Annotated in this window: 39 protein-coding genes and 1 pseudogene; 18 read left to right on the forward strand and 22 right to left on the reverse strand. The window is 71.1% G+C overall.

All coding sequences use genetic code 11. From position 1 onward, the window contains the following. The 3 genes and pseudogenes from AB0B90_RS38090 to AB0B90_RS38100 form a co-directional block, all read left to right on the forward strand. Nucleotides 1-372: HNH endonuclease (locus tag AB0B90_RS38090; protein ID WP_362926723.1), on the forward strand; the 372-nt coding region annotated here is incomplete at its 5' end. Between the two features lie 59 nt (nt 373-431). After that, a pseudogene (locus AB0B90_RS38095) lies at nt 432-1,154 on the forward strand (transposase); the annotation flags it as partial. Further along, nucleotides 1,151-2,110 (forward strand): sigma factor-like helix-turn-helix DNA-binding protein, encoded by a 960-nt coding sequence (locus tag AB0B90_RS38100; protein WP_362926725.1) that lies wholly within the window; start codon nt 1,151-1,153, stop codon nt 2,108-2,110. The pseudogene AB0B90_RS38095 and the gene AB0B90_RS38100, both read left to right, overlap by 4 nt. Nucleotides 2,111-2,266: 156 nt before the next feature. Here AB0B90_RS38100 and AB0B90_RS38105 read toward each other — a convergent pair whose 3' ends face one another. The 10 genes from AB0B90_RS38105 to AB0B90_RS38150 form a co-directional block, all read right to left on the reverse strand. Beyond that, entirely contained in the window at nt 2,267-2,797 is a 531-nt protein-coding gene (locus AB0B90_RS38105) for a DUF1697 domain-containing protein (protein WP_362926727.1), read from the reverse strand. Between the two features lie 74 nt (nt 2,798-2,871). Next, the gene (locus AB0B90_RS38110; RefSeq protein ID WP_362926729.1) at nt 2,872-3,615 is read right to left on the reverse strand and encodes a class I SAM-dependent methyltransferase; all 744 of its coding nucleotides are present in this window, start codon (nt 3,613-3,615) and stop codon (nt 2,872-2,874) included. A gap of 116 nt (nt 3,616-3,731) precedes the next feature. Continuing rightward, nucleotides 3,732-6,485 carry a hypothetical protein gene (locus AB0B90_RS38115; protein ID WP_362926785.1) on the reverse strand — a complete coding sequence of 918 codons (2,754 nt, stop codon included), beginning with the start codon at nt 6,483-6,485 and terminating at the stop codon, nt 3,732-3,734. Between the two features lie 75 nt (nt 6,486-6,560). After that, entirely contained in the window at nt 6,561-7,628 is a 1,068-nt protein-coding gene (locus AB0B90_RS38120; RefSeq protein ID WP_362926731.1) for a phosphotransferase, read from the reverse strand. Further along, nucleotides 7,621-8,799 (reverse strand): glycosyltransferase, encoded by a 1,179-nt coding sequence (locus tag AB0B90_RS38125; protein WP_362926733.1) that lies wholly within the window; start codon nt 8,797-8,799, stop codon nt 7,621-7,623. The genes AB0B90_RS38120 and AB0B90_RS38125 overlap by 8 nt, the downstream gene beginning before the upstream one ends. A 23-nt stretch (nt 8,800-8,822) precedes the next feature. Next, nucleotides 8,823-9,617 (reverse strand): hypothetical protein, encoded by a 795-nt coding sequence (locus AB0B90_RS38130; protein WP_362926735.1) that lies wholly within the window; start codon nt 9,615-9,617, stop codon nt 8,823-8,825. After that, the gene (locus AB0B90_RS38135; protein WP_362926737.1) at nt 9,614-10,525 is read right to left on the reverse strand and encodes a hypothetical protein; all 912 of its coding nucleotides are present in this window, start codon (nt 10,523-10,525) and stop codon (nt 9,614-9,616) included. The genes AB0B90_RS38130 and AB0B90_RS38135 overlap by 4 nt, the downstream gene beginning before the upstream one ends. After that, entirely contained in the window at nt 10,515-11,240 is a 726-nt protein-coding gene (locus AB0B90_RS38140; RefSeq protein WP_362926739.1) for an HAD family hydrolase, read from the reverse strand. Before AB0B90_RS38140 ends, AB0B90_RS38135 begins: the two co-directional genes overlap by 11 nt. A gap of 5 nt (nt 11,241-11,245) precedes the next feature. After that, nucleotides 11,246-12,076 (reverse strand): hypothetical protein, encoded by an 831-nt coding sequence (locus AB0B90_RS38145; protein ID WP_362926741.1) that lies wholly within the window; start codon nt 12,074-12,076, stop codon nt 11,246-11,248. Between the two features lie 29 nt (nt 12,077-12,105). After that, on the reverse strand, nt 12,106-13,164 hold the full coding sequence (locus AB0B90_RS38150; protein ID WP_362926743.1) for a hypothetical protein: 1,059 nt from the start codon (nt 13,162-13,164) through the stop codon (nt 12,106-12,108). A 311-nt stretch (nt 13,165-13,475) separates the two neighbouring features. Between AB0B90_RS38150 and AB0B90_RS38155 the strand changes: the two genes are divergently transcribed. The 4 genes from AB0B90_RS38155 (at nt 13,476) to AB0B90_RS38170 (ending at nt 18,806) form a co-directional block, all read left to right on the forward strand. Further along, nucleotides 13,476-14,816, forward strand: coding sequence for a hypothetical protein (locus tag AB0B90_RS38155; RefSeq protein WP_362926745.1), 1,341 nt, complete (start codon nt 13,476-13,478; stop codon nt 14,814-14,816). A 196-nt stretch (nt 14,817-15,012) separates the two neighbouring features. Next, entirely contained in the window at nt 15,013-16,326 is a 1,314-nt protein-coding gene (locus AB0B90_RS38160; RefSeq protein WP_362926747.1) for a glycoside hydrolase family 43 protein, read from the forward strand. Nucleotides 16,327-16,642: 316 nt separating this feature from the next. After that, the gene (locus AB0B90_RS38165) at nt 16,643-17,317 is read left to right on the forward strand and encodes a response regulator transcription factor (protein WP_350949441.1); all 675 of its coding nucleotides are present in this window, start codon (nt 16,643-16,645) and stop codon (nt 17,315-17,317) included. 7 nt (nt 17,318-17,324) lie between these two features. Then, a complete protein-coding gene (locus AB0B90_RS38170; protein WP_362926749.1) occupies nt 17,325-18,806 on the forward strand; it encodes a HAMP domain-containing sensor histidine kinase in 1,482 nt (493 codons plus the stop codon). Between the two features lie 269 nt (nt 18,807-19,075). Here the strand turns inward: AB0B90_RS38170 and AB0B90_RS38175 are convergent, their stop codons facing one another. From AB0B90_RS38175 to AB0B90_RS38205, 7 genes are all read right to left on the reverse strand, one after another. Continuing rightward, nucleotides 19,076-19,768, reverse strand: a complete 693-nt coding sequence (locus AB0B90_RS38175) for an aspartate/glutamate racemase family protein (RefSeq protein WP_362926751.1) — start codon at nt 19,766-19,768, stop codon at nt 19,076-19,078. Nucleotides 19,769-19,860: 92 nt separating this feature from the next. Next, the gene (gene murF, locus AB0B90_RS38180) at nt 19,861-21,240 is read right to left on the reverse strand and encodes a UDP-N-acetylmuramoyl-tripeptide--D-alanyl-D-alanine ligase (protein WP_362926753.1); all 1,380 of its coding nucleotides are present in this window, start codon (nt 21,238-21,240) and stop codon (nt 19,861-19,863) included. Continuing rightward, on the reverse strand, nt 21,237-22,193 hold the full coding sequence (locus tag AB0B90_RS38185; RefSeq protein WP_362926755.1) for a D-alanine--D-alanine ligase family protein: 957 nt from the start codon (nt 22,191-22,193) through the stop codon (nt 21,237-21,239). The genes murF and AB0B90_RS38185 overlap by 4 nt, the downstream gene beginning before the upstream one ends. A gap of 247 nt (nt 22,194-22,440) precedes the next feature. Continuing rightward, entirely contained in the window at nt 22,441-23,013 is a 573-nt protein-coding gene (vanY-N, locus tag AB0B90_RS38190; RefSeq protein WP_362926757.1) for a D,D-peptidase/D,D-carboxypeptidase VanY-N, read from the reverse strand. 498 nt (nt 23,014-23,511) lie between these two features. Next, the gene (locus AB0B90_RS38195; protein ID WP_350949447.1) at nt 23,512-23,706 is read right to left on the reverse strand and encodes a ferredoxin; all 195 of its coding nucleotides are present in this window, start codon (nt 23,704-23,706) and stop codon (nt 23,512-23,514) included. Between the two features lie 38 nt (nt 23,707-23,744). Next, entirely contained in the window at nt 23,745-24,950 is a 1,206-nt protein-coding gene (locus AB0B90_RS38200; protein WP_362926759.1) for a cytochrome P450, read from the reverse strand. A gap of 161 nt (nt 24,951-25,111) precedes the next feature. Continuing rightward, nucleotides 25,112-26,074 carry a 2-dehydropantoate 2-reductase N-terminal domain-containing protein gene (locus AB0B90_RS38205; protein ID WP_362926761.1) on the reverse strand — a complete coding sequence of 321 codons (963 nt, stop codon included), beginning with the start codon at nt 26,072-26,074 and terminating at the stop codon, nt 25,112-25,114. A gap of 92 nt (nt 26,075-26,166) precedes the next feature. On the opposite strand from AB0B90_RS38205, the gene AB0B90_RS38210 reads away from it, so the two are divergent. Continuing rightward, nucleotides 26,167-26,736 carry a TetR/AcrR family transcriptional regulator gene (locus tag AB0B90_RS38210; RefSeq protein ID WP_362926763.1) on the forward strand — a complete coding sequence of 190 codons (570 nt, stop codon included), beginning with the start codon at nt 26,167-26,169 and terminating at the stop codon, nt 26,734-26,736. 347 nt (nt 26,737-27,083) lie between these two features. Here the strand turns inward: AB0B90_RS38210 and AB0B90_RS38215 are convergent, their stop codons facing one another. The 3 genes from AB0B90_RS38215 to AB0B90_RS38225 form a co-directional block, all read right to left on the reverse strand. Next, nucleotides 27,084-30,698, reverse strand: a complete 3,615-nt coding sequence (locus AB0B90_RS38215; RefSeq protein WP_362926765.1) for a condensation domain-containing protein — start codon at nt 30,696-30,698, stop codon at nt 27,084-27,086. After that, entirely contained in the window at nt 30,695-33,175 is a 2,481-nt protein-coding gene (locus tag AB0B90_RS38220; protein ID WP_362926767.1) for an amino acid adenylation domain-containing protein, read from the reverse strand. Before AB0B90_RS38220 ends, AB0B90_RS38215 begins: the two co-directional genes overlap by 4 nt. Nucleotides 33,176-33,243: 68 nt before the next feature. Then, complete coding sequence (locus AB0B90_RS38225) at nt 33,244-33,456, reverse strand: MbtH family NRPS accessory protein (protein ID WP_350950330.1); 213 nt, start codon at nt 33,454-33,456, stop codon at nt 33,244-33,246. A gap of 118 nt (nt 33,457-33,574) precedes the next feature. Between AB0B90_RS38225 and purF the strand changes: the two genes are divergently transcribed. The 4 genes from purF to AB0B90_RS38245 are packed head-to-tail and all read left to right on the forward strand — an operon-like array spanning nt 33,575 to nt 38,169. Beyond that, nucleotides 33,575-35,134, forward strand: coding sequence for an amidophosphoribosyltransferase (purF, locus tag AB0B90_RS38230; protein ID WP_362926769.1), 1,560 nt, complete (start codon nt 33,575-33,577; stop codon nt 35,132-35,134). 32 nt (nt 35,135-35,166) lie between these two features. Then, nucleotides 35,167-35,886, forward strand: coding sequence for a class I SAM-dependent methyltransferase (locus AB0B90_RS38235; protein ID WP_362907330.1), 720 nt, complete (start codon nt 35,167-35,169; stop codon nt 35,884-35,886). Beyond that, a complete protein-coding gene (locus tag AB0B90_RS38240; RefSeq protein WP_350950327.1) occupies nt 35,883-37,100 on the forward strand; it encodes a DegT/DnrJ/EryC1/StrS family aminotransferase in 1,218 nt (405 codons plus the stop codon). The genes AB0B90_RS38235 and AB0B90_RS38240 overlap by 4 nt, the downstream gene beginning before the upstream one ends. 52 nt (nt 37,101-37,152) lie before the next feature. Then, nucleotides 37,153-38,169, forward strand: a complete 1,017-nt coding sequence (locus tag AB0B90_RS38245) for a hypothetical protein (protein ID WP_362926771.1) — start codon at nt 37,153-37,155, stop codon at nt 38,167-38,169. Between the two features lie 155 nt (nt 38,170-38,324). Here the strand turns inward: AB0B90_RS38245 and AB0B90_RS38250 are convergent, their stop codons facing one another. Beyond that, nucleotides 38,325-39,749 carry a cation:proton antiporter gene (locus AB0B90_RS38250; protein ID WP_350950325.1) on the reverse strand — a complete coding sequence of 475 codons (1,425 nt, stop codon included), beginning with the start codon at nt 39,747-39,749 and terminating at the stop codon, nt 38,325-38,327. A 274-nt stretch (nt 39,750-40,023) separates the two neighbouring features. Between AB0B90_RS38250 and AB0B90_RS38255 the strand changes: the two genes are divergently transcribed. The 3 genes from AB0B90_RS38255 to AB0B90_RS38265 are packed head-to-tail and all read left to right on the forward strand — an operon-like array spanning nt 40,024 to nt 43,363. After that, nucleotides 40,024-40,740 carry an LmbU family transcriptional regulator gene (locus AB0B90_RS38255; protein WP_362926774.1) on the forward strand — a complete coding sequence of 239 codons (717 nt, stop codon included), beginning with the start codon at nt 40,024-40,026 and terminating at the stop codon, nt 40,738-40,740. A 14-nt stretch (nt 40,741-40,754) separates the two neighbouring features. Beyond that, a complete protein-coding gene (locus AB0B90_RS38260) occupies nt 40,755-42,611 on the forward strand; it encodes a non-ribosomal peptide synthetase (RefSeq protein ID WP_362926776.1) in 1,857 nt (618 codons plus the stop codon). Then, a complete protein-coding gene (locus tag AB0B90_RS38265; protein ID WP_362926778.1) occupies nt 42,608-43,363 on the forward strand; it encodes a thioesterase domain-containing protein in 756 nt (251 codons plus the stop codon). The genes AB0B90_RS38260 and AB0B90_RS38265 overlap by 4 nt, the downstream gene beginning before the upstream one ends. Nucleotides 43,364-43,382: 19 nt before the next feature. On the opposite strand, the gene AB0B90_RS38270 is transcribed toward AB0B90_RS38265, so the two are convergent. Beyond that, entirely contained in the window at nt 43,383-44,741 is a 1,359-nt protein-coding gene (locus tag AB0B90_RS38270) for an MFS transporter (RefSeq protein ID WP_362926780.1), read from the reverse strand. A gap of 121 nt (nt 44,742-44,862) precedes the next feature. Here AB0B90_RS38270 and AB0B90_RS38275 point away from each other — a divergent pair, with 121 nt between their 5' ends. From AB0B90_RS38275 to AB0B90_RS38285, 3 genes are read left to right on the forward strand one after another with little or no spacing between them, the layout of a single operon-like run. After that, complete coding sequence (locus AB0B90_RS38275) at nt 44,863-45,621, forward strand: FkbM family methyltransferase (RefSeq protein ID WP_350950333.1); 759 nt, start codon at nt 44,863-44,865, stop codon at nt 45,619-45,621. Next, nucleotides 45,618-46,850, forward strand: a complete 1,233-nt coding sequence (locus AB0B90_RS38280; RefSeq protein WP_350950320.1) for a cytochrome P450 — start codon at nt 45,618-45,620, stop codon at nt 46,848-46,850. The genes AB0B90_RS38275 and AB0B90_RS38280 overlap by 4 nt, the downstream gene beginning before the upstream one ends. A 12-nt stretch (nt 46,851-46,862) precedes the next feature. Next, complete coding sequence (locus AB0B90_RS38285; protein WP_362926783.1) at nt 46,863-50,078, forward strand: amino acid adenylation domain-containing protein; 3,216 nt, start codon at nt 46,863-46,865, stop codon at nt 50,076-50,078. Nucleotides 50,079-50,272 lie beyond the last annotated feature (194 nt).

The raw sequence follows: 50,272 nt of genomic DNA on the forward strand, positions 1-50,272 counted from the left end.
CCTGACGACCCCTCACTCCAGGACTACTGGGCATCGAGGCACCGCAAGAAGGTGCCCCCCGCCATGGACAAGACGAGCTATGCCTTGGCGGCCCGGCAGAAAGGCATCTGCCCGCTCTGCCGAGGGGCACTGATCGCCGGAGCCGAGCACGAACCAGACAATGTCCGACAATGGATCGAATGGTTCGCGGCCTCGAAGAGGATGCTGAACAAACATCACTTCGTCTACCGGCGAGACGGCGGAAAGGACGAGAAGAACAACCTTCGACTCGTACATGCGGATTGTCATCGGCAACATCACGAAGCCGAAGACAAGAAGACCGGACGCAAGGAAAAACGCCCGAGCGTTCTGCTTGAGCCGTGTGCGGTGTGAGTCGCACGCACGGTTCTGAGGGGGCCGGGATACGGCGACGTATCCCGGCTACCCGACCGGTCGAGACCACTGAGGAGCCGCCGCCCGAGGTCGCCGACGAGGTCGGCATCGACCTGGGGCTCACCCACTTCGCGGTACTGTCCGACGGCCGGAAGATCGACAACCCGCGATTCTTGCGCCGCGCGGCCAAGAAGCTCCGCAAGGCGCAAAAGGCTCTCAGCCGTAAGGCGAAGGGGTCGAACAACCGCGCCAAGGCCGTCGTCAAGGTCGCCCGCGCGCACGCCCGGGTGACCGACACGCGCCGGGACTTCGCCCACAAGCTCTCCACCCAGTTGATCGGTGACAACCAAGCCGTCTACGTGGAGGACCTGTCGGTCAAGGGCCTGGCCCGCACCCGGCTGGCCAGGTCGGTGCACGACGCGGGCTGGTCACAGTTCGTGAACATGCTGGAGTACAAGGCGAAACGCTCCGGTCGCACCTTCGCCAAGATCGATCGGTGGTTCCCGTCCTCGAAGCTGTGCTCACAGTGCGGGAGAGTGGCCACCGCCATGCCTTTGGACGTCCGGGAATGGGGCTGCCTGTGCGGCGCGGTCCATGATCGCGATGTCAACGCCGCACGCAACGTGCTGGCCGAGGGCCGACGGACCGTCGCCGCTGGACGGAAACCCGCCACTGAAACGTGGCGGGAGGCGGAGACGTTAAACGCCCGTGGAGGTGACGTAAGACCACCGCTCGCGGTGGCGGACACCGATGAAGCAGGAAGCCACAGAGGTGCCGCATGAACGCGCGGCACGGACTGAATCCCTGGCCTTCAGGCCGGGGAGCGCGTCAATACGAAGGGCTGAGCGACGAGGAGATCGCGACGGCTCTGAAGATCTCCCGCGGAACCGTGCGGAGCCAGGCGTCGCGGGCGCTCGGCAAGCTCCGTTCCGCGGCGGGCGAGCACACGGAGGAGAACGTCGCGCTCTCCAAGGCCATGCGGCCCGAGGTTCTCTACCTCTACGACCTGACCGGAGGGGACCTACGGAAGATCACGGATATGCACGGGCCGGGGAAGGCCGCGGGGAACGCCGCGAACATCGGCCTGGGCAAGGGCATGGTGGCGTGGTCGACCTCGACGAAGACCTCCGTGCGCCTCTGGGCCGTACCGCTGACCGGAGGCGAGGCCAGGCAGGTGGCCGAGCACAGGACCGGAGGCGACACGATCGACGGCCTCGCCGTGGCGAAGGGCGCGATCGTGTTCTCCGTGCGGAAGGGCGGGGTGTTCAGCGTTCCCGTGGACGGGGGCCGGGTGACACCGCTCGACCACGGGACCGGGCTGCACCTGCTGTCCTGGCCGTGGGCGGGCTCGCCGGGCACATGGAGCCCACAGGACGGGGCGGACGGGGCGCCGTTCACCCACCTGGTCAACCTGGAGACCGGCCAGACCGACGACGCGGCCCCTGCCCGGCAGGGACAGCAACTGCTCGCCTGCGGCGTCCAGTCCTGCATCTCGACGACGCCCGGCGGCGCCAGAGCGTTCACCCGGTCACGTGACGGCTCGACGCAGCAGGAGGTGCCGCCCGGTTTCCATATCCCGGAGCCTCCCAGCCAGAGCCGCTTCTACGCGCGCAACCTCCGAGACGACGCCCCAGGGCTCGGGCTCTACGACATGAAGACCGGAAAGCTGGCGGCCTTCGACAGCGGGAACGACGGCACGCAGGGCGGGTCCCGGTCGCCGACCGGGCCGGGCGGATGATGACGTACCTCACCGTGGAAGGCAGATATGTGATCGACCTGTCCAGGATCCCCTGACGGCGCCGCGTACAGGGGCCCGCGCGGGCACCGGGGTCCGCGCGGGCGGCGCCCTCGGTGAGGATGCCGGTCCGCGTCGCGGACCGGCATCCTCACCGGCTCAACCTTCGGCCAGTTCCACGAGATTGGTGACGGTTCTCCAGTTGCGCATGGTGGCCGGGGTCTTCAGACGTCGTTCGAGCGCGACCGGGAGCTTCGCGCGGCCGGTACCGTTCGGCAGGCTCAGGTAGATCTCACGGCTCGCCGTCCACATCTCCTCGGGCGCGAACCTCCCGGCCTCGAAACCGTCGAGCCAGTCCGCCACCAGAGGGTCGAGCAGGAACCACACCGAGTATCTGGTCGGATCGTCGGCCTTCGTCGGGCTCGCCTCGACGACCGCCCTCAGCTCACCGGCGGTCCGCAGGATGATTTTCGTGGTCAGCCCGAGCCCGTCGGCGAGCCGCTCCTCAAGCCGCGCCGCGACCTTTCCCGCCTCCGGCTCGGCGGCGGTGAAGACGACGTTGCCGCTCTGCAGATAGGTCTGGATGTCGGTGTGCCCCAGCTCCGCGCACACCGCGCGCAGATCGGGCATGGAGATCTTCTTGTGGCTGCCGAGGTTCACCGCGCGCAGCAGCGCCACGTATCGCGTCATGCCCTATTTTCTCCCTTCCGCTCTCGGAACGGCACGAGACCTGATCAGCGATCTTGACTCTGACGGTGGCACTCTCAGCGGTCCGGCGGAATGCGGTAGACGGACACGTGAGAACGCGACTCGGCGGTGAATTCGGCTCCGGCCCAGTCGGCGTGCCTGCTCTCCAGTGCGAACCCGGCCAGCTGGGCCATGAGGTCGAGCTCGGCCGGCCAGATATAGCGGTGCGGGCTGCGATACAGCTGGGCCTGCCTGCTCTCGTCGAACCTGAAATGGTGTGACACGACGTGCTGGCGCAGGGTGTCGTAGGTGTCCAGACCGATGTAGCCGGTATCGCTGTGCCAGACCATGGCCTGCTGACCCGGTGGGAGCTTGCGCAGCTCAGGCACCCACAGCTCGATCACGAACCGGCCGCCGGAGTTGAGGTGACGGGCGGCGTTGCGAAAGCACGCGACCTGATCGGCCTGGGTGAGCAGGTTGGAGATCGTGTTGAAGACGAGGTAGACCAGCGTGTACTCGCCCGGGGCGGTGGTGGTCGCCATGTCGCCGACGACCACCGGAATCGTCGCCTCGTCGACCTTGGTCCGCAGTTGGTCGATCATCGGAGGTGACAGCTCGATACCGGTGACGGGCACCCCTCGCTCGGCGAGCGGCACGGCCACGCGACCGGTCCCGATGGCGAACTCAAGCGCCCGCCCGTCACCCGTGAGCTCGGCGAGGCGGTCCACGGTCGGCCCCAGGATCTCGGGCGCGAACATGCCGCTACCCGGCGTGTCGTAGCGCTGGGCGGCGTCGACGTCCCAGATCTCCTCCTGTCGCATGCCGCCAACGATCGCCGTCCCGACAGGCGTTGTCCAACGATTTTGTGCCCCTGTGAACGCGTTCGTTCGAAGCTTCACAAAACGAGACAGTCACGCACTCGATGATGTCCCTTGCCTCATCCGCCAGACTGCGCACGCAGGGATGGCTCCCCAGTCGCAGACTGGGGTGGGGACGTCGACCAGGCGGTCGCGGTCCCGGCTGGCGTCATAAATTGCTCGGGCTGCTGGGCGCGGAGGTACTCGGCGAGAGCAGTGATGCGCTGCAGCGGGCCCAGATCCAGCGGCGGCAGCGGGCGCCGGCTGGTGAGCGCATCAGCGGCCTCACAGATGGCCGTCCGCAGCGGAGAGTCTTCAACGACCTGGTCGCAGAGCATGTCGCCGTCGCGTTCGACGACGACGCGGTGACGGTTACGGTCCAACTGCCAGCCGCCGGCCGTGGTGACCGGGTCAAGGTGCACGGTGACGCGGGTACGGCCGACGTCGACGGTGAGGTATCGGTGCCGGTCGTCGGCGGGGCGGATACCGCACCGCCACTCGCTCGCAGCGTGCTCGGACACCTCGCCCAGGACAACGGCGGGGGTGGTGATGCTGGAGTGCAGCTCCACATGCAGCCGGGCGTCGCCGACGTGGAGGGTGGTGTGCTCGGTGAGGGTCGACACGAACAGTCTGGGGTCGTAGATGGCGCGCAGCGTCGCCCGCCGAGGAGGCGACGCCAGGTAGGCGGCGAACACGTCGGCGGGCAGGAAGCGGCGCAGCACAGCCAGCATGTGCAGCCACTCGTAGCCGAGCACCCCGTAAGAACGGTCAACGAACCGGCCGCCGGCGATGTCAGCGCTCCGATCCTTGGTGAAGGTCACCGTGAGGCGGTGAATCGGGGTGCCGGGTTCGTGCTCCTCGATGAGGTCGGCGGCGACGTCAAGGGCGCGGGCGTGCCGGTACTGGTCGGTGACCATGACGCGGGCGGCCGGGTGCTCGCCGACCAGCCGGGCGAGCTCGCCGATCTCATGGCCTTGGCAGGCGGGTTTTTCCAGCAGGATCCGCGCCTGCGGGTCGTGGGCGAGGATCGACCGCAGCACCGGCACGTGGTCGGCGGTGGGGCAGCACACCGACCACATGCCGACGCCAGCGGCGACCTGCGGCGGGAGCTCGTCGACGCCGTGGCTGAACGTGCGGTACTCCTTCGGCAGGTCCTGATGCTTGGGATCCACCACGACCAGTTGGGCGCCGCTGTCAGCGAGGAGCTGGGCGTGCAGGCGACCGGCCGCGCCGTAGCCGACCATGCACACCGTCATCTCCGGCAGCCGTGCCGACCCGGCGGACCGGTCAGGTGTGCCCGCGGCCAGGTAGGTGTCGTAGTAGGCGTCGTACAGGCCCGAAGCGGTGATGATGTCGTCGACGACGCCGGTGTGCACGCCGGACGACAGCGTGCCGGCCTGGGCGCAGAGGGCTTTCGCGGCGAGAAGCGTCCCTGCCCGGTAGGCGTCGTAGCCCTGGTTGGGGATGGCGTCGGCTTCGAACAGGTTCAGGGAGCGGCCGTCGCCGAGTATCGTCACCTGGGTGCCGCCGCGCAGCCGGTAGCGGCGGCCGACGCCGGGAATCTCCACCGCTGTTTCGGTGAGTTCCGAGTCGGTGGCCAGCAGCGCGAAGTCACGGGTGGCGTACGGCGCCAACACCACCCCTTCGGGCAGCAGCCTGATCACCTCCTCGGTGAGCGCGTCCTCCCCGGTGGTGCCGACCAGCAGGAACGGCCGCACAGTGCGCAGTGCGTCGGCGGCGGAGCGGTAGGTGGGGTGGCCGGCCTCGGCGGCGGCGATCAACGCGAGCGGGGCGGGGTCGACGACGTGAACCTGACAGCCCTGGGCGCGCAGCGCGACCGCCAGCCGCGACCCCAAGGTGCCGTAGCCGAGCACGAGCACCGTGCGGCCGATGACCTTCACGGCGGGCAGCAGCTCACGCAGTCTACGCAGGCACGAGTCGGCGATCTCCGGGTAGCCGAGGTTCGTTTTCAACGCTGACCGCGCCAGGTTGAAAACCGGGATGCCGAGCGGCCCGGCCGCGGCGATGCGTTTGAGTCCGGACACGGTCAGCTCCAAGGCGGCGTCCACCCGGCGGGGCGCGTCGGCGCAGCCGTAGCCTTGGGCGAGCAGGCCGCCGTCGTCGATGACCAGCACCTTCCGGCCGGCGGCGTGGGCGGCGTCGATGAACGCATCCACCCCGGCAAGGGCATGGGCGAGGTCGTCGGCGTGACTGGCCGGGGCGTTGATCGCGGTGTTGTCGAGCAGGCCGCTGCCGCACCCGTGGGCCAGAAGCGTGGCGTGGACACGGTCGCGGTTATGGGTGCGGTCGCCCTTGGCCAACGCGTAGATCCATTCGGCGGGCACACCGGACCGCTGCAGTGCCAGCAGGAAGGCCAGAGTGTTCTCCACGTAATGATCACGGAAGATCACTGCCCAGCCGTCGAGGTGCGCGTCGCGGGTGGCGAAGCGGGCGAGCAGCGGCATACTCGCGGTGAGCTGGCGCAGTTCGGCCGGGTCGTAGCAGCGCAGCCGGCCTCGCAGCCACGCCCGCAGGTCTTCGGCGGCTTCCTGTCCGCCCGGGTGGACGTCGAGCAGGATCTCGATGGGCTGCTGGTCGGGCAGGACGTGGCTGAGCGTGTCGGGCCGGTCCAGGGTGCAGGGGTGCCAGCGCACGGCGACGCGGGGGACGTCGCCGGTGTCGGCCAGGAGAAGGCTGTCCGGGCCGGGCTGTTGGACGCGCAGGCCATGACGTTCGGCGACCTCGGCCGCTCCGGTGGGCAGGGCGTCGGGCGGGATAGGCCCACGGAGGACGTCCCAGGTCGCGCTGGTAGCGGACGCGGGAACGGTGTCCATGGTCACGGGATCTCCCTTGGGGTGTCGGGGGGAAAGTGTTTTCAAACGCACGCCGTCAACGCGGCGTGCGGCAGATCAGCCGGCCAGTTCCGTCAGCAGCGTGTCGGTGGCGGGCAGCTCGGACAGCAGGACGCTCACCGCCTGGTGGCGTGTCAGCCAGAAGGCGTCCAGGTCGACCTGGACCAGGCCAGGCTTGAGGTAATGCTGTTTGACCCCGTACAGGCTTTTCAGCAGCTGCAGCAGCGCGACCCGGCCGCAGGCGCGCACGTCCACGTCGGCCACTTCGGGGTGGGCTTTCCGGTAGGCGCCGATGAAGGTCGCGGCGGCGTCCAACCAGCCTTCGCCTGTGACGGTGTTGGGGTAGAACGCCATACGGCCCAGGTCGTAGGCGAGCAGGAACGGGTCCGGTGGCCGAAAGTCCAGCACCGCCGACAGCCTTTCCCCGGTGAACAGGAGGTTGACCGGGGAGTAGTCGCCGTGCACGACCTGCACGGTCAGGTCCGCGGGCAGGCTGACGAGCAGCCCCGGAATGTGGGCGAGCATGCTGCGGCGTTCCAGGAGCGTGCGCTGCGCGTCGACGTCGAACGCGTCAGCAGCACCGGCACGACTCCGGTCAGCGATGATGTCGAGCAGCTGGTCGATCGTCGCGGTGAGGCCGTCGACGTCGATGCCGAACCACCGCTCCACCGTGGGCGCGGCCGCAGAAGCAGGGGTGGGATGGTTGGCGAACAGGGCGTGGATACGGCCCAAGGCGGCGCCGGCAGCGGCGAGCTGGGCAGGCGAGAGGCGGGTGACGACCTGGCCGGGCATCCACTCCCACACCGACATCGACGCCGTCGGCGAGCCGCTGGTGTCGATGACGTCACCCGCCTGGTTGGCCAGCACCCGCGCGCCGGGAATGCCCGCTTCCAACGCTTGGGTCGACAGGGCGATCGCTTCCCGTTCCGCGGACAGGTCGGTGCCAGGCGGATAGTTCTTCACGAACACCTGCCGGTCGGCGCAGTCGGCCCGGTAGTTCACGGTGCCCTGCCCGATGGGCAGCCGCGCCAAGGCGTGCACCGTCAACCCGTAGGAGGCGGCCAGGGCGGCGGCGATACGGTCGGCCTGCTCAGGTGGCGAAGAAGCGATGGCGAAGTCAGGCATGAAAAACCTTCTCTGCTTGTGGTTGTGGAGGCGTGGAGTCAGGCGGCCGCGAAACGCCGGAGGGCTGGCCAGGAAAAGCCGTCACGCTACCCCGCCCTGGCCTGCTCGACGTGCTGTTCGCGCCGGTCAACCGTTCGAAGACCTGCCGGTAGGTCGCGGTGACGGCCCGCCATCTCGCGCTGCCTGCCCGCTCGAACCGGAGGCGGGGGCGGACGGGGAGGCGGGCTGCGGCTTCGGCGGCGGCCAACGCCGGGCCGGGCCCTTCGCCCGGCGGGTAGAGCCACGCCGGGCAACCGGCCGTCATCTCCGCGATGGGGGGCAGTTCCGGGGCGATGACGGGGGTGCCGAACTCCAGCGCGGTGCTCACCGAGCCGGGATACAACACCCTGGTGAAAACCTCCCACTGGCTGTCGACGCGGTAGGGGCACAGTGCGACGTCAGCGGCCCGGTACAGGCGGTGCACCTGCTCGGGTGGTACCCGGTCGGTGTGCACGTGGACGCGGCCGCCGCTGCGTTGCGCAGCGGCGGCGAGATCGGTGGCCACCGCGTCGTCGCGGCACGGCCCGGCGATGAGCAGCTGCGCCCGCCGGGTGTGCGCGGTGAACGCCTCCACGACGGCGGGCAGCCCCTTGTAGGAGGTGAGGTTTCCCACGGCCAGCACCGAGCAAGGGGCAGCGCGCAACCGCCGCACCAGGGCGCGCACCGGTTCCGGCGCCGGGGCAATCCGGTGGGGAACGCTCAGCCCACCCCACCCGGCGACAACAACGGGCGCTTTGGTCAATCGGGCCAGGTGCAGCGCGTCGGAGCAGGTGTGGGTGAGCACCGCGTCGGCGAGGCCGAGCACGCCGAGCGCGGCATACCAGTCGGCGTCCCGGGACGAGCCGCCGTCGATGGGCAACAGGTTGTGCACCGTCCACACGATGCGCCACCCGCCGCCACGCAGCGCCTCCAGCCGCTCCAGCAGCGCTCTGGCCGCAGGCAGGGTGCGCTGGCCGCCTTTTCCCCGGTACAGGCGTTTAAGTCGATGCATGTTGATCACCCCTGGCTGGGTGGGCTGTTCGGGCAGAGCGTCGAGGCTGGAGGTGAAGCCAAGCGGCAGGCCGGGCGGGGCGTGGCGGTGCAGTTCAGCGAAGTACGGGCTCGGCCACGCCGGGTAGTCGGTGACCACCACCCACCCTCCTGCCGGCGGCGGGTTCATTGCGGGTACGCGGTGGCGAGTCGGCCCCACCAGGCGGTTGCCTGCTGGTAGCGGGTCAGGCATTCGTCGGGGCTGCGGTCAGCGCCGGTCCATTCCACGGCGACTTCCAGCCGCTGCCCGGCCCAGATCCTGTCGGCGGCCGCAGCAGCGACGACAGCATGCCCGGCCGCATCCAATCCGGTTCCCGGATCCGACAGGTGCAGCACGCGGGCGTGGTCGAGGACCGGCCCCAACCAGGCAGCCTTCTCCGAGCTGGTGGGAAGGGCGGCGGCGAGTTGCGCGGTGTCGGCCAGCAACCCCAGCTGCGGGCAGGAGCCCACCAGGTCGAGGAAGGGCCGCAGCGTGTCCGGGGCAACCCAGCCGGGGTGGTGGGGTTCGATCAGCAGCGGTATCGGACTGTCGGCCAGAACAGGCAAACCTGCCCCCTGGTGCAGGTCGGATGCGGTCAGCGGGGTGCGGGCCAGCAGCCGCACCCATCCGGCGCCGAGGATCGCCGCCGTTTCAGCGATCTCGGCCACGTCGCAGGCTGCCCGCCTGCGGGTGCCGGCGTCGCCGGTGAGCAGGTCGGCCACGTCGACGTCGGCGGTAACCCCAGTGATCGGCACCGTTTCCGCTGCGGCTTTCCGCCACCGCCATATCATCGACGCCGGCTGGCAGGCCAGGTCGACGCCACGGGGGCCGCCGCGCAGATGCACGAACGGGATGGTGTGGGAGGCGGCCCAGGCCAGCAGGTCGGGGACGTGCAGGCCGCGTACCGAGATGCTGTACAGCCCGACCGGGGCGGTGTTCATGGCACCTCCCACGAGAAGATCACAACGGGTTCGGTGGGGCGGCCGGGGCCATCAAGGGTGCCGTACACGGCGGGCGCCGCCTCGCCGGGCACGATCCGGCACCAGCCATCAACCAGGCTGGGGTCCAGGTGCCAGCTCAGCCAGGCCGCCGCCGTGGTGTAGGCGTCCTGATAGCAGGCGGGGCCTGCGACGAGTTCGTGCATGCCGACGACCGTCCACCCGGCCCGGTGCAGGTCAAGCGCCGACAGCTGCGACACCGGGTCTGGGGTGCCCAGCAGGCCCAGGACGCCGCCTTTGGTGAGCAGGTCGGCGGCGCGGCGCGGTGTTCCGGCCGTATCCACGACCACGTCGGCGCTGCCCTGGGCGACGGCGGCGACGCACTCCACCCCGGGCACACGGCTGATCAACGGGTCCGGCCGGGAGGTCAGTACTCGTACCCGGGTGGCGCCGCGCCGGTACAGCTCCAGGGCGCACCCCAGCGCGACCGGCCCGGAGCCGACCAGCACGACCTCGTCCAAACCGGCCAGGCCGGGTAGCCGGTCCAGGCCGAGCACCGCCAGCTGCTGGAAGCGGGCCAGCGCGGCAGCCTGAGCCCGGGTGCCGGGCGGCGCGGCGAGCACGCCTTCAGCGGAGGCGTCGAATGCGGCGCCGTGCGGCGCCGCCGCCAGTCTCCACCCGGCCATCATGTCGCCGCCGAACGTCATGTAGCCGGCGTCGCGGGAACCGTCGGGCCCATAGGTGGCGCGCAGGTGCCGGCGTTCGGTGCCGGGGCTGAGCACGCTGAACCGGGCCGCCGTCATCCCGTCCGCGACAGCGGCGGAGGGCAGTAGGTGGGCTTGGCCTTCGGTGAGGCGGATCCGCGTGCCCGCGTACCGGATCCGGGCGGGTCGGGTGCGGTCAGTAAGCATGCAGGCTCCCCAGGTAGGCGGGCAACTCACTCAGGTGGGCGATCACACCGATGCGCGGGTCCAGGCCGGGCGGCCGCCCGCCCGGGCTGATCAGGGCCGCGCGCATCCCGTGGGCGAGCGGGCCAACGGCGTCCTTGCGCGGAGTGTCGCCGACGAACACGATCTGCTCCGGCGGGCAGCCCGCCGCTTCGATCACGGCGGCGTAGAACCGCGGATGCGGTTTACGGACGCCGAGCGTGCTCGACAGCACCAGTGCGTCGAAGCAGTCGCTGAGGCGGGCTCGCCGCAGCGTGGCGCGGCGCACGCTTTCGGGCCGCTGGGTGTCGCACGCCAGCACGCACACCAGGCCCGCCTCGTGCAGGTTCCGCAGCGCGTGCGCGGCCACCGGGTCGACCTCGGCGTCGGGGACGGCGGTGAACACCGCCCGCGCCAGGGCCTGCGGGTCGTCCAGCACGGCCCCGCTTTCCGCTGCGGCCAGGCGCAGCAGTTCCGCGAACGGCGTCTGCTCGTGGCGTGGCCTGTCGGCGGCGCGAGCCCGGCCCACCACCCCTTCGAAAGCGGCGGCGAACCCGCCGGGAATCATCGGGCCGCCCAGTTCCGACAGGATGTGGGCCACGGTTACGGCATCCGGGCTGGGTCCCGGCCGAGCGAGGGTGCCGCCGAAGTCCACCGCCACCGCAGACACAGGCATCGCCGTCGGCGTCGTTTCCTTCACGCCGCTCACCGATCCTCGGCCAGGCGTTCGGCGTGGGTGGCGATGTCGTGCGGGGTGCCGCGTACCGCGTAGAAGTCGACCGACCCGGTCAAGGCGTGCACGTGCCGCAGCCGCTGCCGCTGGGCGTGCTCGTCCTCCAGCAGCCGCAGCGGCTGCTCCCCGTCATCGAGGAGCCGATCCAGTAGGTGCCCGCTGCCGCGCAGCCACGCCGTAGCCACCGTATGCCGGTCCACGCTTTCGACAACACCGCCTGCTGCGGGAGGGGCCGTGTCGAGGGAGACGAGCATCGCCGCCGCCACCGGTACCCGCACCCGCCCGGCCGTCACCGTGTTACGCCGACGCAGGTCGACGATGGCCGGCCCTGCCTTGGGCAGGTCCAGTTCGGGAAACCAGCGGCGCACCGCGCCGCGCCGGCCGAGGATGGCGGTGGTGCCGCCCCGCACGAAAGGGCCGCCGTCAGCGGCGACGTCGACCAAGGTGACGTCTCCGGCCAGCCACTGCCAGCCGCGCGCCGCGAGCGCCAAACCAGCCAACGTCTTCCCCGCGCCGTGATCGCCGAGCAGCAGCACCGCCTTCCCGCCGGGCCGGTACATCGCCACCGCGTGCACGCACACGGTCCCAGCGGCCAGGTGCACCACATGCAAATGCGCGTTGATCACCCGGCGGGCGTCGGGTGGGGCGTCCGGCACAGCCACCCCTCGGGCCGCCGGCTCGTCGCCGGGAGGCAGCAGCTCAGCGGAGGCTCCGGGCACATGCGGCGCGATGTGCGGCCACGCCGCGATGACGTTCTCACCGGCGACGACAGCCAGGGTGCGGCCGCTACTGGGCACAACCACCAAGCGGCGGGCAACGGTTCCCTCACCCACTACGCCGTCACCTCCAGCAGCTCGGCCAGCGACTCCCACACCGGGGCGTGCGGCAACTCCCGCAGGTGAGGCACCATCAGGCGGGCGGCGGGTACTCCGGCCAGCACCGCTCCCCAGCCGGGTGCGGGCCAGCTGCTGCCGCCCGGCTGCGGGCCGCCGACCACACCGAGCAGGTCGGTGGAGTACAGCCGCTGCCCCGCGACTCCGGCCGCCCCTGCCAGCACCGCCTCAGCTTCGGCCGGCTTCAACCGGGTGGCGCGCATCGGCTGGTCCTGCGTGAGCTCAGGGTCAGCGACCACGTGCACCACCGCACCCAGCCGGGCCGGCGGCGCCCAGTCGACGACCGCGCGGTGCTCACCGGGTGTGAACAGCGTGCGCCGCCGCACCATCCCGGCCACCACACGCTGCTGCTCTTCTCCACCGGCGGGGGCGGCCAGCTCCGCAGGCACACCAACGCGGGTCGGCCACCCGGCGACAACCCCGTCCCCCGTCACCATCACCAGGTCATCAGCCATGAACCGGGCGCCCAGCTCGTCGCAGGCGCGGTGCGCGAGCGTGGACTTCCCGCCCCGCGAACCGGCCACGAACAACACTGCCACCCCGTTCACGGTCACCGCGGAGGCGTGCAGCATCCGCCATCCGCCGTCCAGCATCCGCGAGGAGAAGAACAGCCGGGCCAGCCAGTCGGGCCAGCGCAGGCCCGGCCCCGTGCTGGGGACGGCGACGCGGGTGAGGCGCCGCACCCGGTCGACTTCCAGCAGAGCCGCGGCGCTCCTGGGCCGGTACACGCCCAGCAGCCGCAGCAGGCCGCCTCCCGCGCCGGCCACCGCCAGGCGGGGGCCGCCGTGCGGCGACACCAGGGCGGGCCGGTCGGCGAGCAGCGCGTCAACGTCGCCGGGCATCTGGTCGTGGTCGTCGTACTCGACGCGGATCGTCCAGTCCGCGGCCGGGCCGGCGTCGCTCGCTGTACACGGCGGCACCATCACCGCGGCCACCCCCGCCACCAGGTCCGCGTCGCCGATGACGCGCAGCCGCCACGGATTCAGCAGCAGACCCACCGCCCGCTCCGAAGCAGCGCCGCCAGCTTGCAACTCCTGCCTCTTTTGGGGGTTTGCGCGGGGATCCTCACCGGTATCGGCTGCGGAAACGAGTGTGCTGGCCTGCGGGTTCATCACAGAAAAGGCCCCTTCCCTGACAGGTGCGAAGATCTGCAGCACAGCCACTGGCCATCTGCATCGCGCTTCGCGTTCAGCCGGTCACGTTCACATTCCGATGCCAGTGAAAGGCGAACCCATCCCTCCAGGTAGGGCTTTGAGTATTGGATGGTTTTGGATCCTCGGCGCCCTTGAAAAACGACAGGAGGGGAAACATGCCAAGACAGCGACGTCATCCGGTGAGTAACACCGCGCTGCAGGACGCGATCGCGGCCACCGGAAAGCCATACACCCAGATCGCGAAAACGATCAACGCTGTGGGGGCGGAAAATGGGCGGGCTATGTACTACGACGCGGCTGCCATCGCACACTGGCTGTCAGGGACCACCCCTGCGCCGGGAACGGTACTCGTCATCGTCGAAGCGTTCACTCGGCTCCTCGGCCGCGGTCTCACCACCCGCGACCTGGGATGGCCACACGTCGAAGCGGCCTCCGACAAGCCCTGGGAGGGCGATCCCGTGGCTTGGGTGATCCGCTTAGGGAGGGACGACATGCTCAACCGGCGATCGCTGCTCAGCGCTGGCCTGTACTCGCTTACCGCGCTGAACCTGCCGCCCGCACTCCTCACCACCGTTGACCGTCCGGGGCAGCCCCGCCAAGCCGGCGACTCCGACGCAGAACGCATCCGCGTGATGAGCAGCCAGTTCGCCGCCGCCGACGACCTGTTCGGCGGCGGCCACGCACGCACCGCCGTCCTCGCCTACCTCGTCCACGAGGTGGGGCCCCTGCTGCAGGGCACCACCGGGCAGACCCGGCCCGCGCTGTTCTCAGCCGCCTCCCAGATGACGTATCTGGCGGCGTTCATGGCCTCCGACGCCGGCAACTCCCCCGGGCTGGCGCAGAACATCTACATTCAGGCCGTCCGGCTCGCCCAGGAAGCCGACGACCCGGTGGCGAAAGCGACCGCTCTGCGGGGCCTCGCGGTCCAAGCCGTCGAACTCGGCCACCCGGCCCGCGCCGTCGACCTCGCCGAGGCGGCGGCGTCGACCCTACGCGGCGGCCCGCCCCGGGTCCGAGCCTGGATGGCCGGCATGTGCGCCGAAGCACACGCCGCCAACGGCAACCCCAAGGCCGCGCTCACCGCGCTACGCCAAGCCGAAGCAGACGTGGAACGCGCCGACTCCATGCCCGAGTCACAGTGGACGGGCACCTACGGCCGCGCCGCCCTGGAACACCAGACCGGGATGACTCTCGCCCACCTGGCGGACCTGCCCGCCGCCCAGCGGCACCTCACCGACTCCAACCGTGCCCGCCGCACCGCCGAACGCCGCTCCCGCGCGCTCATCACCTGCCGCCTCGCCGACCTGCAGATCCGCCAGCATCACCCCGACGAGGCCGCCGCCACCATCCTGCAACTCCGAGCGGATCTTCCGCTGCTCACCTCAGGACGCGTCAAAACCGAGCTCGGCCGGTTGCGGGCCTCCTGGGTCCCCGCCCGCTCCAACCCCACCGTCGAGCAGGCCGACCAGCTCATCGCCTCCCTGGCCGACCACTGACGCCAACCGCCGGACAATTGGAATCAAGCAGGCTTCACCTCCTATTCTGCTGGGCGCACGAGATCGCCTCATTGACGAAGGCCCCTTCGCCGGGCTAAGAATGCGCCAACGCTCGAATCACCGTCTCCGTACGCTCGCCGTGAAATGTTATCGCTAACATCGTGGAGGTACCGGAATGCGTAGGTATCACAGAGCTTTGGCCGCATTGTTCACCGTCGTCATGGCCGTTGTCCTGACACCGGTGGCGGCCCATGCCGCAGGTCCGGTCCCCCACTACCTGATGACGGCCTTCACCAACAGCAGTGAATCGAACATGTACGTCTACGACTCCCCCAACGCCTCCACCTTCTCCCTCGTGCGGGCCAACGCCTACACGCCACCGTCGGGGCTGATCAGGGATCCCAGCGTGTTGCGGCACACCGACGGCTACTACTACCTCGTCTACACGACGAACTGGACCGGTGACACCATCGGCTTCGCTCGAAGCGCCGACTCCGTGAGCTGGACGTTCCTTCGCAACGTGACCGTCGGGCTGAACGGTGCCACCGGCAGCACCTGGGCGCCGGAGTGGTTCAAGGACTCCGACGGCAGCGTTCACGTGATCTTCTCGGCCTCGACGACCGGCACGGCGGGACAGTTCAGGCCGTATCGGATCACCGCCACCAACACCGACCTGTCGTCCTGGAGCGCCCCGGCGGCATTGGGCATCCCGGCGAACTACATCGACAGCTTCGTGGTCAAGGTCGGCTCCACGTACCACAACTTCCTCAAGAACGAGACGACGAAGTACATCGAGCACGCCACCGCCACCTCGCTCACCGGCCCCTGGCAGTTCACCGGCGTCGGGAACTGGGCGGGCTGGGGCTCGGGGCTGGAGGGGCCCGCGCTGACCCGGCTGCCCGACGGCAGGTGGCGGATCTATTTCGACAACTACACGGGCGGCCGCTACTACTACGCCGACAGCTCCGACCTGTCCGCCTTCTCCGCCAAGGTCGAACTGTCCGGCCTGTCCGGCGTCGCCAGGCACTTCACCGTGCTGCGCGAGGACTCCGGTGACACGACCGCGGTGCCGACGGGTAACCGCTCGCTGCGCTCGGCCAACTTCCCCGACCGCTATCTGCGCCACCGCGACAATCTTGCCCGTATCGATCCGCTGAGCGCCTCCAGCACGCTCGCCGACCGCCGGGACGCCACGTTCACCGTGACCGCCGGGCTGGCCAACAACGGCTGCTACTCCTTCCAGGCGGTGAATCTGCCGGGCTACTACCTGCGGCACTACAACATGCGGCTCACCCTGCAGCGTGACGACGGCACGGCGATCTTCAAGGGTGACGCCACGTTCTGCGGCAGGGCGGGGCTGGCCGGAGGCGGTACGACCTCGTTCGAGTCGTACAACCTGCCGGGCCGCTATCTGCGCCACTACAACTACGAGATGCGGCTGGACCTGAAAGCGTCCACCTCGGTCTTCGCCTCCGACGCCTCCTTCACGGTGACCTCCCCCCTGGCCTGAAGAAAAGACGACTTCGCCTCCCCTCGCCCAGGCGCCGCTCGCCGGCGCTTGGGCGGTCGACGTAGCCGGGCCGTGCCGGTCACAGCCGGTCACAGGGCCGAAGTGAGATCGTACGTGGCTCGTTCGTGACGAACTACGATTGGCGCCGAACGCGCCTCACCTGCCGCATATCACCGCTTGTTCGGCGGCGGCGACCGTCGGCAAGACCGTGACACGACCATGACATGGCGAGGACGAGGCGGGGACACGGCCGGCCGACACTGGACGGGGCCGACCGGTGGACGAGTTACGGGGGCGTGCGGTGAGACTCGGCGGCGTGTCGCGGGTGCTGTTGATCGAGGACGACCCGGCCGTACGGGAGGGTCTTGAGCTGGCCCTGACCCGGCACGGATACCGGGTGCGCGCGGCGGAGTCCGGCGAGCAGGGGCTGGAGCGGCTGCGTACGGATCTTCCCGACGTCGTCGTGCTCGATCTGATGTTGCCCGGCATGGACGGGTTCGAGGTCTGCCGCCGTATCCGGGCCGCCGGTCAGACACCGATCATCATGCTGACCGCGCGCGGCGACGACATGGACGTGGTGGCCGGGTTGGAGGCGGGCGCCGACGACTACGTGGTCAAGCCGGTGCAGCCCAGGGTGCTTGAGGCACGCATCGGCGCCGTGCTGCGGCGGGTCGGCCGGGACCAGGCGGAGCTGGAGCGGCACGGGGAGCTGACCATCGACCGGGCCGGGATCGTGGTCGCCAAACGCGGCGTGCCGGTGGACCTCGCCCCGACCGAACTGCGCCTGCTGCTCGAACTCTCCGGCACTCCCGGCCGGGTGCACAGCCGCCAGCAACTGCTGGAGTCGGTGTGGGAGCACGGGTACTTCGGCGACTCGCGCCTGGTGGACGCGTGCGTGCAGCGGTTGCGCGCGAAGATCGAGGACGACTCGGCGACCCCCGTCTACGTGCAGACGGTACGTGGGTTCGGGTATCGGTTCGGGCCGGTGTGATCCGCCGGTGACACCTCGGCCGAGCCTGGGACTGCGTGCCCGGCTGTTGTTCTCCTTCGCGCTGCTGTGTGTGGTCACCACGTCGGCGGTGGCCGGCGGGATCTACGTCCAGGCACGCAACTCCATCCTGAAGAGGACCCAGGATGCCGCGGTAAAGGCGATGACCGGCCGCCTGCAGGCGCTCTACCCGTTGCAGAGCGCGACGCCCGGCCCGGACGAGCTCGGCGAGATCGCCGAGGCCGCGACCGACGGCGACGGCTTCGCGGTCGCGGTCTACCGCGAGGCGCACTCACCGCTCCCGCCGTCCTCGCCGCCGCTGGGAGGCGACAGGCCGGGCGAGGAGTCCCCGGCCCTGGATTTCGGGATGGCCTCACCGGAGTTGCGACGGGTGGTGGCCGGTGGCCGCACCGCGTGGCAAAGGGTGGTGCGGCAGGGCGAGCCCACTCTCATCATCGGCATGCCGTTGCTGATCATCGAGGAGGACCGGACGACGCGGGTGTCCGGTATCGAGGTATACATCGCGCGCAGCCTGCTTCCCGAACAGCGCAGCATCGACGAGCTCGCCGCCGTCGCCTGGCTGATCGGCGGGGCGGCCCTCGCGTTCGCGGTCGTCCTGGCGTCACTCGCCGCCCGTGGCGTTCTGGGCCCGGTGCGCGAGCTCGGCAGGGCGGCGCGCCTGCTGGGCGAGGGCGAGATGCGGACCAGGATCGCGGTGCGCGGCTCCGACGAGCTGGCCGACGTGGCGCGCACGTTCAACAACACCGCCGCGGAGCTGGAACGGCTCGTCGGGCAGCTGCGCGAGATGGAGGCCGACGCCCGCAGGTTCGTGGCCGACGTGTCCCATGAGCTGCGCACCCCGCTCGCCGCGCTCACCGCGGTCGCCGACGTCCTGGAGGAGGAGGCGGCCCGGCTGCCCGAACCCGCCGACAGGGCCGCCAGGCTGGTCGGCCAGGAGGCGCTCAACCTCACCGCTCTGGTGAACGACCTCATCGAGATCAGCAGGTTCGACTCCGGCGTCGCGGCCCTCGCGCCGAACGAGGTCGACGTGGCCGAACTGGTGGACGCGACCTTGCGCGTGCGGGGCTGGTCGGAGCGGGTGCGCACCGAGGTTCCCCCCGGGGTGACGGCGCGGCTGGACCCGCGCCGGGTGGACGTCATCCTCGCGAACCTGGTCGGCAACGCCCTGCGGCACGGCGAGCCACCGGTGTCGGTACGGCTTCACGCCGACCCGCACCGGATCGTTCTTGAGGTCCGCGACCACGGGCCGGGGGTGGACGAGGCGGTGCTGCCGCACGTGTTCGACCGGTTCTACAAGGCCAGCGCGGCCAGAGCCAGGTCCGAGGGCAGCGGCCTGGGCCTGGCCATCGCCCGGGAGAACGCCCGCCTGCACCGAGGTGACCTCACCGTCACCAACGCCCCGGACGGAGGTGCCGTGTTCACGCTGCGCCTGCCGCGCCGGGCAGCCGATCCGGACGGAGGCCCCGAATGAGGACAGGATCCGCCCGCCGCGTGCTCGCCGTGGGCCTCGTATCGCTCATCGCCGTATCCGGCTGCGGCGTGCAGCCCAGCGACGTCATTCCGGCCGGCGACCCGCCGAGCGGACGTGTCGCACCGACCACGACGATCACCTTCGCTCCCCGGAACCCTCCGGGGTGACGGTGGGGACCTGTCCTCGGCGTCGAACATGTCCGCGCCGGACTGCGGCACCGGGGGTCGTACGGCGTCAACGCGCTGTGCGGGGACGCGACCGAGGGTGCGTCACTCGGCGAGCGCGAAGCCGGCCGCCGCCTCCGCGTGCAGCCGGGCGCTCGGCAGCAGCGGGACGGCGGTGTCCTTCTCGGTGATCAGCAGCTCGATCTCCGTGCAGCCGAGGACGACGCCTTCGGCTCCCTCCGCCGCGAGATCGGCGATGACCCGGGCGTACTCGTCCCTGGAGGATTCCCTGAGCACCCCGCGCACCAGCTCCTCGAAGATCACACGGTGGACGAGCTCCCGCTGCTCGCGTCGCGGGACGACCACGTCGAGGCCGTGGGCGGCCAGCCGCTCCCGGTAGAAGGGCTGCTCCGTGGTGAAGCGAGTGCCCAGCAGACCGACCTTGCGCATCCCCCTCGCGCGGATCTCCGCGCCCACGGCGTCGGCGATGTGCAGCACGGGCACGCTCGCGGCCCGCGCCACGTCGTCGCTCACCCGGCTGAAGGTGTTGCTGCAGACGAGCAGGACCTCGGCGCCGAGATCCTCCAGTTTCCCGCCGGCCTCGGCGAGCAGCGTGCTCACCTCGTCCCAGCGGTCGGCGAAGACGAGGTCCTCGACGGTCGTGTAGTCGACCGACCAGATGAGGCTGTTGGCGGAATGGCTGCCGCCGAGCCGCTCGCGGACCCGCTGGTTGATGATCTGGTAGTAGATCACCGTCGATTCCCAGCTCAACCCGCCGATGAGACCGATCGTACGCATGGCACTCCGTTTCGATGACTGGTGCCGCCACCGGCCAGGCGGTGCGTCGGCGTGGACTTGGTCCGCTCGTCTCCTCGGCGACGCGCCGGCGGTCAGGCTCCGGCCAGCGCACGGGCGCAGGCACCGAGCCCGATCTCGCTGGAGGCCTTGACGAACACCACGTCTCCCGGTTCGAGAAGCGCGCCGGCCAGTCCGAGTGCTTCGGCCACGTCCTGGGCGGTGTGGACGGCCACGCCCTGTTTCGAGGACTCCGCCGCCTCCGCGATCGCGAGCGGATCCCCCGGTCCGACCGCGATCAGCACGTCGAAGCGGAGGTCGGCGACGAGCCGGCCGATCTCCGCGTGCCGGGTACGGGAGGCGCCGGCCTGCTGCCCCATCGCGCCGAGCACGGCGACGGTACGACGGGTACCGGCCAGGGCCTTCACCGCCCGCAGCCCGGCCCGCATGGATTCGGGGCTGGCGTTGTAGGCGTCGTCGACGACGGTGACGCCGTCGGGTCGTTCGACGATCTCCAACCGGCCCGCGGAGCGCCGCCGTGCGGCGTTCAGCCCGTCGGCGATCTCGGCGACGCCCAGGCCGAGTACGGTGGCGACGGCGGCGGCCGCCAGGGCGTTGCCCACCTGGTGCTCGCCGATGAGGCCGAGCTCGACCGGGGCGCGTCCTGAGGGCGTGACCAGCTCGAACGCGGTTCGCGCACGGTCGGCCATCCGCACGTTCTCGGCTCGCACCCGCGCCTGCGCCGACCCGCCGTACAGCAGGACCTGGGCCCTGGTACGGCCGGCCATGCCCATGACGTACGGGTCGTCGGCGTTGAGCAGGGCGAACCCGTCCGCCGGGAGTGCCTCGACCAGTTCGCCCTTGGCCTCGGCCACGTCGGCCGGCCCGGCTCCCATGCGCTCCACATGCGCGCTGCCGACATTGAGCACCAGCCCGACGCGGGGCGGTGCGATCCCGGTGAGATACCTCAGGTCGCCCTTGCGGCCCGCCCCCATCTCCAGCACCAGGTATCGGGTGGTGGCATCGGCACGCAGCACGGTGAGCGGCAACCCGAGCTCGTTGTTGAACGACCTGTCGGTGGCCACCGTCGCGGCGTGCCGTTCGAGCACCTGGGCCAGCAGGTCCTTGGTCGTGGTCTTGCCCACGGAGCCGGTGATACCGATCACGGTCGGGCTGATGCGTTCGAGCAGGTGCCTGGCCAGCAGGCCGATCGCGAGCTGGACGTCCTCGACCACGAGGGCGGGCACGCCGACGGGTCTTGAGGCCAGCACGGCGACGGCGCCGGCCGCGACGGCACCGGCCGCGTGGTCGTGGCCGTCGACGCGGGCGCCTGCCGTCGCGACGAACAGGCCGCCGGGCACCACCTCGCGGGAGTCGACCGCGGAGGGCGCCGTCACCGGCGCCTGCGGGTCGCGCACGTCGTGCAGGCTCGCGCCGACGACCCGCGCGATCTCGTTCAGCGTGATGGGGATCATGAGCCGCTCCTGGCGAACGCGAGGTCGATGAGGCGGCGCAGCAGATCCGGGTACGGGACACCGCTCGCGGCCCACGCCCTGGAGTAGACGGAACGTGAGGTGAAGCCGGGCATGGTGTTGATCTCCAGCACGTACAGGCGTCCGGTGTCCTCCTCGTAGAGGAAGTCGACACGGGACAGGCCGTAGCCGCCGATCGCCCGGAAGGCGCGCAGGGCCAGTTCCCGCACATCCTCGACCACCCGGTCCGGCAGCACCGCGGGGATGGTGACGATCTCGGCCTGACTGAGGTATTTGGCCTCGTAGTCGAGCCAGTCGCCGGGCACGATGAGCTCGCCGGGCACCGAGGCATCCGGGGTGTCGTAGCCGCCGAGCACGCCGCAGACGACCTCGCGCGCGGTCACGCCCTGCTCGACGACGACCACCCGACCGTAGGCGAGCGCCAGATCCACGCCCGCGCGCAGTTCCTCCATGGAGGTGACACGTGAGATGCCGATGGAGGAGCCCATGCCGGCCGGTTTGACGTACATCGGCCAGTCGAGCGGCTTCACCAGCTCCCAGTGGTCGGTGGCGGTGACCCATTCGTGCTCGGTGAACCACACATGCGGCGTGATCGGAATGTCCTCTGCCAGGAACGCGCGCCGCATCGCGACCTTGTTCATGGCCACGGCGGAGGCCATGACACCGCAGCCCACGTACGGGATGCCCAACGTCTCCAGGTGACCCTGCACGACGCCGTCCTCGCCGAACGGCCCGTGCAGCGCGGGGAAGACCACGTCCACCAGACCGCGTCGCAACTCCACCGGCCACCTGCCCCTCCGGTCGATGATGACCGCGACGGGCTCGTACAGATCCCTCGGCAGAGCGTTGAGCACGGCCTGCGCCGACTGCAGCGACACCTCGTGCTCGGCGGACGGCCCACCGGCCAGCACGGCCACGCGTACGCGTTCGGTCACGATCGATCAGCCTTCCTCGACGGCACGGAGAGAGCCGGCTCCCCCCCTGGAGAGCGGGCCCCATCCACTGTCGACCGACTGTGTCCCCGCCTCGTCAGCGCCGTGTCATGGTCGTGTCACGGCCGGCGGCCTTGGGTCCCGATGCGGGACGAGCCGGCCGTCCCCCGCCGACCACCGGGGGTCGTGCTCGCCGGACCGACCGGTTCGACTTCCCCCAGTCGCCCTCCACGCGCTGACCAGGACCGGACTACAGCCGGTCCGTGCGCTCGCCGGCGTAACCCACGCCGGGGTGGGGCAGTCGCCGTGGCGGCCTGCCGCCGCTGTCCGGGCGGTGCTCGAAGTGCCACCACTCGTTGTCGTAGATGCGGTAAAGGTGGTAGCGGGCGCCGTGTTCCTCCAGCCAGCGCGCGCCCTCGTGGGGGCGCACGTCCAACGCGACGCCCCTGACGTGGCCGGACTCCGCCGGTGGCAGCACGAGCATGCGCGCCAGCGCCGGGGAGCCCGCGCGGCGCACCTCCTCGTCGAACATCCGTTGCTGCACATGGGGATCGCGGTATCCCGAGGTGAGGCCGATGAGCCGGCCGTGACGCCAGAGCGCCCGGGTGCGCGCCGCGGTGAACGCCGCCAGGGCACCTTCGGTGAGCCCGGTGAGGTCCTCGGCGGGGAATCGCATCCGCAACGCCCAGCGGCAGGCGAGTTCGCGGGCGCGGCCGGGGTCGCGGACGAACGCCGCGGGCAGCAGGAGCACGGCGAGCACCAGCGTGACCACGGCGTACAGCCGGTCACGGGGCCGAGGCGGGATCATGCGTGGCTCGTTCATGACGCACCACGATCGGCGCCGAATGTGCCCGCGTTGCCCGCCGCACGTCACCGTTCGTCGACGACGGCGACCGTCGGCGCGACCGTCCGCAGGGCCGTGACACGACCATGACGCGGCGAGGACGAGGCGGGCACACGGCCGGTCGACAGTGGACGCGACGTTCCGTCCGCCGATCGGAACGTCGCGTCGAAGGTGACCAGGAAAAGGAGAGGGTTGTGGCTGACAACGGGGCATGGGACCGGCGTTCGCTGTTGCGGGGCGCCGCCGTGGTGGCCGGTGCCGCCGCGACCGCGCCGCTGCTGGGCTCGGCGGCCACGGCGCACGCGGGCGGCGGTGACGGGTATCGGCCTGCCGCTGCTCTCCGAGAACGGCCGCCGCCTGCTCCTGGCTCACCTGCTCTCGCGCGGCCACTGCCCTGTTCGAGCGGAGACGCGCCGTTCGGCGTCCCACACCGATCAGCGTGATCCTTTCAGGCTGTACGGCCATCCACGGATTGCCTCACTCCTCCAGGGAGAGTGCCTGGCCAGGGCACAGGTGCACCGCTTCGCGGGCCTTCTCGACCAGCTCGCCCTCCGGTGTCTCGTTCAGCACGATGACTGTGGCGTCGTCCTCGCTCTGGTCGAACAGCGCGGGCTCAGTGAGCACGCACTGTCCGGCACCGACGCACCTGTCGGTGTCCGCGATGATTTTCATGGCCCTCTCCTCCTGAGATGGGGATGGCGGTTCGTCCGCTACCAGGTCACCGGGAGCCGGTACAGGCCATAGATGTTCGCGTCGTCCTTGAACGGCAGCTCGTCGACATCCATCGCCGGCTCCAGCGTGGGCACGCGACGGAACAGCGTGTCGAACACGATCTGCAGCTCCATCCGAGCCAGGTTCTGGCCCAGACACTGGTGCGGCCCGAACCCGAACGCGACGTGGTGGCGCGCGCCGCGCTCGATGTCGAGCTTGTCCGGGTTCTCGAACGCCCGCGGGTCTCGGTTGGCCGAATACCCGAGCGCCAGCAGTCCTTCGCCGGCGCGGATCAGCTGCCCGCCGACCTCGACGTCCTCGACGCACAGCCGGGCCGTCGCCACGTCGATGATCGTGAAGTAGCGCAGCATCTCCTCGACCGCGTTGAGCGTTCTGCCCGGGTCAGCCTTGATCATCGCGAGCTGCTCCGGGTCGCGCAGGAACGCCACGGTCGACAGCGAGATCATGTTCGCCGTCGTCTCGTGGCCGGCCACGAGCAGCAGCAAGCCCATGCGGGCCAGTGCCGTCCGCCGGTAGGTGCCGTCCGCGCGCAGCTTGACGATCTGCCGCCCGAGCAGGTCGTCCGGCGGGTTCTCCTCCTTCCGCGCGATGAGGTCGGTCATGTAGCCCTGGATGGCCATCATGGCCGCCCCCCGCTCCTCGGGCGGCGTCGACTGCTTGATCACCTTCACCGTGTGCTCCTGGAAGAACTCATGGTCGGCGTAGGGCACGCCCAGCATCTCGCAGATCACCAGTGACGGGACCGGCAGCGACAGCGATTCCACCAGGTCACCGGGCCGCGGCCCGGCCAGCAGCGCGTCGATCTGCCCGTCGACGATCTCCTGGATCCGCGGCCGCAGCGCCTCCAACCGGCGCACCGTGAACTCGCCGAGTACGGCCTTGCGCGCCGGCCCGTGCTCGGGCGCGTCCATCGAGATCAGGAAGCGCTCCTCGTCCGGCCGCCGGAACGCCGCCTCGCCCTTGACCAGTGCCGGGAAATCCGGATGCTCCCGGTCGGCGCTGAACCGCCGGTCGTTCAACACGGTTCGCACGTCCTCGTGGCGGCTGACCACCCAGGCCCACCCGCCGTCGGGCAGACGAACCCGCGAGACCGGCTCTCCTTCGCGGATCTCCTCGTACGCCGACGGCGGCGCGAACGGGCACGTACGGGCCATGGGGAACTCGTGCTTCTCTGCGGTGGTCATGACTTTTCCTTCCACGACGTCACGGACAGGCGATAGAGGCTGGACAACGAAAAGCCGCATGTGAACGGCGGTTGGCCGACCGGTGCGACCGGGTTCGGCTCTGGGATGCGGCGGACCAAGGAGCCGCAATGGACCACCGGGACCGACAGATATCGGTGGATTCAGACTCGCCCCGTCCCCTCTCGGGCGAAGTGCGGTTCCGCCGCTTCCAGTCGCGGTACCGAGATGCCCAACCGTCGCGCTTCGGCCAGGGTGTCCCGGCAGACCTCACGCGGCTCCTCGGCGTCGGGATCGGAGTGCGCCGTGAAACTCACGCGCGCGAGCGCGACATGAGCGGTCAGCCAGGCGAGCACGGGGGCCGTCAGCCAGGTGGGCGCACGCAACGACAGCACACCGCGGTGACGTCGCAGGTCGACACCACGCGCCTGGAGGAGCGGCAGAAGCTCGCGGATGGCCAGCAGCGCCTCGCGCAGGTCGCCCGTCGCCCCTGTCAGCTTGGACAACGAGCCCAGTCTCAGGCCTTGGGAGTGCAGGCCCGCATCGAACACGAAATGGATCCACAACCAGCCGCGGAAATCGGATTGTTCCTTGAGCCGGAGTCCGGCCTCGCGAAACGCCTGGCGTACGGCCCGCTCCCGGTCGGTCGGGGGCGGGCCGAGGGTGCCGAAGACGACCGACGGCAGCAGCGTCCCACGGAGCACGCCGTCTTCGCCGAAGCCGCCGCCGGAGCCGGGAAAGCCCCAGGCGACCTGATCGCAGGGGAGGTCGCCGATCGCGGCCGGCGGTTCGGTCCAGATGTTGCCGAAGACCAGCACCGTGGCCCGGCCGACGCGCGGGGTCAGGAAGGCCGCCGCCTCGGCGAGGCGGTGGTGCGACACGCTGAGCACGATCAGGTCGAAGTCGTGGTCGGGCTCCAGCGTCTCGCGCAGGCGTACCGGCCACCTCTCGACGACGCGTTCTCCCCACGGCCGCCGTCGTGCGTCGAGCAGGTCGAGGTCTATCGCTTCGCCGTACGTCGCCGCGCGTCCGGGCCGGACGTAGAACTCGACGTCGTGACCGGCCCTCTCCAGGGCCCAGCCGTAGATGGTGGCGATCACGCCTCGGCCGAACATCAGGATCTTCACGCCGCACCTCATGGGATACAATCGAATTGGAGGTCATCTCCACTTCTTTGAAGATATGGAGACAGTCTCCACTTGTCAACGCGAGGGAACGCATGACCACCGCCAAACCGCTGCGCGCCGACGCCCGGCGCAACCGCGAGGCCCTGATCGCCAAAGCCCGGGAGATCTTCGACACCGGCGACTTCTTCGACCTGCGCTTCGACGACTTCGCCCAACTGGCCGGCGTGGGCACCGGCACGCTGTACCGCCACTTCCCCACCCGGGAGGCACTGGCCGAGGCGGTCTACCACGGAGAAGTCGCCACGCTGTGCGACCGCGCCCGCCGACTACAGGCCACACTGCCCGCACCGGAGGCACTGGCCACCTTCCTGCGCGACATGGTCGGCTACCTGGACACCCACCACGGCCTCGCCCGGACACTGGCCACACTCATGGCCACCCGTTCGGGCGTACTCGCCGAAGGCAGCAAGGCACTGGAGCAGGCCATCACCGACCTGGTGGCCACCGCCGCGAAAGACGGCGCCATCCGCGACGACGTGAATGCCGGCGCCGTCATGATGGCACTGCACGGCATCGGCGCGGCCCACGACCGCCCCCATTGGCGGGCCGAGGCCGACGGTGTCATCACCCTCCTGCTGGACGGGCTGCGCCGCCCGCTATGACAGGGGGCGACACGAGGTCGCATGCCGCGAGCGAAGGATCCGGTCAGTGGCACGGCGGCGAAGACGCGGTCCGGGATGGTCACCCGGCTGATGCCGGCTACCGCTTCGTCCTGGACCTGTCCGACCTCGACCAGCCCGCATCCTGACCACCCCCGGCGCAACGGGCCGGTGGGTCACGACGGGCCCCCGTCATCACCGGCCGGTGCGTCGCCGCTCAAAGCCCGTGAGGCTCTCGCGGAGGACGGAGGACGTCGGGATTGGCGGGTTTCCCGACAACCCAACGGTGGGAAACACGTTCCGATGAGGCGACCCCCCGCGAAGAAAGGTCGCCTCACCAAGGGGATCGGTCAGCCGAGCAGCTCCGAGAGCCTGGTGTCCGGCTCCGCCACGGCGCGGGTGAGCAGCGCCGCCACCCGCGACAGGCGCTCCTCGACCTCCTTGCGGTCCCACAGCTCGACGGCGTACTCCAGGTCGAGCACCACCTGCTCCCCCGCCATCCCGGCGTACATCTCCAGCTCGTAGCGGTTCGCCCTGGTGTGTACGTAGTCGAACCCCACCTCGCACCCGGCCAGCTCCGGGATCGCCGGTCCGTCGCCCGCCCAGTCGGACGTCACCTGGAACAGTGGCATCCTGCGCGGGTCCGGGTGGATCCTCAAGGCCCGCACCACCTCGTTGAACGGGGTGCTCTGGTGGGCGTACGCCTCCAGCACGGTCCTGCGCACCCGCCCGGCCAGCTCGGTGAAGGTGGGGTCGCCGCCGCAGTCGACGCGCAGCGCCACCATGTTGACGAAGCAGCCGACCACGCCCTCCAGGCCGGGCAGCGGCCGGTTGTCGGCGGTGGTGCCGATCACCACGTCGTCCTGGCCACTCCACTGGGCGAGCATCGCCGCGAACGCGGCCGTGACCAGCATGTAGGGGGTGGCCCTGTTCTGCCTGGCCAGCGCGAGCAGCCGCCGCGACTCCGCGTGCGGCAGGCGGTGGGCGATCATCTCGGTGTCGCGGCTCTCGCGTCGCCCGCCACGTGTCCTGGGCAGGACCAGTTCCGGTGCCTCGCGCAGCCGCTCGCGCCAGAAGCGTTCCGAGGCCGCGGCCTCGGGGCCGCCGAGCCAGGCCTGTTCCCAGGCGACGTAGTCGGCGAAGCGCAGGTGCGGAGCGGCGGGGGTGGCGTCCCGCTCGGAGTACAGGCGGCCCAGCTCGCCCACGAGCAGCCCGATGGACACGCCGTCGGTGACCAGGTGGTGCTGGACGAGCGCGAGGACGTGGTCGTTCTCGCCGAGCCGGTAGAGGGTGGCCCTCACCAGGGGGGCGGCCGACAGGTCGAAGCCGCGGTCGGCGTCGCTCGCGGTGCGGCGGGCCGCCTCCGGCGCGCGTTCCTGCTCCGGCAGGCCGGTGAGGTCCTCGACGGGCAGTTGGACGCGTACGCCGGGGTCGAAGCGCAGCACCGGCACGTCGCCGACGAGCGCCACACGGGCGCGCAGGTTCTCGTGTCGCGCGACCAGCGCGTCGAACGCGCCGCGCAGGGCGTCCGCGTCGAGCGGGCCGCGCACCCGGTAGGTGACGGCGGCGATGAAGTCGCGGGCGTCGCCGCCCGCGAGCTGCTCGTTGATCCAGATCTGCAGTTGCGCGGTGGACAGCGCGCTGGTGTCGGGCTCCTCGCCGTCCCGCCCGATCTCCCCGGTGCTCCCGGCCTTCCCGGCGGGGGTCGTACGGCTCGCGCGGCCCGCGTCCCCGAGGGTGTGCTCCAGCGCGGGATGCCTCGCCGCCATGTAGTCGGCGAGGTCGGCGGGGGTGCAGTTCTCGAAGAGGGCCATGAGCGGTACGCGCACGGCGAGCACGGAGGCGATCTCACGCACCAGGCGGGCCGCGAGCATGGAGTGGCCGCCCAGGGCGAAGAAGTCGTCGTCGGGCTCCACCTCGTCGAGGTTCATCACGCGCGCCCAGATGACGCAGAGCGCGGCCTCCAGGGCGGGCAGCTCGGTCCGCTCCGCGCGCTCGCCGGCGTCGGGCAAGCCGCCGGTCTCGACGCGGCCGTCCTCGGCGCGCGGGATGTGGTCCACCGGCACGACGACGGCGGGCACCATGTACTGCGGCAGCCGCTCGACGAGGGTGGCGCGCAGCTCGTCGGGCGGCGGCTCGGCGACGGCGTAGGCGACCAGTTCGCGGCCCGCGCCGCCCTCGACCGCCACGACGGCGGCGTCGCGTACGGCGGGGTGCGCGCGCAGGACCTCCTCGACGTCCTCCAGCTGCACCTGGAAGGGGCCGATGCCGACCAGGCGGTCCTCGCGCCCGCGTTCGACCACGCGCCCGTCGGGCCTGCGGATGGCGAGGCGCCCGCTGGGACCTGCCACGCCCTCGCCGCCTGAGCGGTGGACCAGCCGGCCGACGGCCCCGGCGGGCAGCACGTTGCCGTCGTGGTCGAGCACGGTCACGTCGCCCTGGGTGAGGGTGACGAGCTCTTCCGGGCCGATCATCGGGATGTCGGCCAGGGGCCGGGTGGGGTCGTCGGCGACGGCCCGCAGCACCCGGTCGTAGTGGCGCATCACCCGGGCGATCGTGGCCTCGTCGAAGAGGGCGTCGTCGTACTCGACGAAGAGGTCGACCCGGTCGCCCCGGCGTACCGCCTCGACCGCGACGTCGAAGCGGGACCGGCCGCGTGTCACCTCGACCTCGGCCGCGGGCACGCCGCCGATGGAACGCTCGGCCGCCCCGGCGTCCCACATGGTGAAGACGACCTGCACGAGCGGAGTGTGCCCGGCGTCTCGCTCGGGCTGCAGGAACTCCACGAGTTTTTCGAAGGGCACGTACTGGTGGTCGAAAGCGTCGAAGGCGGCCTCGCTGACCGCGTCGGCCAGGTCGGTGAAGGGCATCTCGCCCGCCGGGCGCAGCCGTACGGGCACGATGTTGGCGAAGAAGCCGAGCGTGCCGTCGAACTCGCGCCCGGGACGGCCGGGGGCGCCGGTGCCGAGCACCATGTCGCCGCGTCCCGTGTAGCGGTAGACGGTGGCGGTGAAGGCGGCGAGCAGCACGGTGAAGACGGTGCCGCCGACGCGTTCTGCGACCTCGCCGAGCGGGCCCGTGAGGGCGGGGTCGAGCGGGAAGCGCTCGCGTCTGCCCGCGCCGGCACGGCGGCGTGGGCGGGGCCGGTCGGCGGGCAGTTCGAGCACGGCGGGCGCTCCGTCGAGTTCCCGCCGCCAGTGGTCGACGTCGGCGGCGAGGCGGCCCCCGCTGAACTGTTCGCGCTGCCAGCGGGCGAAGTCGCCGTACTGGGCGGGCGGCTCGTCCGGTGACTTCTCCCGTGTCCCGTCCGATGACTCGCCGGGCGGCCCGTTCCGCGAGCCGTTCCGCGAGCCGTTCCGCGAGCCGTTCCGCGAGCCGTTCCGCGAGCCGTTCCGCGACTCGCCGGGTGGCTCGTCACGTGGCCCGCTCGGCGATTCACCGGGCGGCTCGTCGTGTGATCCGCCATGCGGTCCGCTTCGGGGCCCGCCGGGGAGTTCTCCCCGGTAGGCGGCGTCAAGCTCGTCGAGCAGCAGGTTCATCGAGAACCCGTCGCTGATGATGTGGTGGACCCCGAGCACCAGCGCCTGCCGATCCGCGCCGAGCGTGACGAGCGAGGCGCGCAGCAGCGGTCCCGAGGCGAGGTCGTAGGGGGCCTCGGCGACCTCGCGGGCGTACTCCATGAGCGCCTGCTCGCCGCCGACGGTCGCCTCGCGCAGCACGGGACCTCGGTCCCAGACCGCCTGCACCGGTTCCGCGCCCTGGTAGACGAAGGTGGTGCGCAGCACGTCGTGCCGCGCGACCACCTGCTCCAGCGCCCGCCCGAGCCTGGCGGCCTCCAGCGTGCCGTCCAGGACGAGCACCTTCAGCTCGTTGTACGAGCCGTTGCCCGGATCGTCCTGCTCGACGAACCAGAGCTGCTCCTGGAGGTAGGACAGCGGGGCGGTGCGGACGGGCAGACCGGTCACGACGGCCCCTCCGTCTTTCTCGCGATCACCCAGAGGAAGCGTGACTCCCCGAGCGGTGTCCGTTGTGCCACGACCTCGTCGCGTTCGGGGGCCAGGCCCGCCTCGCGCAGCAGGCGCAGGTTCTCCTCGGTGGGGAAGCCGGAGAAGAACATGGTCGAGCCGAACCACTCCTCCACCGCGCCGGGGATGTCCTCGGTCATGAGCGTGGCGAGCAGCAGGCCGCCCGGCTTGAGCCAGCGGGCGATGCCCTTCAGCAGGGCGGGAAGCTCCTCCCTCGGCAGGTGGGTGAGGGTGTAGATGGACACCACCGCGTCGAAGGAGGCGTCGGGGAACTCCGCCTCGGCCATGTCGGCCTGGACGAGCGTCGCGCCGGGCAAAGTCTTCGCGGCGAGCCTGAGCTGCTCGGCGGAGATGTCCACGGCGGTGAGGTCGTGTGCCTCGGCCAGGCGGCGCGACGACTCGTGGCCGCCGCCGACGCCCAGCTCCAGCACGGCCGCGTCCTCGTCGGGCAGCATGCCGAGCAGGTGGTCGGTCCAGGTCATGCGGGGGCCGTCGGAGAACTCCGACTGGAAGGCGGCGTAGCGGTCGGCGATGTCGTCCCAGCCCTCGCGGACGATGTCCTTGATGTCGGAGCGGACCTCGGAGTCGACGGCGTCGGCGACCCCGGCGATGGTGGGCCGGTCGAAGAACTCGACGACCGGCACCTCGATGCCGAAGGTCGTGCGTACCTTGCCGAGGAGCTGGATGACCTGGATGCTGGTGCCGCCCAGCTCGAAGAAGTGGTCGTGCGGGCCGACGGAGTCGACGCCGAGCAGCGGTTTCACGATCTCCTCGGCCACCCTGCGCCGGGTCGGCGTCCACTCGGCGTCCTCGGCGTCCTCGGCGTCCCTGGCGTTCTTGGTGTCGCCGGTCTCCACGGCGGCCGCGCGCCGCCCCCTCGCCTCGGCCAGGGCGTCGCGGTCGACCTTGCCGGCCGGGGTGAGCGGTATCTCGGGCACGTGGACGAACTCGTTGGGAACCAGCGGGGCCGTCAGCCACCTGGCCGCGGTCTCGCGCAACTCGGTGACGCCGGGGGGTTCGGGGGCGGTGGAGACGACGTAGGCGATCAGGCGGGCGTCGCCGTCGTCGCGCGCCTCGGCCTCGACCACGGCGTGCGCGATGTCGGGGTGCCTGCACAGGGTCGCCTCGATCTCCTCCAGCTCGACGCGGACACCGCGGACCTTGACCTGGCGGTCGGCCCGCCCGGCGAAGACCAGCTCGCCCTCGGGGGTCCAGCGCACCAGGTCGCCGGTGCGGTAGAGCCTCTCGCCGGGCGTGGTGGCGAACGGGTCGGGGACGAAGGAGGCCGCGCTCGTGCCGGGGCGGCCCAGGTAACCGCGTCCGAGGCCGGGGCCTCCCACGTACAGCTCGCCGACCGTGCCGATCGGGACGGGACGCATCGACTCGTCCAGCGCGTAGGCCCGGTGGTTGGGCATGGCGCGTCCGATGGGCGGCGAGGCGTCCCAGTGTCCCTCGCACTCCTGGGTGATGACGCCGACGGTGGTCTCGGTGGGGCCGTAGCTGTTGACGAACCTGCGTCCGGCCGCCCAGCGGGTGGTGAACTCACCCGAGTAGCTCTCGCCTCCGACGGCGACGACCCGCAGGTCGGGGAAGTCACCGGGCTCCAGCAGTCTCAGCACCCCGGGGGTGCCCATGTAGACGGAGATGCGGCGCTCGCGCAGCAGGTCGCGAAGGCGCGTCGAGGAGGCGCGGGTCTCGGTGGAGGCGACGTGCAGGGCCGCGCCCGACAGCAGCGCTCCGAAGGCGTCGAAGGTGGAGACGTCGAAGGCGATCGAGGAGAACTGCACGAAGCGGTCCTGGGGAGAGAGCCCGTACAGGTGCTGGGCGCCCCTGACGAACGCGGTGACCGCGCGGTGCTCGATGAGGACGCCCTTGGGTGCCCCCGTGCTGCCGGAGGTGTACATGACGTAGGCGAGGTTGGCCGGGTGCAGCCGGATCTCGGGGTCGCTCTCGTCGTTGCCGGGGTGGTCGTCGACGTTGACCACGCACCACGGGCCGGGCGGCACCTCGGCCTCGGTGGTGGAGTCGGCCAGCACCACGGCGGTGCCGGCGTCGCGCAGGATCGCCTCGACCCGTTCCGGCGGGTTGCCCTCGTCGATCGGCACGTACGCGCCACCGGCGGCCAGTGTCCCGAACATGGACACGACCATGCCGGCCGAGCGGCGCTGGTAGACGGCGCAGCGGTCCTCGGGGCGCAGGCCGAGGGCGAGCAGGTGTCCGGCGAGGCGGTTGGCGGCGCGGCGTACCTCGTCGTAGGTGAGGGTCGTGCCCTCCTCGTCCGTCAGCGCCGTGGCGTCGGGCGACCTGGCGACCTGGGCGGCGAACCGTTCGATGACGGTCGCCGGCTCGTCGGCCAGCTCGGTGCGGTTCCATTCCTCGACGACCAGGCGCGCGTCGTGCTCCTGGATCGTGTCCATCGGCTCCTCCTTAGGGGGACCGTCCTCGGGGGACCGTTCGTCGGCGGGCTCCTCGGCGGGCGCGCGGGTCAGGGGCGCTCGCCGTCCATCCAGCGGCGCAGGCTCAGGGGACGCATGTCCGTCCAGACCTCCTCGATGTGGGCCAGGCACTCCTCACGGGTGCCGTTGTGGCCGACGCTGCGCCAGCCCTCGGGAATGTCACGGTCGGCCCACCATATGGAGTACTGCTCCTCGTGATTGCGCACCACCGTGTACTCGGCCGTATCCACTGACTCTGCCATTCGACTCTCCTTTGCCTCATTCGCCATTCGACACGACGTTGCAATCAAACAATGCCATGGTCAAGCAGAAGCGATTTAACGCACTTTCCGCGAAATGTTAGGGTTTTGAAGGGGAGCTATGTGTGGAATAGCCGGCGTATCTGTTCTCGATGGGACCGCCGGGCGACCGGCCTTCGACGGGCTCGTCACCCTGCAGCACCGTGGCCAGGAGTCGTGGGGCATCGCGGTGGCCGGACCCGAGGGCGTGGAGGTCCGGCGGTCGCTGGGGTTCGCCTCGCGCTCGGACTGCGGTGACTCCGCCCGCGGCGACTGGCCCGCCGGGAGGCTCGCGGTCGCCCACACCCGTTACTCCACCACGGGCGCCACGCTGCTGGAGAACTCCCAGCCCTTCGTGCACGAGGCGCGGCGCATCGCGCTGGCGCACAACGGGGATATCACCAACGCCGCCGAACTGCGCGCCCGGCTCGGCCGCGAGGGCTACGCGTTCCGCTCGACCAGCGACTCCGAGGTCATCCTCGCCCTTCTCGCCGGCGCCCTGAGCGGCCTGAACGGGCCGGACGGTTCGGACGGCTTGCACGGCGCGGCCGCTCAGGACCGTCTGAACGGTCTGAACGACCTGAACGGTCTGAACCCCGTTGATGGCCCGGCCTCTCAGGACAGTGATTACCCCGACTCCGACCCGATCGTGGCGGCGGTCGCGCGGGCCGTGCGGGTGCTGCGCGGCGCGTACTCGGTGGTGTGCGCCGTCGGCGACCGGCTCGTGGCCTTCAGGGACCCGCACGGCATCCGTCCCCTGGTCGCCGGGTTCGCCGAGGGCAGGGCGGTCGTCGCCTCGGAGACCTGCACCCTCGACGCGCTCGGCTGCTCCGGGCAGCGGGAGGTGGAGCCGGGCGAGCTGCTCGTCCTGCGCGACGGACGGCCGATCGGGACGTACCGCGTGGCGGCCCCCGCCCCGCGCGGCTTCTGCGTGTTCGAGCACCTCTATCTGACCAGGCAGGACTCCAGGATCGGCGGCGCCAGGACCGGCGCGACGCGGATGGCGTTCGGTGAACGGCTGGCGCTGGAGTCCCCGGCGGACGCCGACCTGGTCGTGGCCGTCCCCGCCTCCGGTGTGCCCGCCGCCAGGGGGTACGCGCGAGCGGCCGGACTCCCGCTGGCCGGGGCGCTGGTCCGCGACGAGCAGGTGGGCAGGACGTTCATCGAGCCCGACCAGCGGCGGCGCGAGCGCAAGCTGCGGCGCAAGTTCTCCATCGGCTCGCCGGTGGACGGGGCCAGGGTCGTGGTGGTCGACGACTCGATCGTGCGCGGGTCCACCATGCGGCGCATCGTCACGCTGCTGCGCGAGTCGGGGGCGAGCGAGGTGCACGTGCGGATCGCCGCTCCGGCGCTGATCGCGCCCTGCCACTACGGGGTGGACATCGTCGACACCGGCGAGCTGGTCGCGACCGGCCGCGAGACCGGGGAGGTGTGCCGGATCATCGGCGCGACGAGCCTGGCGTACCTGTCGGTGGCGGGCATGCGTCACACGGTCGGCAGCGCGGCGGGCGAGGGATTGTGCGAGGGCTGCATCACCGGCGAGTACCCCACCCCGGTGAGTCAGGGACGCGACAAGTTGAAGCTCGTACCCGTACAGGCCCTGCGGCACGCGACGCCTCCGGCGGCCGTCCACCCCCGTTGACGGTGATCAAGGCCGCGCCTAGCCTCCGCCAGATGGGACCCAACACACAGCACACACAGCACATGCGGCCGACCGGCTACGACGACGACGGTGGATGCGACGCCCGGTACACCAGGACCGCCTGCCTGTGGGGACGCAGGCCCGACCGGATCTCCGACGCCCTGGCAGACGCGCTCTCCCTGCCGGCGGCCCCCGAGGAGATCGGCCCGCCCGCCTCACCACCCGGCGCGGGCGCGCCCGCCGTCCTCGACGTGGGGTGCGGTGAGGGACGCAACGCGGTGCGGCTCGCCCAGCGGGGCGCGCGGGTGCTCGCGATGGACGTGTCGGCCGCCGCGCTGGAGAACGGCGCGCGGGCGTGGGGTGACGCCGGGGGGATCGAGTGGCGGCGGGGCGACGCGCGCACCGCCGATCTGGAGCCCGCAGCGTTCGACGGGGTGCTGGCGTGCAGCGTCCTGCACTGGCTGGAGGACGAGGAACAGGTCGCCGACGTCGTCGCCGGACTCCAGGCCGCGACCAGGCCGGGAGGGGTGAACGCCCTGCTGATGTTCAACCGCGGCCACGCCTACGTACCTCCCGCCGGCGAGATGCGCATGCCGGTCCTGCTGCCCCACGACTGGTATCTCGCCAGGTACGCCGGGTGGACCGTGCTGAGCGCCACCGACACCGACTCCACGCACACCCACAAGGGCCACGAGGAACCGCACACCCACGCGGTGACCAGGCTCGTGGTCCGCAAGGGGGCGGTCGCGTGAGCCCGCCGCACCCGCTCGAATGGCCGGTCTACGACGACGGCGTGGCGGCCAGGGTCGCCGAGCTGGTGACACTGGGGCGCACGTTCGACTACGACTACGGCCCCGAACTGGCCGAGCTGGAGCGGTCGTTCGCCGAGCGGCACGGCCGCGCCCACGCCCTCGCGCTCACCTCCGGCACCGCGGGACTGCTCGCCGCCTACTTCGCGCTGGGCATCGGCCCCGGCGACGAGGTGATCGTCCCGGACCTCACGTTCTTCAGCACCGCCTCACCGCTGTTCCTGCTGGGCGCGGTACCGGTGCTCTGCGACGCGGGCGGCGCCGACGGGAACGTGGCCGCGGCGGACGTGGAGGCGCTGGTCACGCCCCGTACGGTCGCGATCGTCGTCACCCACCTGTGGGGCCACAGCTGTGACATGGACGCCCTGCGCGCGGTGGCCGACCGGCGCGGGCTCGCGCTGGTCGAGGACTGCTCGCACGCCCACGGCGCCACCTTCCGTTCCCGGCCCGTGGGCTCCATGGGCGACGTCTCGGTCTTCAGCGTGGGCGGCAGGAAGCTGATCTCGGGGGGCATGGGCGGCATGCTCCTCACCGACTCCGAGGACGTCTTCGCCCGCGCCTGCCTGCTGACCAACTTCCGGCACCGCACCGACCTCACCATCGACGCCGCCCGCTACCAGCCGTTCCTGCTCACCGGGCTCGGCGGCAACTTCCGCATCTCCACGCCGGGGGCCGTGCTCGCCCAGAGCCACCTCGACCGCCTGGACGAGCTGGTGGAACGCAGGGGGGGCAACATGTCCGCCCTGTCCGCGGGGCTCGGCGCGCTGCCGGGCGTGCGCCCCTCCCCCGTCGCCGAGGGCGTCACGATGGGGGCGTGGTACGACGGGGTCGTCGAGGTGACGCCGGAGTGCCCGTTCAGCCGGGACGAGCTGGTGGGTGCCGGTCAGGAGCGCGGCCTGAAGGTGCGCGCCCCGGCCACCCGGCCGCTGCACGTCTTCCCGCTCTTCCAGGGCACCGCGCCCGACTGGTCACCGGCGGTCGCCGCAGCCGTGCGGGCCGCCGCGGCGGTGAACGACCGGCCGTTCCCGCGTTCCACGGAATTGTTCGCCAGGTGGATGAAATTGCCGGTGAACTTTCTTTGGGAACCGAACTCACCACTGGTCGGCGCGTATCTCGAGGCGTTCGACGACGCATTCTCGATGGCGCGTACCGCGTAACGTCATTCCTGTTTCCAGCGTCGATTCCGGAGTAATCCACATGAGCCGACAAATGTCTCCCGTCATCCATGCCGTCGCCCCCGCCAGCCTGGAGAGCTGGTTCGGTCACTTCGTCGACCTCGGCCCGCGGGACCGGGTCGTCTTCACCGGCGAGGACCACCACGTCGACGTGGCCCCGCTGCTCGACGCGATCGGCGAGACGCCACGGGCGACGGTGGTCTTCCACTCCAGCCACACGACACTCGGCCGCGACCAGCTGCTCGCCTTCCGGCTCCGCGAGCTCGGCCACGGGGCCGAGTGCCAGTCACGGCTGTGCGCCTCGCTGGGCAGCGACAAGATCCTGATGAAGGAGTTCTTCGACCGCTACCGCCTGGTATCCCCGCCGTGGGCGCGGGCCGGTGAGCCGCTGCCCGAGACGGGCCCCGACACCCCCGTGGTCATCAAGGACCGGCACGGCACGCAGAGTGTCGGCACCCGGCTGGCCCGGGCGGACGAGTGCCGCCTCGCCCCCAACGAGCTGGGCGAGCTGTATGTCGACGGGATCGAGTACTCGGTGCTGGTCTACCGCGACGAGCACGGCACGGCGACGTTCCCGCCGGTGTGGAAGGGGGCGACCTCGCCCGACCTGGTCCCGCCGTGGCGGCGGCTGCGGCTGTGTCCCGGCCCGACGCTCGGCGGCACCTGGGAGCGCAAGCTGCGGGCCGTCGGCAAGCGGCTCGCCGACCTGGCCGAGGCGCACGGCTACCTGGAGGTGGAGTTCCTGCTGACCAGGACCGGGGAGGTGCACCTGCTGGAGATCAACCCCCGGGTGTCGGGCACCATGCGGCTGGCCGCGATGGCGACCCGGCTGCCGATCTTCTCCCTGCACGCCCGGCCCGAGCTGCGCGACCACCTGTACGCCGCCCGCTTCAGCGGCGAGATCCCCTACAGCGGTGACCCGATCACCGACGCCGACGGCGAGGTGTTCGCCACCTCCCGGCTCACCGTCGCCGGGGAGAGCCCGCAGGAGGTCCGCGCCAAGCTGCGCGAGCTGGGCACGGAGCCCCGGGTGCTGCCCTGCGCCTCCTGACCCCGCTCCCCCGCCTCCCCGCCCCTCCTCTCGCCTCCCCCGTTCACGGCTTCCCGCCTCCCCTGTTCTTCACCGGCCCCCTGCTCTCTCCTCGCCGGCTTCCTGCTCTCCCCCGCCCCGATTCCGGCCTCCCCTTCTCGGCCCCCGATCTCGGTTCAGGCGGATCGGGGCACCGCTCCCGCCGCCTCGGGCTCCCCTCGGCTCCCGTCCGACGCCTTCCCGTCGCGCCGCGCGTCCCACCGGTCGAGCAGCCCGAGCAGGGGCGCCGTCGCGGCCGTGGAGACCAGCGCGACGATCACCAGCATCGTGAACAGCGCCTGGGTGATGATGCCGAGGCCGAGGCCGATGCTCAGGATCACCAGCTCGGTCACCCCCCGGCAGTTCATCAGCACCCCGAGCCGCACGGCCTCCCGCCCGGGTACGCCCATCGGCCTGGCGATGACCATCACGCCGCCGACCTTGCCCACCACGGCGACGGCGAGGATCAGCAGGCACCATCCCCACATGGCCAGGTCCTGGCTGAGCAGCCCGATCTGGGTGTTGAGCCCGACGAAGGCGAAGAAGGGCGGCAGCAGGAAGGAGGTGGTGAAGTCCTGGGTGCGCTCGCGGACCCGCCGCAGCCGTACGTCGCCGTCGCGCGGGAACAGGACGCCGAACAGGAAGGCTCCGAAGATCAGGTGGATGCCGATCAGCTCGGTCAGCAGTCCGGAGACGAGCAGGCCCACGATGACGACGGGCAGCGTCGCCTCCTGGGAGAGCCCTCGGCGCAGCAGCCGGGTCAGCAGTGGCCGTACCACCCCGACCATGAAGGCGGCGAAGGCGACGGTGAGACCGAGCGTGCGCAGCGCCTCGGCGGGCGAGGAGCCCTTCGCCATGGTGACCGCCACGGCCAGCAGCAGCCACGCGGTGACGTCGGCGATGGCGGCGCAGGTGACGGTGAGCGCTCCGGTCGGGGTGTGGAAGAGCCCGCGTTCCAGCAGGATCCTCGCCAGTACGGGAAACGCGGTGACACTCAGCGCGGCCCCGACGAACAGTGCGAAGACCGGGAAGTCGACGGAGGCGGCCGCCAGCGGCGGGTAGATCAGCAGGGCGAGCGCGACCCCGAGCGCGAACGGGATCGCCACGCTCGCCTGGCCGCAGAGCGCCGCGACCCGGCCCCGGCCGCGCAGCAGGTCTCCGCGCAACTCCAGCCCGACCAGGAACATGAAGAAGGCCAGCCCGAACTGGGCCAGCAGGTTCAGATACGGCATCACGGCGCTGGGGAACAGCGCGCGGTAGGCCTCGGGCCACACGGCGCCGAGCAGGGAAGGGCCGAGCACGATGCCCGCGGCCATCTCCCCGATCACCCGGGGCTGACCCAGCCCGCGGAAGACGGCCCCGCCGAAGTGGGCCAGCGCGACGACCACCGTGACGGACAGCAGCAGCAGAGGGGTGGCCGGCACCTCCTGCTCCCGCCCCGGCTCCACCGAGGGCACCGGGACGGGACCGGTGGCCGTCCCCGGGTCGAGTCCCAGCATCAGCAGCGCCAGCACGGAGGGCAGCACGATCGCGAGACCGTACGCGACCAGAGAATGACGCAAAGTGCGCGTATTCGCGGACCGAAACCTTGGATACGGCATGATCGATTCCATTTCCGAGAGGTTGAATTCTGAACCGGCGCGTATATCACAGAGCAAAAAAAATCGCCAAGCTGATTGGAGACTCAGCTGGTCAACGGCGTGTTTTCGTATTTCCGTTGTACCTCAGGAGGGCCGTCTCGAAATTACTCATGATCGAAAGTGCGCTTTCCGGAACGACGGGTAAGGGACAGACCTGACTCACTCCAAGTGCACAGAAATCCGGAGGAACAGTCGCATGCAGGTGCTCTCCCCCAACCGAGAGGCGAACCGCCAAGTCCCCCCATCCTGTGATGAGAGGCCTCCCGTCCCGGCACCGCGCCGCAGTAGCCCACAGGGCTCCAAGCTGGCCCTGGACGCGTCCGCCAAGCCCCGGAGGACCGGGCTGCAGCTTCCGTCGAGCCTCCCCTTCGACACCTGGCGGCGGATCGGTCACCAGATCTCCCTCATCGCCGACTCCTCCGCCTGGTGGCTCGGCGACTGGCTGGTCTACGGCGAAACCGAATACACCGACCGTTACAAGAGAGCGGTCGAGGAGAGCTCCCTGGATATCCAGACCCTGCGCAATTACGCCTGGGTCGCGCGGCGATTCCCGGTATCCCGCCGGCGAGACAAGCTCAGCCTTCAGCACCACGCGGAGGTGGCCGCGCTTCCCGACCACGAGCAGATGCTCTGGCTGGACCGCGCCGAACGCTTCAACTGGTCCAGAAATCGTCTCCGCAGCCAGATCAAGGCCCACCGCACCGCGACCCTTTCCGCGTCGGACCGGGCAGCGCAGGCCGCCAAGGAGAAGGCCGTCATCCATATCGACGTACCGGTCGACCAGGAGCAGTCGTGGCGTGACGCGGCCCGCCGGATGAACCGCAGCGTGGAGGAGTGGGCGAGGCTCATCCTCAACCAGGTCGCCACCGGTGAGATCCCCGCACGCGAGCTCCGCGACGCCAAGGCCGGGTGAGGAACGGAGGACAGGTGGACGCCGTCCACACGCTGTTCGAGAAGAAGGCGTCCGAGGCACCGAACAGGACGGCCCTGGTCTCCGGGGCCGTCCTGTTCACGTATCGAGACCTCGACGCCCGTGCCAACGGCCTCGCCCGCTCGCTCCTGCGACGCGGCGTCGGCCCCGAGACCCTCGTCCCCCTGCGGCTTGACCGCTCCCCCGACCTGCTCGTCGCGCTGCTCGCCGTCTGCAAGGCGGGCGGCGCGGCGGTGCTGCTCGACCCCGGCTGGCCCACCGACCGTGTCGCCGCGGTCCTCGACGGCTGCCCCGTGGTGATCGACGGCCCCCTCGACGCCGAACCCTCCGCGGAGAGTCCCGGCGTCCCCGTGCACGAGGACCAGCTCGCGTACGCGGTGCACACCTCCGGGTCGACGGGGCGGCCCAAGCTCGTCGGGGTGACCCACCGGGCGATCGCCCACCGGGTCGCCACCCACGCCGAGGCGTACCGCATCACCCCCGCCGACCGCTCCAGCTGGCTGGCTCCCCCGGCCTCGTCGGTCTCGGTGGTGGAGTTGTGGCCGTACCTGTGCTCCGGCGCGAGCGTGCACGTCGCCGACGCGGCGACCGCGGGCTCGCCACCGGAGCTGCGCGACTGGATGGTCGCCTCGGGCATCACCCGCGCGTACGTGAACATGCCGCTCGCCGAGCTGCTGTACGGCCTGCCGTGGCCCGAGCGGACGGCGCTGCGGCTCATGACGGTCGGCAGCGACGCGGTGCGCGTGTGGCCCTCGCCCGACCTGCCGTTCGAGGTCGCGGTGGAGTACGGCTCCGCCGAGGCCAACGGCGTGACGAGCTGCCTGGTCCCGCTGGAGGACAGCCTCACCTCGGTCACCGCCGACGAGGCCGCCAGGCGCGCCCGGCCCCCCATCGGGCGCGCCTGGCCCGACGTCGGCGTGCCCGTCCTCACCTCCGGCCTGACTCCGGTCGCGGCCGGCGAGGTCGGCGAGCTGTTCGTGTCCGGGCCCGAGCTCGCCCGGGGCTACCTGGGTGAGCCCGCCCGCACCGCGGAACGCTTCCTGCCCGCCCCCTCGGGCGGAGGAGGCCGTCTCTACCGGACCGGTGACCTCGTGCTGGAGCGGCCGGACGGGCGGCTCGAGCACCGCGGCCGCGTCGACCAGCAGGTCAAGATCCGTGGCCATCGGGTGGAGCCCGCGGAGGTGGAGGCCGTACTGCTCGAACACCCCACGGTGCGCGAGTGCGTCGTGACGGGCGTGCCCGGTCCAGGCGGCGACCTGAGACTGTGCGCCTACGTCGTCAGGAACGGCGCCGCGCACGACGGCCCGAACGCTTTTCTGAGCGGCACCACGCCCGATGTCACAGACGGCACCGCGAACACCACCGCAGAGAGCATCACGCATGGTGCCGCGCGCGAAACCTGGGCCGGGGAGCTGCGCGCCTTCACCTCGGCGCGTCTGCCCGCACCGATGGTGCCGGTCGCCTGGACCGCGATGGAGCGGCTGCCGCTGAACTCCAGCAACAAGGTGGACCGGCGCGCGCTGCCCGCGCCCTCCTGGGGCGATCCCCGCGGAACGGATCACCCGGGAGCCGGCGCCCCACGGGAAGCCGCTCCCCCCGGAGACGGCGGGCACGAGAAAGAGACCGACCTCGTGACGGCGGGGGTGCTGGAGCTGTGGGAGCAGGCGCTCGGGGCGCGCGGCGCGCTGGGCGACCACTTCATCCGCTCGGGCGGCGACTCTCTTTCGGCCACCCGTCTCGTCGACCGGATCGGGACGCGCTACGGCGTGCGGATCCGGCTGCGCGACTTCCTGCGGGCGCCGACCCCCGAGACCCTCATCCGGAACATCAAGGCGGAAGGAAAGGCGAGATGACCGAGAGGAAGCGGAGGAGGAACCGCCCCACGTGGCTGTTGCGCACCCCCGACCCCGGGGCGAGGGCGAGGCTGTGGTGCCTGCCGTACCCGGGGGCGGGGGCGTCGATGTACCACGGCTGGCCCGCCGAGGTGGACGGGATCGAGCTGTGCCCCGTCCAGCTGCCCGGCAGGGAGAACCGGCTGCGCGAGCCGTTGTTCGAGAGCTACGCGGCCGTCGCCGCCGAGATGCTGGAGGGCCTGGAGCCCTACCTGGACCGGCCGTTCGGCTTCATCAGCCACTGCGGCACGGTCTTCATCGGCTACGAGGCGACGTTGCTGCTCATGGAGCGCGGCGGCCCGCTGCCCGGCCACCTGTTCGCCTCCTCGATGGTCCCGCCGCACCGGGCGTCGTGGCCGAGCATCCTCAAGCTCGACGAGGAGCAGGTGGGCGCGCTGGTGTCGGACCTCATGCGGGCGCGTGGCGCCGAGCCGATGCCCGAGCTGGTGGAGATGGCCGCGGACGTCATGCGCGCCGACGTGGCCGCCTACGGCCGCTTCGACAAGACCGACCCGGTGGAGCTGCCGTGCCCGATCACCGCGATCGGCTGGTCGGGCGACACGCAGATCCCCCCGGATCAGATGGCCGGCTGGGAGTCCTACGGCGAGGCCCGCTACACGGTGCTGGACGGCGGGCACTGGAGCTACCTCCAGGCGCCCGCCGCCCTGCTGGACGAGATCTCGCGGAGCATGTCCGCGCGTGTCCCCGGTTGAACGAGTCGAACCGTTGACCTCAGACGCCCTTGCCGTCCTCGCGCCCGCCGGGTCCTTCGGCCTCGGCGGGCTCCTCGTCGTCCCGCAGGAACTCGGCGTCCTCAAGCCTGCGCAGGTGCGGCACCGGGGAGCGGAACAGCAGGATGATCCAGGGCAGCAGGAACGCGGCCCCGGCGTAGATGGCGGGCTTGATGCCGATCAGCTCGCCCAGCACGCCGGCCAGCATCGCGGACAGCGGCAGGATGCCGAGGTAGACCGCGCGGCTCGCGCCGATGACCCGGCCCCGCAGGTGGTTGGGGATCACGTACTGGAAGAGCGTGAGCTGGCCGATGTTGCCGGCCACCACGCCGAACACGGTGACGAACCAGATCACCGAGAACAGGGTGATCTGCAGCCACTGCGGACCGGCCACGAACGGCGTGAAGCACAGCACCCGGAACGCGATCAGGGCGGCCATGATGCCTCGGCCGTAGCCGAGCTTCTCGAACAGCTTGCTCGCGAAGACGGCGCCGACGACGCCGCCGATGCTGCCCATCGCGTAGATGAAGCCGATCCAGGTGCCCGACAGCTGCAGTTCCCTCGCCGCGTACAGCAGGAACAGGGTCAGGATCATCATCGACCCGAAGTTCGCCCCGGCGGAGTTGATGATGAGCGGCCGGGCGTAGTCGTTGCGGTAGGTGACCTTCAGGCCGTGCTTGATGTCGTGGAGCATCGCCGCGACGGCACCGCGCCCGCCGCTGTCCTTGCGCTCGACGGGCGGCTCGACGTGACGGATGCGCGACAGGGCGAAGGCGGAGACGAGGAAGGCGATCGCGTCGCCCAGCATCACGTACGCGGGCCGGAACAGGTCGATGAGCACGCCGCCCGCGCTGGATCCCGCGATGGCGCCCACCGACTCGGTCGCGGCCATCCGGCTGTTGCCCGCGACCAGGTGCTCCTCGCTCAGCAGGGTCGGCATGTAGGCGGCGTAGGCGATCCCGAAGACCACCGACAGGCCGCCGACCACGACCGCGACCACGTAGAGCACCCACATGTCGAGGAAGCCGACGAAGGCCGCGATCGGGATCAGCATCACGATGCCCGCCCGCCCGAGGTTGGAGGCGACCATCAGCGGCCTGCGGCGGTAGCGGTCGATGAGCACGCCGGCGACCAGGGTCAGCAGGAGCGCGGCGATCGTGCGCATGCTGTTGAGCAGCCCGACCTCGAAGGAGGTGGCCTGCAGCATGAGGATCGCGGTGAGCGGGAGTGCCAGGGTGGTCAGCTCGGAGCCGAGGACCGAGACCGACTGGCCGGCCCAGAGCCGGTTGAAGTCGGGGTTTCGCCAGAGAGAGGGCGGCTTTTCCTCCGGCGCCCTGACTTCTGTTCCCTGAGTGTCCATGAGATCGTTCCGTCCTTGTCGGGTTTCACCTCTGGTTGACTGTAATAAGGTTTTTGTTAAGGGTGATGATATGCGAAATCACCGAAGAGGCACACTGGAAAACAATCAGCGAGTGCGCCAGATGACACTCCCCGACGGTCATGTGGTATTCCAGCTCAATCCCGCCGAGACCAGCCTGCAGTATCGCAGTATCGTGGGCGACAGAAGCTACTTCAGGCATGATGTTCGCCTTGAGCCCGGAATGACGGTGTTCGACGTGGGAGCCAACATCGGAATCGCCGCACTGGCGTTTCATTGGGAATGTCCGGGCACCCGGATTCTCGCGTTCGAGCCCGCCAGGCCGCTTTACGACGCGTTGTGCGCGAATCTGTCCGCCCACGGCCTGAACGCCAGGGCGTTCGACTGCGCGCTCTCCCGCGCCCCGGGGACGGCGGTCATCACCGTCTACCCGGAGACCACCGCGATGTCGGGGATGTACACCGACGTCGACCACGACGCCGAGGTGACCAGGACATTCCTCGCCAACAGCGGTTTCGCCCCCGAGGACGTGACCGACATGGCCGAGGGCAGGCACGTCACGGAGAAGCAGGAGTGCCAGGTGCGGACGATCTCCGAGGTGATGGCCACCGAGGGCGTGGACCGCATAGGACTGTTGAAAATCAACGTCGAGAAAGCCGAATGCGATGTCCTGGACGGAATCGCTCCCGGTGACTGGGAGGCGGTCGACCAAATCGTCATGCAGGTCCACGACATCGACGGCAGACTCGCGTCCGTACGCGACGATCTCACCGGCCGTGGATTCCAGGTCGACATCGGCCAGGACCCCCTGCTGAAGGACACGGACATCTTCGACGTGTACGCACGGAGGAATTCCCTATGACAGTGGACACGACCGTGAATCTGAAAAATCTGGATCTGGCGGATCCGGACATCTACACGGCCCCCGACTCCGGCCTCGGCGTCCTGCATTACCTGCAGGAGCACCGGCCGATGTTCTGGAACGCCAGGTCGGACGGGCCGAGTTTCTGGGCTTTCACCAAATACGCGGACGGCGTCGCCGTCTATCTCGACAAGACGAATTTCACCTCCGAGCGGGGCATGCAGGTGGGGCAGACCGAGTCCGCCGCCCGCGCCGCCGCCGGCAAGATGCTCATCGTCACCGACGGCCGCCACAGCCGGCTGCGTGACGTGATGAACCCCGCGCTCACCCCCCGGGTGGTACGCCGCCTGGAGGGCGCGATGCGCGAGACGGTGGGCGGGATGCTCCAGGAGAACGCCCAGAAGGACTCCTTCGACTTCGTCGACACGGTGGCGGGCAGGCTGCCACTCTCGGTCATCTGCGAGCTGCTGGGCGTGCCCCGCGCCGACTGGGACCTGATGATCCAGTGGACGCGCACCGCGTTCGGCTCCGCCGCCTCCGACGACGTCATCTCCGACGCCGAGAAGGCCGAGGCCAACGCCAACATCTTCGCCTACTACGCCGACCTGCTGGCCGAACGGCGCGACGACCTCGGCGACGACGTGATCAGCGTGCTGATCCGCGGCCGGATCGACGGGATCCCCCTCACCGACGAGGAGATCCTGCTCAACATCAACGGCCTCATCACCGGAGGCAACGAGACGACCAGGCACGCCTCGGCGGGGGCCGTCATCGCCCTGGTGGAGAACCCCGACGAGTGGCGACGGCTGCGCGAGGACCCCTCGCTCATCCCGACCGCCGTGGAGGAGGTGCTGCGCTGGACCGCCCCCAGCCTCAACGTCATGCGCACCGCGCTGCGCGACACGAAGATCGGAGATCAGACCATCCGGGCCGGTGAGCGGGTCAGCGTGTGGCACCCGGCCGTCAACCGCGACGAGGACGCCTTCCCCGACGCGCGCCGCTTCGACGTCGGGCGCACCCCCAACAGGCACCTCACGTTCGGCCTCGGCAAGCACCTGTGCATCGGCGCGGCGCTCGCCAGGTTCGAACTGCGCGTGCTGCTGGAGGAGCTGACCCGCCGGGTGGCCCGCATGGAGCTCACCGGGCCGGTGAAGCGACTGCGCTCGAACCTCATGTGGGGCGTCGACCGCGTCCCCGTCCACCTCGAACTCGACCACGCCGGGCACTGATTGGAGCACCCCATGCCGGACAGTAAGACTTCGCTGTCGCCGATCCAGGAGAGCGGGTGGAGGTCCTACCGGGCCAAACCCGCGGGTGACCACACCGACCAGGTCACGCTCGCGGCGCGGTTGCGCGGCCCCGTGGACGAGAAGGCCCTCATCGCCGCGCTGGAACACGTGCTGGAGGCGCGCGAGGACCTGCGGCCGGCGTTGCCCGGCGACTCCGGGGCCGAGCCCCGGCGCGCCGGTGTCCCTTCGCCGGTGGAACTGGGCAGGCACGACGCGAGCCGCCGCGAGGAGGCGCTCGCCCGGCTCGTCTCCGAGCAGGCCAACCGGGGCCTCGACCTGGAGAACGGCCCGCCGGTGCGGATCGCCCTGGCGCGGATGGCCGACGACGACCACGCGCTCGTCGTGACGGCGCACCGGCTCGTGGCCGACGAGCGCGTCCTGGCGGGCCTCGCGCGGGAGATCTCCCTGGCGTACGAGGACGCCTCGGGCGCCACGCTCCGCGCCTCCTCCAACGGCCACGCCTCCCCCGTCGGCTCCTCCAACGGCTCCCCTGCCGACCACGCCGCCGTCGACGGCGCCAGCGCCGGCGGGGAGGCCGCGGACCTCGCCTACTGGCGTGAGCGGCTCGACGGCATACCCCCGGCCCTGGACCTGCCCTCCGACAGGAGCCGTCCCGCCGTACCCGGTTTCACCGGTGCCCAGGTGACCTTCACCGTCCCGCCGGAGACGGCCGCGCTGGTCGAGACCATGGCCCGCGAGGCCGACGCGGAAAGCGCCACCCGGGCCGCGCGGGCGATGACGCTGTCCCGCTGGTCGGGGCAGGCGGAGACCGTCCCGCCCGGCGAGACCGACACCCGGGCCGTCACGCTGGCCGCGTGGGCGATCGCGCTGTGCCGCTGGTCGGGCCAGGACGAGGTCGTGGTCGGCGTACCCGTGCCCGCCGCGGAGCGCGCCCCGGCGTTCCCGATCCGGATCGGCTGCGAGGGCGACCCCTCGTTCACCGCCGTCGTCGCCCAGGTGCGCGACGCGCTGGACGAGGCGGCCGCGCACGGCTCCTACCCCGCGCACCGGCTGGCCGAGGAGCTGGAGCTGGACGCCTCCAGTGGCGTGCAGCCGTTCTACCAGGCGGAGTTCGACCAGGCAGCCCCCGCCTGGGGCGCGCTGCGGCTGCCGGGCGTCCAGGTCTCGCCCCTGGTGGCGGGCCGTTTCCCGCTCGCCTCGGACCTCGCGCTCGTCCTGGTGCCCGGCTCGCTCGACGGGGAGCTGCGCTACGGGCTCGACCTGTTCGACGCGCCGGGAGCCAGGACCAGGGCCGAGCAGTACGTCACCCTGCTGTCCGACGCCGTGCGCGACCCCGCGCGGCCCATCTCGTCGCTCTCGCTGCTGGACGCCGAGCAACTGCGGCTGGTGGTCGAGGAGTGGAACCGCACCGAGACGCCCTTCGACGAGGAGGCCGGCATCGGCGCCCTGTTCGAGGCGCGCGCCGCCGCCGCCCCCGACGCGCTCGCGGTGCTCGCCGGTGAGCGGCGGCTGACCTACCGGGAGCTGGACGAGCGCGCCAACCGGGTCGCCCACCGGCTGATCCGCGACGGGGTGCGGCCGGGCCACATCGTCGGCTCGATGACCGGCCGCTCGGCCGAGGCGCTCGTCGCCTTCCTCGGCATCGTCAAGTCCGGCGGGGTCTACCTGCCGTTGGATCCGGCGCTGCCGCCCGACCGGCTGGGCTACATCCTCGACGACAGCGGGGCACGGCTCGTCCTCACCGGCGCCGAGTACGCGGGCCGGGTGCGCGACGACCGGGTGCGCACGATCGAACTGGACGCCGAGTGGCGCACGATCGAGGCGGAGGAGCCGGGCACGAGTCCCGGCCTGACGCCCGCGCCCGACGCCCCCGCCTACCTCATCTACACCTCGGGCTCGACCGGGCGGCCCAAGGGCGTGGAGGTGCCGCACCGCGGCGTCGGCAACCTCGCCTCGGCCCTGTCCCGGGAGTTCTCCCTGACGTCCGACGACCGGGTGGCGCTGTTCGCCTCGCTCAGCTTCGACGCCTCGATCTGGGAGATCACGATGGCGCTGCTGAACGGGTCGGCACTGTGCGTGCTGGACCCGTCGGCCATGACCCCGCAGGAGACGGCGAAGGCCATCTGCGAGCAGGGGGTGACCGCGGCCACGTTCCCGCCGACGTTCCTCAGCACGCTCAGGGGCGACGAGCTGGACACGGTGCGGCTCATGGTCGTCGCGGGCGAGCACTGCCCGACCGGGCTGGTGCGGACCTGGGCTCCCGGCCGTGTCTTCGTCAACGCCTACGGGCCGACGGAGACGACCGTGTGCGCCACGATGGGGACCTGCGACCCCGCCGCCGCGTACGCGCCGCCGATCGGCCGGCCGCTCGCCAACTTCCGGGCCTACGTGATGGACCGCTGGCTCAACCCGCTCCCCGCGGGTGTGCCCGGTGAGCTGTACGTCGGCGGCACCGGCCTGGCGCACGGCTACCGGGGCAAGCCCGGCCTGACCGCGCAGTCGTTCATGCCCGACCCGTACGGCCCTCCCGGTGCCCGGCTCTACCGGACCGGCGACCTGGTCCGCTACCTGCCCGACGGCCGGCTGCAGTACGTGGGCCGGGTGGACCACCAGGTGAAGATCCGCGGTTTCCGGGTGGAGCCCGCCGAGATCGAGGCCGCGATCACCCGCTACCCGGGGGTGCGCGAGGCCGTGGTCGGCGTGCGCGACGACCGGCTCGTCGCCTACGTCGTGCTCGACGACGCCTCCAGGATCATCGCCGACCGCAGCGGCCTCACCGGCGAGCTGCACCGGTTCCTGCAGGGCTCGCTGCCCGCGTACATGCTGCCCTCCTCGTACGTGACGCTGGACGCGATGCCACTCACCTCCTCGGGCAAGGTGGACCGCCAGGCGCTACCCGAACCCGGCGGCGACGGCGGTGACGACGGTGACGACGGTGACGACGCGCCGCAGACCGCGACGGAGCAGACGATCGCCGAGATCTGGGCCGAGGTGCTGAAGCTCAGGCGGATCGCCCGCGAGGACGACTTCCTGGAGATCGGCGGTCACTCCCTGGTGGCCGCGCAGGTGATCACCCAGGTGCGGGAGAGGTTCGCGGTGAACGTGCCGATCCGGGTGCTGTTCGAGAACCCGGTGCTCGCCGACTTCGCCGAGGCGGTGGACGGCGCTCTCGCCAAGGCCGAAGCCAAGGCCGAGGCGAAGGTCTGAGCCGTGAGGCCCGGGCTTCGCGCCCGGGCCTCGGGCGGCGGGACATCCCGCCCGGCGGGATGCCCGACCCCCTGACCCGCGCATGACGAGGGCCCGTGAGGGGGTGTCTGGCCGGGGGCGGGGCCGGGGGGGGGCCGCGGCGGGGCGGCCCCCCGCGCCCGCCGCGGCGCGGCGCGGCGGGGGGGGGCGGGCGC

The organism is Streptosporangium sp. NPDC049078 (genome assembly GCF_040648855.1).
Classification (GTDB): domain Bacteria; phylum Actinomycetota; class Actinomycetes; order Streptosporangiales; family Streptosporangiaceae; genus Streptosporangium.

Coding starts and splice junctions, on each gene's coding strand:
- AB0B90_RS38110 (WP_362926729.1), bottom strand. CDS start 3,615: ATGCGACAGGAGGAGATCTGGGACGTCGACGCCGCCCAGCGCTACGAC.
- AB0B90_RS38105 (WP_362926727.1), bottom strand. CDS start 2,797: ATGACGCGATACGTGGCGCTGCTGCGCGCGGTGAACCTCGGCAGCCAC.
- AB0B90_RS38220 (WP_362926767.1), bottom strand. CDS start 33,175: ATGGACACGATCCAGGAGCACGACGCGCGCCTGGTCGTCGAGGAATGG.
- vanY-N (WP_362926757.1), bottom strand. CDS start 23,013: ATGAACGAGCCACGCATGATCCCGCCTCGGCCCCGTGACCGGCTGTAC.
- AB0B90_RS38270 (WP_362926780.1), bottom strand. CDS start 44,741: ATGGACACTCAGGGAACAGAAGTCAGGGCGCCGGAGGAAAAGCCGCCC.
- AB0B90_RS38285 (WP_362926783.1), top strand. CDS start 46,863: ATGCCGGACAGTAAGACTTCGCTGTCGCCGATCCAGGAGAGCGGGTGG.
- AB0B90_RS38210 (WP_362926763.1), top strand. CDS start 26,167: ATGACCACCGCCAAACCGCTGCGCGCCGACGCCCGGCGCAACCGCGAG.
- AB0B90_RS38255 (WP_362926774.1), top strand. CDS start 40,024: ATGCAGGTGCTCTCCCCCAACCGAGAGGCGAACCGCCAAGTCCCCCCA.
- purF (WP_362926769.1), top strand. CDS start 33,575: ATGTGTGGAATAGCCGGCGTATCTGTTCTCGATGGGACCGCCGGGCGA.
- AB0B90_RS38120 (WP_362926731.1), bottom strand. CDS start 7,628: ATGCCTGACTTCGCCATCGCTTCTTCGCCACCTGAGCAGGCCGACCGT.
- AB0B90_RS38200 (WP_362926759.1), bottom strand. CDS start 24,950: ATGACCACCGCAGAGAAGCACGAGTTCCCCATGGCCCGTACGTGCCCG.
- AB0B90_RS38175 (WP_362926751.1), bottom strand. CDS start 19,768: ATGCGTACGATCGGTCTCATCGGCGGGTTGAGCTGGGAATCGACGGTG.
- AB0B90_RS38155 (WP_362926745.1), top strand. CDS start 13,476: ATGCCAAGACAGCGACGTCATCCGGTGAGTAACACCGCGCTGCAGGAC.
- AB0B90_RS38275 (WP_350950333.1), top strand. CDS start 44,863: ATGACACTCCCCGACGGTCATGTGGTATTCCAGCTCAATCCCGCCGAG.
- AB0B90_RS38100 (WP_362926725.1), top strand. CDS start 1,151: ATGAACGCGCGGCACGGACTGAATCCCTGGCCTTCAGGCCGGGGAGCG.
- murF (WP_362926753.1), bottom strand. CDS start 21,240: ATGATCCCCATCACGCTGAACGAGATCGCGCGGGTCGTCGGCGCGAGC.
- AB0B90_RS38225 (WP_350950330.1), bottom strand. CDS start 33,456: ATGGCAGAGTCAGTGGATACGGCCGAGTACACGGTGGTGCGCAATCAC.
- AB0B90_RS38280 (WP_350950320.1), top strand. CDS start 45,618: ATGACAGTGGACACGACCGTGAATCTGAAAAATCTGGATCTGGCGGAT.
- AB0B90_RS38195 (WP_350949447.1), bottom strand. CDS start 23,706: ATGAAAATCATCGCGGACACCGACAGGTGCGTCGGTGCCGGACAGTGC.
- AB0B90_RS38245 (WP_362926771.1), top strand. CDS start 37,153: ATGTCTCCCGTCATCCATGCCGTCGCCCCCGCCAGCCTGGAGAGCTGG.
- AB0B90_RS38130 (WP_362926735.1), bottom strand. CDS start 9,617: ATGAACACCGCCCCGGTCGGGCTGTACAGCATCTCGGTACGCGGCCTG.
- AB0B90_RS38265 (WP_362926778.1), top strand. CDS start 42,608: ATGACCGAGAGGAAGCGGAGGAGGAACCGCCCCACGTGGCTGTTGCGC.
- AB0B90_RS38135 (WP_362926737.1), bottom strand. CDS start 10,525: ATGCTTACTGACCGCACCCGACCCGCCCGGATCCGGTACGCGGGCACG.
- AB0B90_RS38115 (WP_362926785.1), bottom strand. CDS start 6,485: ATGGACACCGTTCCCGCGTCCGCTACCAGCGCGACCTGGGACGTCCTC.
- AB0B90_RS38235 (WP_362907330.1), top strand. CDS start 35,167: ATGGGACCCAACACACAGCACACACAGCACATGCGGCCGACCGGCTAC.